This is a genomic window from Limnohabitans sp. Rim8, assembly GCF_943326455.1.
Taxonomy (GTDB): Bacteria; Pseudomonadota; Gammaproteobacteria; order Burkholderiales; family Burkholderiaceae_C; genus Limnohabitans_A.
The window spans coordinates 1-56,111 of record NZ_CALPTI020000019.1 but is presented as its reverse complement, the minus strand read 5'-3'; the positions used below and the strand labels follow the sequence as shown (position 1 = coordinate 56,111).

Annotated in this window: 54 protein-coding genes and 1 pseudogene (1 of these 55 running past the window's edge); 26 read left to right on the top strand and 29 right to left on the bottom strand. The window is 59.2% G+C overall.

Going from position 1 to position 56,111, the window contains the following annotated elements:
• Window positions 1–920: the 5' portion of a 4-hydroxybenzoate 3-monooxygenase gene (locus tag Q1M54_RS12395; RefSeq protein WP_300557645.1), read on the bottom strand. It extends 262 nt beyond the left edge of the window; the window shows 920 of its 1,182 coding nt (coding positions 1–920); the start codon lies at window positions 918–920; its stop codon lies beyond the left edge, outside the window.
• 417 nt (window positions 921–1,337) lie between these two features.
• On the opposite strand from Q1M54_RS12395, the gene Q1M54_RS12390 reads away from it, so the two are divergent.
• Window positions 1,338–1,484: a hypothetical protein gene (locus Q1M54_RS12390; protein WP_300557643.1), complete on the top strand. Its 147-nt coding sequence runs from the start codon at window positions 1,338–1,340 to the stop codon at window positions 1,482–1,484.
• Window positions 1,485–1,498: 14 nt separating this feature from the next.
• On the opposite strand, the gene Q1M54_RS12385 is transcribed toward Q1M54_RS12390, so the two are convergent.
• The 6 genes from Q1M54_RS12385 to Q1M54_RS12360 all read right to left on the bottom strand — a co-directional run bounded on the left by Q1M54_RS12385 (window position 1,499) and on the right by Q1M54_RS12360 (window position 6,072).
• The gene (locus Q1M54_RS12385; protein ID WP_300557641.1) at window positions 1,499–2,056 is read right to left on the bottom strand and encodes a nuclear transport factor 2 family protein; all 558 of its coding nucleotides are present in this window, start codon (window positions 2,054–2,056) and stop codon (window positions 1,499–1,501) included.
• A 6-nt stretch (window positions 2,057–2,062) separates the two neighbouring features.
• Window positions 2,063–2,668, bottom strand: a complete 606-nt coding sequence (locus tag Q1M54_RS12380) for a response regulator transcription factor (protein ID WP_300557639.1) — start codon at window positions 2,666–2,668, stop codon at window positions 2,063–2,065.
• 84 nt (window positions 2,669–2,752) lie between these two features.
• On the bottom strand, window positions 2,753–4,072 hold the full coding sequence (locus tag Q1M54_RS12375) for a tryptophan--tRNA ligase (protein WP_300557637.1): 1,320 nt from the start codon (window positions 4,070–4,072) through the stop codon (window positions 2,753–2,755).
• Window positions 4,073–4,102: 30 nt separating this feature from the next.
• Window positions 4,103–4,765: a site-2 protease family protein gene (locus Q1M54_RS12370; protein ID WP_300557635.1), complete on the bottom strand. Its 663-nt coding sequence runs from the start codon at window positions 4,763–4,765 to the stop codon at window positions 4,103–4,105.
• 108 nt (window positions 4,766–4,873) lie between these two features.
• Window positions 4,874–5,029: a hypothetical protein gene (locus Q1M54_RS12365; RefSeq protein ID WP_300557633.1), complete on the bottom strand. Its 156-nt coding sequence runs from the start codon at window positions 5,027–5,029 to the stop codon at window positions 4,874–4,876.
• A 65-nt stretch (window positions 5,030–5,094) separates the two neighbouring features.
• Window positions 5,095–6,072 (bottom strand): tripartite tricarboxylate transporter substrate binding protein, encoded by a 978-nt coding sequence (locus Q1M54_RS12360; protein ID WP_300557631.1) that lies wholly within the window; start codon window positions 6,070–6,072, stop codon window positions 5,095–5,097.
• Window positions 6,073–6,192: 120 nt separating this feature from the next.
• On the opposite strand from Q1M54_RS12360, the gene Q1M54_RS12355 reads away from it, so the two are divergent.
• Together Q1M54_RS12355 and Q1M54_RS12350 are read left to right on the top strand one after the other, a co-directional pair.
• Window positions 6,193–7,098, top strand: a complete 906-nt coding sequence (locus Q1M54_RS12355; protein WP_300557629.1) for a LysR family transcriptional regulator — start codon at window positions 6,193–6,195, stop codon at window positions 7,096–7,098.
• A gap of 21 nt (window positions 7,099–7,119) precedes the next feature.
• On the top strand, window positions 7,120–7,851 hold the full coding sequence (locus Q1M54_RS12350; RefSeq protein ID WP_300557627.1) for a sulfite exporter TauE/SafE family protein: 732 nt from the start codon (window positions 7,120–7,122) through the stop codon (window positions 7,849–7,851).
• Window positions 7,852–7,910: 59 nt separating this feature from the next.
• Here Q1M54_RS12350 and Q1M54_RS12345 read toward each other — a convergent pair whose 3' ends face one another.
• Both Q1M54_RS12345 and Q1M54_RS12340 read right to left on the bottom strand, forming a co-directional pair.
• The gene (locus Q1M54_RS12345) at window positions 7,911–8,888 is read right to left on the bottom strand and encodes a GMP reductase (RefSeq protein ID WP_300557625.1); all 978 of its coding nucleotides are present in this window, start codon (window positions 8,886–8,888) and stop codon (window positions 7,911–7,913) included.
• A gap of 161 nt (window positions 8,889–9,049) precedes the next feature.
• On the bottom strand, window positions 9,050–10,303 hold the full coding sequence (locus Q1M54_RS12340; protein WP_300557623.1) for an MFS transporter: 1,254 nt from the start codon (window positions 10,301–10,303) through the stop codon (window positions 9,050–9,052).
• 238 nt (window positions 10,304–10,541) lie between these two features.
• Here Q1M54_RS12340 and Q1M54_RS12335 point away from each other — a divergent pair, with 238 nt between their 5' ends.
• Window positions 10,542–12,968, top strand: a complete 2,427-nt coding sequence (locus Q1M54_RS12335) for a UvrD-helicase domain-containing protein (protein ID WP_300557621.1) — start codon at window positions 10,542–10,544, stop codon at window positions 12,966–12,968.
• A 26-nt stretch (window positions 12,969–12,994) separates the two neighbouring features.
• Window positions 12,995–13,471: a peptidylprolyl isomerase gene (locus Q1M54_RS12330; RefSeq protein ID WP_300557619.1), complete on the top strand. Its 477-nt coding sequence runs from the start codon at window positions 12,995–12,997 to the stop codon at window positions 13,469–13,471.
• On the opposite strand, the gene Q1M54_RS12325 is transcribed toward Q1M54_RS12330, so the two are convergent.
• On the bottom strand, window positions 13,472–14,281 hold the full coding sequence (locus Q1M54_RS12325; protein WP_300557617.1) for a BPSS1780 family membrane protein: 810 nt from the start codon (window positions 14,279–14,281) through the stop codon (window positions 13,472–13,474). It lies immediately after the preceding gene.
• Between the two features lie 5 nt (window positions 14,282–14,286).
• Window positions 14,287–15,249, bottom strand: a complete 963-nt coding sequence (locus tag Q1M54_RS12320) for a homoserine kinase (RefSeq protein ID WP_300557615.1) — start codon at window positions 15,247–15,249, stop codon at window positions 14,287–14,289.
• A gap of 304 nt (window positions 15,250–15,553) precedes the next feature.
• Here Q1M54_RS12320 and polA point away from each other — a divergent pair, with 304 nt between their 5' ends.
• Window positions 15,554–18,403: a DNA polymerase I gene (gene polA / locus Q1M54_RS12315; RefSeq protein ID WP_300557613.1), complete on the top strand. Its 2,850-nt coding sequence runs from the start codon at window positions 15,554–15,556 to the stop codon at window positions 18,401–18,403.
• A gap of 3 nt (window positions 18,404–18,406) precedes the next feature.
• Here polA and Q1M54_RS12310 read toward each other — a convergent pair whose 3' ends face one another.
• Window positions 18,407–19,066, bottom strand: coding sequence for a glutathione S-transferase N-terminal domain-containing protein (locus Q1M54_RS12310; RefSeq protein WP_300557611.1), 660 nt, complete (start codon window positions 19,064–19,066; stop codon window positions 18,407–18,409).
• 72 nt (window positions 19,067–19,138) lie between these two features.
• Here Q1M54_RS12310 and Q1M54_RS12305 point away from each other — a divergent pair, with 72 nt between their 5' ends.
• Together Q1M54_RS12305 and Q1M54_RS12300 are read left to right on the top strand one after the other, a co-directional pair.
• Entirely contained in the window at window positions 19,139–20,035 is an 897-nt protein-coding gene (locus Q1M54_RS12305) for a dienelactone hydrolase family protein (protein ID WP_300557609.1), read from the top strand.
• 123 nt (window positions 20,036–20,158) lie between these two features.
• Window positions 20,159–20,959: a ZIP family metal transporter gene (locus tag Q1M54_RS12300; RefSeq protein WP_300557607.1), complete on the top strand. Its 801-nt coding sequence runs from the start codon at window positions 20,159–20,161 to the stop codon at window positions 20,957–20,959.
• A 2-nt stretch (window positions 20,960–20,961) separates the two neighbouring features.
• Here Q1M54_RS12300 and Q1M54_RS12295 read toward each other — a convergent pair whose 3' ends face one another.
• The 3 genes from Q1M54_RS12295 to Q1M54_RS12285 are packed head-to-tail and all read right to left on the bottom strand — an operon-like array spanning window position 20,962 to window position 23,861.
• Complete coding sequence (locus tag Q1M54_RS12295; RefSeq protein WP_300557605.1) at window positions 20,962–21,819, bottom strand: sulfurtransferase; 858 nt, start codon at window positions 21,817–21,819, stop codon at window positions 20,962–20,964.
• Between the two features lie 42 nt (window positions 21,820–21,861).
• Window positions 21,862–22,722 carry a DMT family transporter gene (locus Q1M54_RS12290; protein WP_300557603.1) on the bottom strand — a complete coding sequence of 287 codons (861 nt, stop codon included), beginning with the start codon at window positions 22,720–22,722 and terminating at the stop codon, window positions 21,862–21,864.
• A gap of 11 nt (window positions 22,723–22,733) precedes the next feature.
• Window positions 22,734–23,861, bottom strand: coding sequence for an aromatic ring-hydroxylating dioxygenase subunit alpha (locus tag Q1M54_RS12285; protein ID WP_300557601.1), 1,128 nt, complete (start codon window positions 23,859–23,861; stop codon window positions 22,734–22,736).
• 287 nt (window positions 23,862–24,148) lie between these two features.
• Between Q1M54_RS12285 and Q1M54_RS12280 the strand changes: the two genes are divergently transcribed.
• The 10 genes from Q1M54_RS12280 to Q1M54_RS12235 all read left to right on the top strand — a co-directional run bounded on the left by Q1M54_RS12280 (window position 24,149) and on the right by Q1M54_RS12235 (window position 34,558).
• A complete protein-coding gene (locus Q1M54_RS12280; RefSeq protein ID WP_300557599.1) occupies window positions 24,149–24,403 on the top strand; it encodes an exodeoxyribonuclease VII small subunit in 255 nt (84 codons plus the stop codon).
• Window positions 24,400–25,302 carry a polyprenyl synthetase family protein gene (locus Q1M54_RS12275; protein WP_300557597.1) on the top strand — a complete coding sequence of 301 codons (903 nt, stop codon included), beginning with the start codon at window positions 24,400–24,402 and terminating at the stop codon, window positions 25,300–25,302. The genes Q1M54_RS12280 and Q1M54_RS12275 overlap by 4 nt, the downstream gene beginning before the upstream one ends.
• Window position 25,303: 1 nt before the next feature.
• Window positions 25,304–27,151, top strand: a complete 1,848-nt coding sequence (dxs, locus tag Q1M54_RS12270) for a 1-deoxy-D-xylulose-5-phosphate synthase (RefSeq protein WP_300557595.1) — start codon at window positions 25,304–25,306, stop codon at window positions 27,149–27,151.
• A 188-nt stretch (window positions 27,152–27,339) separates the two neighbouring features.
• On the top strand, window positions 27,340–28,419 hold the full coding sequence (locus Q1M54_RS12265; protein WP_300557593.1) for a TRAP transporter substrate-binding protein: 1,080 nt from the start codon (window positions 27,340–27,342) through the stop codon (window positions 28,417–28,419).
• Window positions 28,420–28,506: 87 nt separating this feature from the next.
• Window positions 28,507–29,631 carry a substrate-binding domain-containing protein gene (locus Q1M54_RS12260; RefSeq protein ID WP_300557591.1) on the top strand — a complete coding sequence of 375 codons (1,125 nt, stop codon included), beginning with the start codon at window positions 28,507–28,509 and terminating at the stop codon, window positions 29,629–29,631.
• Between the two features lie 127 nt (window positions 29,632–29,758).
• On the top strand, window positions 29,759–30,358 hold the full coding sequence (locus Q1M54_RS12255; RefSeq protein WP_300557589.1) for a TRAP transporter small permease subunit: 600 nt from the start codon (window positions 29,759–29,761) through the stop codon (window positions 30,356–30,358).
• Window positions 30,358–32,154: a TRAP transporter large permease subunit gene (locus Q1M54_RS12250; protein WP_300557587.1), complete on the top strand. Its 1,797-nt coding sequence runs from the start codon at window positions 30,358–30,360 to the stop codon at window positions 32,152–32,154. The genes Q1M54_RS12255 and Q1M54_RS12250 overlap by 1 nt, the downstream gene beginning before the upstream one ends.
• 129 nt (window positions 32,155–32,283) lie before the next feature.
• Window positions 32,284–33,027, top strand: a complete 744-nt coding sequence (locus tag Q1M54_RS12245) for an ABC transporter permease (RefSeq protein ID WP_300557585.1) — start codon at window positions 32,284–32,286, stop codon at window positions 33,025–33,027.
• Entirely contained in the window at window positions 33,024–33,746 is a 723-nt protein-coding gene (locus Q1M54_RS12240; RefSeq protein WP_300557583.1) for an ATP-binding cassette domain-containing protein, read from the top strand. The genes Q1M54_RS12245 and Q1M54_RS12240 overlap by 4 nt, the downstream gene beginning before the upstream one ends.
• A gap of 14 nt (window positions 33,747–33,760) precedes the next feature.
• On the top strand, window positions 33,761–34,558 hold the full coding sequence (locus Q1M54_RS12235; protein ID WP_300557676.1) for a substrate-binding domain-containing protein: 798 nt from the start codon (window positions 33,761–33,763) through the stop codon (window positions 34,556–34,558).
• Here the strand turns inward: Q1M54_RS12235 and Q1M54_RS12230 are convergent, their stop codons facing one another.
• Complete coding sequence (locus tag Q1M54_RS12230; protein ID WP_300557581.1) at window positions 34,559–35,683, bottom strand: helix-turn-helix domain-containing protein; 1,125 nt, start codon at window positions 35,681–35,683, stop codon at window positions 34,559–34,561.
• A 154-nt stretch (window positions 35,684–35,837) separates the two neighbouring features.
• Here Q1M54_RS12230 and Q1M54_RS12225 point away from each other — a divergent pair, with 154 nt between their 5' ends.
• From Q1M54_RS12225 to Q1M54_RS12200, 6 genes are all read left to right on the top strand, one after another.
• Entirely contained in the window at window positions 35,838–36,314 is a 477-nt protein-coding gene (locus tag Q1M54_RS12225) for a 4Fe-4S dicluster domain-containing protein (protein ID WP_019427650.1), read from the top strand.
• A 23-nt stretch (window positions 36,315–36,337) separates the two neighbouring features.
• A complete protein-coding gene (locus tag Q1M54_RS12220) occupies window positions 36,338–38,185 on the top strand; it encodes an aldehyde ferredoxin oxidoreductase family protein (RefSeq protein WP_300557579.1) in 1,848 nt (615 codons plus the stop codon).
• A 111-nt stretch (window positions 38,186–38,296) separates the two neighbouring features.
• Window positions 38,297–39,637, top strand: a complete 1,341-nt coding sequence (locus tag Q1M54_RS12215) for an FAD-dependent oxidoreductase (protein ID WP_300557576.1) — start codon at window positions 38,297–38,299, stop codon at window positions 39,635–39,637.
• Between the two features lie 15 nt (window positions 39,638–39,652).
• Window positions 39,653–39,907, top strand: coding sequence for a MoaD/ThiS family protein (locus tag Q1M54_RS12210; protein WP_300557574.1), 255 nt, complete (start codon window positions 39,653–39,655; stop codon window positions 39,905–39,907).
• Between the two features lie 8 nt (window positions 39,908–39,915).
• The gene (locus Q1M54_RS12205; RefSeq protein WP_300557572.1) at window positions 39,916–40,215 is read left to right on the top strand and encodes a hypothetical protein; all 300 of its coding nucleotides are present in this window, start codon (window positions 39,916–39,918) and stop codon (window positions 40,213–40,215) included.
• A 3-nt stretch (window positions 40,216–40,218) separates the two neighbouring features.
• Window positions 40,219–41,865 carry an FAD-dependent oxidoreductase gene (locus Q1M54_RS12200; RefSeq protein WP_300557570.1) on the top strand — a complete coding sequence of 549 codons (1,647 nt, stop codon included), beginning with the start codon at window positions 40,219–40,221 and terminating at the stop codon, window positions 41,863–41,865.
• A gap of 14 nt (window positions 41,866–41,879) precedes the next feature.
• Here Q1M54_RS12200 and crcB (Q1M54_RS12195) read toward each other — a convergent pair whose 3' ends face one another.
• From crcB (Q1M54_RS12195) to Q1M54_RS12160, 8 genes and pseudogenes are all read right to left on the bottom strand, one after another.
• Window positions 41,880–42,272 carry a fluoride efflux transporter CrcB gene (gene crcB / locus Q1M54_RS12195; RefSeq protein ID WP_300557674.1) on the bottom strand — a complete coding sequence of 131 codons (393 nt, stop codon included), beginning with the start codon at window positions 42,270–42,272 and terminating at the stop codon, window positions 41,880–41,882.
• A 6-nt stretch (window positions 42,273–42,278) separates the two neighbouring features.
• A pseudogene (gene rdgC / locus Q1M54_RS12190) lies at window positions 42,279–42,557 on the bottom strand (recombination-associated protein RdgC); the annotation flags it as partial.
• Window positions 42,487–43,740 carry a putative Na+/H+ antiporter gene (locus Q1M54_RS12185; RefSeq protein ID WP_300557568.1) on the bottom strand — a complete coding sequence of 418 codons (1,254 nt, stop codon included), beginning with the start codon at window positions 43,738–43,740 and terminating at the stop codon, window positions 42,487–42,489. The gene Q1M54_RS12185 and the pseudogene rdgC, both read right to left, overlap by 71 nt.
• A gap of 279 nt (window positions 43,741–44,019) precedes the next feature.
• The gene (crcB, locus tag Q1M54_RS12180; protein WP_300557566.1) at window positions 44,020–44,409 is read right to left on the bottom strand and encodes a fluoride efflux transporter CrcB; all 390 of its coding nucleotides are present in this window, start codon (window positions 44,407–44,409) and stop codon (window positions 44,020–44,022) included.
• Window positions 44,410–44,443: 34 nt separating this feature from the next.
• Window positions 44,444–45,382, bottom strand: coding sequence for a recombination-associated protein RdgC (locus Q1M54_RS12175; protein WP_300557564.1), 939 nt, complete (start codon window positions 45,380–45,382; stop codon window positions 44,444–44,446).
• A 79-nt stretch (window positions 45,383–45,461) separates the two neighbouring features.
• Window positions 45,462–46,763, bottom strand: a complete 1,302-nt coding sequence (locus tag Q1M54_RS12170) for a TRAP transporter large permease subunit (RefSeq protein WP_300557562.1) — start codon at window positions 46,761–46,763, stop codon at window positions 45,462–45,464.
• Between the two features lie 6 nt (window positions 46,764–46,769).
• Window positions 46,770–47,279: a TRAP transporter small permease gene (locus tag Q1M54_RS12165; RefSeq protein WP_300557560.1), complete on the bottom strand. Its 510-nt coding sequence runs from the start codon at window positions 47,277–47,279 to the stop codon at window positions 46,770–46,772.
• A gap of 4 nt (window positions 47,280–47,283) precedes the next feature.
• A complete protein-coding gene (locus tag Q1M54_RS12160) occupies window positions 47,284–48,258 on the bottom strand; it encodes a TRAP transporter substrate-binding protein (RefSeq protein ID WP_300557558.1) in 975 nt (324 codons plus the stop codon).
• Between the two features lie 214 nt (window positions 48,259–48,472).
• On the opposite strand from Q1M54_RS12160, the gene Q1M54_RS12155 reads away from it, so the two are divergent.
• Both Q1M54_RS12155 and Q1M54_RS12150 read left to right on the top strand, forming a co-directional pair.
• Window positions 48,473–49,024 carry a winged helix DNA-binding protein gene (locus Q1M54_RS12155; protein ID WP_300557556.1) on the top strand — a complete coding sequence of 184 codons (552 nt, stop codon included), beginning with the start codon at window positions 48,473–48,475 and terminating at the stop codon, window positions 49,022–49,024.
• 34 nt (window positions 49,025–49,058) lie between these two features.
• A complete protein-coding gene (locus Q1M54_RS12150) occupies window positions 49,059–52,721 on the top strand; it encodes a hydantoinase B/oxoprolinase family protein (RefSeq protein ID WP_300557554.1) in 3,663 nt (1,220 codons plus the stop codon).
• 57 nt (window positions 52,722–52,778) lie between these two features.
• Here the strand turns inward: Q1M54_RS12150 and Q1M54_RS12145 are convergent, their stop codons facing one another.
• From Q1M54_RS12145 to Q1M54_RS12125, 5 genes are all read right to left on the bottom strand, one after another.
• Window positions 52,779–53,162, bottom strand: coding sequence for a helix-hairpin-helix domain-containing protein (locus tag Q1M54_RS12145; protein ID WP_300557552.1), 384 nt, complete (start codon window positions 53,160–53,162; stop codon window positions 52,779–52,781).
• A 113-nt stretch (window positions 53,163–53,275) separates the two neighbouring features.
• Window positions 53,276–54,445: a lipopolysaccharide assembly protein LapB gene (gene lapB / locus Q1M54_RS12140; RefSeq protein ID WP_300557550.1), complete on the bottom strand. Its 1,170-nt coding sequence runs from the start codon at window positions 54,443–54,445 to the stop codon at window positions 53,276–53,278.
• On the bottom strand, window positions 54,435–54,740 hold the full coding sequence (locus Q1M54_RS12135; RefSeq protein WP_300557548.1) for a lipopolysaccharide assembly protein LapA domain-containing protein: 306 nt from the start codon (window positions 54,738–54,740) through the stop codon (window positions 54,435–54,437). The genes lapB and Q1M54_RS12135 overlap by 11 nt, the downstream gene beginning before the upstream one ends.
• Before the next feature lie 82 nt (window positions 54,741–54,822).
• Entirely contained in the window at window positions 54,823–55,143 is a 321-nt protein-coding gene (locus tag Q1M54_RS12130) for an integration host factor subunit beta (RefSeq protein WP_300557546.1), read from the bottom strand.
• A 112-nt stretch (window positions 55,144–55,255) separates the two neighbouring features.
• On the bottom strand, window positions 55,256–56,111 hold an 856-nt coding region (locus Q1M54_RS12125), incomplete at its 5' end, for a S1 RNA-binding domain-containing protein (RefSeq protein WP_300557544.1).

Genomic DNA, 56,111 nt, shown 5'->3' with positions numbered 1-56,111 from the left:
ATGTCCGCCATCGCAGAGTTCAAACCTTTGGCGCCTGTGGGGGGCACAATGTGTGCAGCATCGCCGGCCAGGAACAGGCGGCCAAAGCGCATGGGTTCGCAGATGAAACTGCGCATGGCGGTGACGGCTTTTTGCGTGATGCGACCTTCGTTGATGGGGGGCTGCCCATCGACGTCGAGCCGCTGGTGCAATGCCGTCCAGATGCGATCGTCTGACCAGTTGTCGGGGCTGTCATCCGGTTCGCACTGCAAATACAGGCGAGTGACCTCGGGCGTGCGAATGCTCATCATGGCAAAGCCATCGGGATGGCAACCCCATGTGATGTCTTGGATGGCCGGTGGTGCTTCAGCCAAAATGCCCAGCCATCCAAAGGGGTAAACACGGTCATAAAGCCGCAGCTTGTCGTGAGGGATGGCGCTGCGACTGATGCCCCGAAAGCCGTCGCATCCGGCAACGAAATCGCAGGCCAATTCGATTGGCTTGCCTTCGGACTCGAAATGGATGACGGGTCGGCTGCCCTCTAGGCCTTTGATTTGGGTCACAGGTGCGTCATAGAAAATTTGGGCACCCGACTCCTCGCGGACTCGCATCAGATCGGCCACCACTTCGTGCTGTGGATAGACCCAGGCGCTTTTTCCGCCCGATGCCTCGTGGAAGTCCAGCCTGTGAGAGCGGTTATTGAAGCGAAAATCCAGCGCGTGTTGTTCAAGTGCCAGTCGGTCCATGCGCTCACCCAGGCCGACTTCGCGCATCATCTCAACGGTACCCTGTTCGAGCACCCCGGCGCGAAGTCGGGAGAGGACATGGTCTTTCTGTGAGCGTTCAATGATGACCGACTCGATCCCCTCCAGGTGCAGCAGGTGCGAAAGCATCAACCCTGCAGGCCCAGCGCCAATGATGCCAACTTGTGTCCGTATCAAAGGCAGTCCTCTAGGTAGAGCATCCCCATGCCGGTCGTCATCGACGCATGGTCATGGCGGTTAATTTTTTGCAAGCTGTGGGTGACAATGCGCGCCATCAGACGTTCTCAAGGACCTTGCATGTTGCCCCAAACTCTTGATGGGTTTGGCCGCGCATCCCGGATTCGAGTTGTGCGGGGTGGGTGTGGGTCATGGTCAAATTATAGGATTGAGGTCAATGCGTGCAAAACACAAGTATCCTATTGCCTTGTGCAAAGTCACTGCTTTAAAGCAAGTCTTGAATGTCGATTGCCTCACCCTTGGCGGTTGATGAGCTCCTCAACGCCGGACTGAATGTCTTGCTGACGCAAGCGACCTGTTTGAATTTGAAATACAAAAATGATGAAAAACTGCACTTGGATCCTTGCCTTTTTGTCTATGCCTTTGCTGCAAGGCTGCACGGTACTGGCCGTTGCCGATGTGGCCGCGTCGACCGTGATTTATGGTGTTAAAACGGCTGTCAATGTGGTCGATGCGGTCACGCCGGACATCATCAATCGGGACAAAGACAAAAGCAAAAAGTAGGATTGACGCTGGGCTCAGGCCTTGCGGTGCTCGGCCAGATCGTTCCACGCATCCTGGCGAGTGATCAGGCCACCGCGCACCTCCATGCGGTCGATGAACCGGATGCTCTCAAAAGACTCGCCATCGAGCCAAGTGCCCTGCAAGCTGCCATGACAAAAAACCACCGTCACATCGCCTTGCCAGCTTTCTTCAAATTGTTCGTAATGCTTGCCAATGCGCGAGTAGCGTTGAGCGGCCCAGGTGGTCAGTTCGTGCAGCGTGTGCATGACCACAGTACCGGGAAAACACATCCGAAAGTCGGGTGACAAATAGCTTTGCGCATGGGCCAAATCACCGGATTGCATGGCTTGCAAAAAATCACGCACCACATCAGAAGCCACCGGATGCGCTGCACGGCCCTCGCTGAACACCTTGCCATCGCGGCGGTAGGTGCTGACTTCGTTGACAAACACGGTGGTCCCCGCTTCTGGGGTGTCGATCACTGAGCGAACCGCCTGCGCTAAGCGGTTGACCATGCGGTGCTGGGTCTCAGCAGCGTATCCCGGCAGCAAGTTGATCGAAACGACCGGCATGACGCCTTAGATGCCCAACCAGCCGTTGGTTCGAGCAAAATGCAAGGCTTGCGTGCGGCTATTGACTCCCAAACGGCGAAACAGACGCCAGAAGTGCACCTTGACCGTGTGTTCACTGATTTCAAGCTTTTCAGCAATGTCGCGGTTGGACAAACCTTGGTCCAGCATCAAAATCAGTTGTTTTTGACGTTTGGACAATTTGGTCGGGCCCGAAGGTGTGGCGGCGTCTTCGGCTGCGGCATCTTCTTCAGTGACCAACAAGGTGCGCAGGGCGGCAATGATCTGGGTTGGGCTGTTGGATTTCTCAATGAAAACGTCAGCACGAGCGTCCATGCAGCGTTGTTCGAATTCACTCGCGCTGGAGCTGGTCACAACCGCCAATGGCACATTCGGAAATTTGGCCTTCAGGACCTGCACACCGGACATGCCCAAGGTGTCCGGCAGTTGCAGATCCAAGCAAAACAATTCAGCCTGACCGTTTTTTTCGACCGTCGATTCCACCACGTTCAATTTGTGAATTGGAATGATCTTGAGGCCAGGTTTGACTCGGTGAACGAGCATGGTCAGCGCGTCGCGCATCAGGGGATGGTCGTCAATGACGTAAACAGTCATATTTTGTTCTCGGAGTTATATGAAATGTACAAGCATATCATTAACTTAAAATTATAGATATTTATTTTGTTGAAATCAATAAAATCATTTTGACAAATTTTGACCCATCTGGTCAAAAAGTTGCAAATTAGCGACAACTGAAGCCAAAGTAGCTGCCGTGACAGGTTCGAGGCATGACTCCAATGCTGGCAGTGCATCGGCGCCTTCATTTTGAAGGCGTGAAATCGCTTGCCCGGCTTCTTTGGGTGAAGCAAAGCCAAGGCTTTGCAGCAATGTCACGCCTTTGGCATCCACCAATTTGAAATAGAACAGGCCGTCTTTTTCCCGGTACTGTTTGAAATTGGGCAGGGCGGTTTTGGTTTCTTTGGCCACCGTGGCAACCTTGCCAGATGACAGGGCACGCAGACCCACGGCGTGGCGTAAATCCCGCATGAAGGGCGTGGCCAACTGGCGAGCCTTGTCGGCACCGGCCAGCAAAATTTTGTCCATCTGCGCGGGGTTATCGATCAAGGATTGATAGTGCTCGCGCATGGGGGCAATTTCGCGGTCAATGCGCTCAAACAGCATTTGCTTCGCGTCGCCCCAGCCGATGCCCTCGGCATAGGCTCTGGCCATGGCGGCGGTTTCGTTGGCGCTGGCAAACGCCTGGTAAATCTGAAAAAGGGCCGAGCCTTCTGTCGCTTTGGGTTCTCCGGGTGCTTTGGAGTCGGTCACGATGCCTGCGATTTGCTTGCGCATTTGTGCTGCGGGTGCAAACAATGGGATGGTGTTGTCGTAGCTCTTGCTCATCTTGCGACCGTCCAGACCCGGAAGCAGCGCCACAGACTCTTCGATCACGGCTTCTGGCAAAACAAAGTGTTCGCCATACAAATGGTTGAAGCTTGACGCCATGTCACGCGCCATCTCGATGTGCTGGATTTGGTCGCGGCCTACAGGCACTTTGTGCGCCTTGAACATCAAAATGTCGGCGCCCATGAGCACCGGGTACATGAACAGGCCCGCAGTCACGTCGCTGTCTGGATCGTGACCTGCGGTGTTGTTTTTGTCCACTGCCGCCTTGTAGGCGTGGGCCCGGTTCAGCACGCCTTTGCCGGTCACACAGGTCAATAGCCAAGTGAGTTCGGGAATTTCGGGGATGTCGGACTGACGGTAAAAGGTGACTTTCTCTGGGTCCAAGCCCGAAGCAATCCAACTGGCCGCTATTTCCAGCGTCGAGCGCTGGATGCGGGCGGGTTCGTCGCACTTGATGAGTGCGTGGTAGTCGGCCAGAAAGTAAAAACCGTCGGTACTGGTGTCACGGCTCGCTTGCACCGTCGGGCGGATCGCACCCACGTAGTTGCCCAAGTGCGGTGTGCCCGTGGTGGTGATGCCGGTGAGAACGCGGGTGCGGTTAGGGGTGGTCATGGGTCAAACAAAAGACAAAGGATAAAAACATCAGCGCAAGAAAGCAGCCAAGGGACTGAGGGTGAACTTGAGAAATTCAAAGGTGACTCCCATCAGGGGCTGCATCCACCACGCACTGATGAGGCCGGTGAGGACCAGCGCCATCACGATGAAAAAGCCCCACGGCTCGACACGCGACACCAGCACCGCCTGCCGCCACGGCAACAGGCCGACCAATATTCGTCCCCCGTCAAGTGGGGGAAGCGGAAACAAATTGAAAGCAAACATGACCACATTCGTCAGCATGCCGGCCTTGCACATCTCAATGAAAAACCGCTCGGTGATGCCGCTGCCACTCAAGACATAAAACAACACACCCCATAGCAGGGCTTGCACCAGATTGGCGCCGGGGCCAGCCAAGGCCACCCAGACCATGTCGCGTTTGGGGTGGCGCAGCCGATCAAAACGCACCGGGACAGGCTTGGCGTAGCCGAACAAAAAAGCCCCGCTGGTGCTGAAATAAAGCAGCAGAGGCAACAAGATGGTGCCCACCAGGTCGATGTGGGGAAAGGGGTTGAGGGTGACACGCCCCAACACCGAGGCGGTGTTGTCGCCCAGACGCAGCGCAGCGTAGCCGTGGGCAGCTTCGTGCAAGGTGATGGCAAAGATCACCGGCAAGGCATAAATCAGGACGGTTTGAATGAGATCGGTCATGTTGGCCCCGATTGTCTCAGACCCGTCTGTGTCTGTTCGGTTTCAGCAAGAGGGTTGACCAAGACCGGGTCGACGAGTGGGCAGTCGATGTCCGCTGTGACGCCGCAGCTAAGGGCTGAGATGGACCAGTTCAGTGATCCGCTTTTCCAGCAGCTCGCGCGCATCGCGGTCGAACGAACGCACGCCCGATCGCAGTGTGGCGGTCTGCGGGATCAGGTTGCTCGTCGCGCCGGCATGGAAGGCATCCCCGGTGGTGATGGCCATTGACTGTCATGCCATGCCGCGGACCACAATGTCTCTGGGCGCATGCACCTTGGCAGCCGTGTCCATCACTGGGCTTGCAGATTGATCGACTTGGCAATCGCTCGGTAGCGCTCGATCTCGCTTTGGTAGATGCGCGCCAATTCGACCGGTGTGCGAGAAGGCAAGACCACATTGCCGCTGCCCTCCAAAGCTTTGCGTGTCTCAGGTGCTTCAGCAGAAGCATAGAAAGCTTTGTTCAAGGTGTTGACCACAGCGTCGGGTGTATTGCGGTGCACTTGTACCCCCGCCCAAATGTCAAACTCCATGGCCTCGAGGCCCTTCATAGCGGCCATCGCCGGGAACTGCTTGAACAGGGGGTGCGGGGTTTTCGAGGTCACGGCCAGTCCTTGAATTTTCCCGTCGATCAGGGTTTGTGGAATCGAGCCTGCCATGGGCAAGAACGCCATGTCGATCTGCCCTCCCATCAGATCCGTCAACAGCGGAGCAATGCCTTTGTAGGGGACATGCAGCATCTGCACCTTGGTCAGTTGCGAAAACTTTTCGCCAATCAGGTGGTACAGCGATCCTGGCCCTACGCTGCCATAGCTCAAGGGCTTGTCTGCGCTTTTGCGTGCCAGAGCGAGAAGTTCGTCCACCGACTTGACGTTGAGCGAGTTGCGAACGGCCAAAACCGTGTTCGTTGTGGCGAACTGAGCGACCAGCTTGAAGTCTTCGGATTTGTACTTGACACCCTGAATGGCCATGGGTGCCAGGACCAATTCCATGGGGCTGCCCAAACTGAGGGTGTAGCCGTCAGCTGGCGCACTGGCTAGCTTGGCCAGTCCGATCGAGCCGCCAGCGCCGCCGATGTTTTCAATGACCATGGTCTGGCCCAATTTGACAGCAGCATCGGGCTGCACCCTGCGGGCAAAAAAGTCGGAAGGGCCGCCTGCTGGATAAGGCACGATCAGGCTGATCGGCTTGGCGGGGTAAGTCTGTGCCATGGCGGAAGTCATGGCGCAGGAGGCGACGAGCAGGCCGCCAAGAAGGGTTTTGATGTTCATGGTGTCTCCTTTGGGGTTGAACTTTGGGGCCGGTGTGTTGGACCCTGTATTCATGCTAAAAATTTTGAATTCATGTGTCCAATGACTTATTTTTCTAATAATCATTCGTAAAATGCATGCATGAACCTCAGGCACCTTGAACACTGGCTGGCGCTGGCAGACACCGGCTCCTTCAGCCGCGCGGCAGAAAAACTGCACATCACGCAGTCCGCTTTGAGCCGCAGCATCCAGGCCCTGGAAGAGGATCTGGGGGGGCCTCTGGTGGATCGGGTGGGCAAAAAGAACGAACTCACACCTTTGGGCCGCTCTGTGCTGGAGCGGGCGCGGCGCATCGTGCACGAGGCCCAGGAGCTCAAACAAGGCGCCGCCTTGCTGCAGCAAGGCGGCTTGGGCGCCTTGCGTGTGGGATTGGGGTCTGGCCCCGGGGCGATGCTGATGACGCCCTGGCTGGTTTACATGGCCAAGCACCACCCCACAGTGCAGGTGACGGTCTCGCGAGGGTCTACCGAACTGCAATTGACGCAATTGCGCGAGCGGCAACTCGATGCCCTGGTGGTGGATGTGCGGCGCGTCGAATCCGCGCCGGATTTGAAAATGACACAGGTGGTTGAGATGCGTGCAGGCTTTGTCTGTCGTCAGGGCCACCCCTTGCTGAAGCGGTCCGCCAAGGGCTTGCCCTTTGATGCCTTGCTGTCTTTTCCCATCGCTTCCATCCAGTTGTCGCAAGAGGTGGCCCGATTGCTGGTGGACCACTACGGCCCGCAAGCCAACCCGGCACAAATGACCACCTTGCAGTGCGAGGACATCGCCAGCTTGCTGGATGTGGTGGGCCAGACCGATGCGATTTACTTTGGGATTGTGGGCGCGGCCCGAGAGGGCCTCACCCAGGGCCGCTTGGTGGAGTTGCCCATGCAAACACCCTTCAAAGGCCAGGCAAGGCTGGCCCTCATCACCTTGGCGGGCCGCACCGAGTTGCCCGTCATGTCGGTGTTTCGCGCGTTTGTGCAAAACCACTTGAGCGATTGAAAAAATAAAAAAGGAATCGGGATGCAGGAATGGCTTTACCCCATGGGGGTGGTGTTGTTGGGTTACACCGTGTTGGGTCTCACAGGTTTTGGCTCGGCTTTGGTGGTGGTGCCCTTGTTGGCCTGGAACTGGCCCTTGCCCGCCGTGGTGGCGCTCACTTTGCTGATGGACGTGCCCGCCTCGGCATTTCACAGCGGGCTGAACTGGCGGCAGGTGCAGTGGCGCGAGTTGCGCCGCCTGCTGCCCGGCATGGTGGTGGGCACGGTGCTGGGCTTGTGGCTCATGCAGCACATCAACAGCCGCTGGCCTTTGTTGCTGCTGGGGTTGTACGTGGCGGGCGTGGGCCTGAATGCCTTGCGCGTCAGGGCTGCGCCTTTGCAGCCGCCGGCCCCGGTCTGGGTGTATCCGGTGGGCGGGGCCATTGGCCTGGTGGAGATGCTGTTTGGCACGGCGGGTCCCTTGGTGGTGGCCTGGCTCAGCCGCCGCGTGGCCGATGTGCAGCAACTGCGCGCCAGCACGCCCATGGTCATTGCCACGGCGGCGGCCACGGTCTTGATGGTCATGGCCTTGGACGGTCGCTTGTCCAGCGGCGTGTTGTGGCAACGTTGGAGCTTGTTGATTGGTGTCGCGCTTGCTGGCGTGTGGCTGGGTCACCGTGTGGCGCACCGGGTGCCCGTGGCGCGATTGCGCCAGATCATCTGCTCTATGCTGGTCGCCAGCGGTTTGATGCTGGCGCTTGGGGCTGTGCGCTGAATCTGTTCAAACCAAAAAAGGGAGCCCATGGCTCCCTTTGGTGTGAACGCGGTGATGAGTTACATCAACAGGTGTTCGCCCGCGTTGTCACCACCCAGAGTCACATAGTTCACCTTGCGGATGTCCATCAACTTGGTGCCGCCGGAATAGCTGATCGAGCTTTGCACGTCTTGCTCCATTTCAATCAGCGTGTTGGCCAGCTTGCCCTTGATCGGCTCCAAGATGCGCTTGCCTTCCACGTGTTTGTACTCGCCTTTGTTGAAGTCGGAGGCCGAGCCGTAATACTCTTTGAACATCTCGCCATCGACTTCCACGGTTTTTCCGGGCGACTCTTCGTGGCCTGCAAAGAGTGAGCCGATCATGACCATGCTCGCGCCAAATCGGATGCTCTTGGCGATGTCGCCATGGCTGCGGATGCCGCCGTCGGCAATGATCGGCTTGGTCGCCACACGAGCACACCACTTGAGGGCTGATAACTGCCAGCCGCCCGTGCCAAAACCGGTCTTGAGCTTGGTGATGCAGACCTTGCCCGGGCCCACGCCCACTTTGGTGGCGTCGGCACCCCAGTTTTCCAGGTCGATGACGGCTTCGGGTGTGGCCACGTTGCCTGCGATCACAAAGCTGGTGGGCAGCTTGCCTTTGATGTAGCGAATCATGTCGCGCACGCTGTCGGCATGGCCGTGGGCGATGTCGATGGTGATGTACTCGGGCACGAGGTTTTCAGCGGCCAGCTGGTCCACGGTGGCGCGGTCGGGGGCTTTGACACCCAGCGAGATGGAGGCATACACGCCTTTGCCATGCATGTCGCGCACGAACTGGACGTTGTCCAGATCAAAGCGGTGCATCACGTAAAAGTAGTTGTTTTGCGCCAACCAAAGGCAGATGCTTTCGTCTACCACCGTCTTCATGTTGGCAGGCACCACCGGCAGGCGGAAGGTACGGCTGCCTAAGGTGACACTCGCGTCACACTCAGAACGGCTTTCCACGCGGCACTTGCGTGGCAAAAGCAGGATGTTGTCGTAGTCAAAAATTTCCATGAGAAAACCAAGCTCCAAAGAAGGATTCGTTGAGAAAACGAGTGAGCGCTTGGCTTGGCCGGTTTTTTTGACGAAAAAAAACCGGGCGCAAGAATCTTGGGCCCGGTGGCTGATTCTACCCGTGTTCAAACTCCCTGCGAAGCATCATTCGCGTTTCGATTTCAAGCGCTTGTGACATCATGGGGTGGCAGTGTCGGTTTGGTGGCCAACATGAAGGCCAAAGAGCCCAAGGCCGCCAGCAGGGCCAATAAGCTAAATCCCAGCTGGTAATCACCCGTCAGGTCAGCCAGCACCCCGGCGATCATGGGGCCGGCAATTTGCCCCAGCGCAATGATGGCGGCCGACAGTCCCAAGATGAGCCCAATCGCGTTGCGCCCAAAGTAGTCGGCCCGAATGGCCTGCATGAAAGGACCACGCAAACCCCAAGCAATGCCGTGGAACACCCCGAAGGCCAACAGCATGGCCATGCTGTTGGCATAGGTCAGGCACAGCATGCCGATGCCGTGGGCCAGCATGCACAGGGCGGCGACCTTTCTTTTGTCGAACCAGTCACCCATGGTGGCCCCCATCAGCACCCCGGCCAGCTGCCCAAAGGTCATGATCAGGATCACCCAACTGGCGGTGGTGAATGAATAACCGAGGCCCTCTTTCATGTGCGTGATGGCGTGCACATTCACGGCAGAAACCACCAGCAATGCCAAACCGTGGCCAATGGCCAGCATCCAGAAAGCCCGCGTGCGCAGCGCCTGCGCCACGGTGAATTCAACCTGCACGGGCGGCGCAGGGCGGCCTTCGGCCAGGTCGGCGGCGGCTTGCGCAGGGTTGATCCCGTCCACATGCTCGCCATGGTCCTCGGGGCGGCGGCGGATGATGTTGGCCATGGGCAAGCCCGTCAATAGAACCAGCGCACCCGAGCCCGCAGCCGTGGCCCGCCAGCCCCACACTTGGATGGACCAGGCCATCAGTGGCACCACCAGCCCCCCCATGGCCAAACCCAGGCTCATGATGGAGAGGGCGCGCGCGCGGAACTTCTCAAACCATTGCACCAGCGCCACCGACAGCGGAAAGTAGCCTCCCAGGCTGGCTCCCACGGCCATCAGGAGGGCGCTGGCATAAAACGTGGCAACGCTGTCGACCTGACTGAGCAACAACAAGCCGGCCGCAAACAGAACCATGCCCCAGCGGATCATTTTTTGGGGGCCTACACGGTCCATCACCCAGCCCAGCACCGGACCGATGATGGCGGCCTCCACCGACTGCAACGCGGCAGCCCCGGACAAGGTGGTTTTGCTCCAACCCATTTCGTCAGACAGCACGGCGATGTACAGGCCCAAAGCCTGCGTGAGAAAAGCCGCCAGCAAAAACTGAATGCCGCAAGCCGCGCCTACCATGCGCCAGCCGTAAAAAGACCTCACTTTTCAGTCCTTTCGAACAAGCGGCACCGTCTTCGCGCTCGCTTGCAGCTTTTCGGTGTGTGCCGAATATCAGGGGTCATAAAGGCGTATTGACTGATGGAGTAAGTGAATAGGCATCGTGGCACGATGGGCTCGCGTCAGCTGTCCCGAAGTCGACCAAAACCGATGTTGGCACCGCATCCCATCACCCGATCCATGGTCAGCGCCATCGACAGTTCGAACTTCCTACAATCTCTCTATGCTGTCAGACACCCCACCGAACACATCTTCCCCTTTGCTCGCCCAACTCAACGATGAGCAGCAACGGGCGGTGGCCTTGCCTCCCGAGCACGCTTTGATTTTGGCGGGTGCAGGTTCTGGCAAAACCCGCGTGCTGACCACGCGCATCGCCTGGCTCTTGCAGACCTCGCAGGTCTCGCCCGGCGGCATTTTGGCGGTGACCTTCACCAACAAGGCCGCCAAAGAAATGAAGCTGCGCCTGCAGTCCATGCTGCCAGTGAATGTGAACGTCATGTGGATCGGCACCTTCCACGGTTTGTGCAACCGTTTTTTGCGGGCGCATCACCAGCTGGCTGGATTGCCGCAGACCTTTCAAATTTTGGACACCCAAGACCAGTTGTCGGCCGTCAAGCGCCTTTGCAAACAATTCAATGTGGACGAAGACCGTTTCCCGCCCAAGCAGGTTCAGTACTTCATCTCGGGCTGCAAAGAAGACGGCCAGCGCCCGGGCGACGTGCCGGTGCGCGACGACGAGACCCGCCGCAAGGTGGAGCTGTACCAGCTGTACGAAGAGCAGTGCCAACGCGAGGGCGTGGTCGATTTTGGTGAGCTGATGCTGCGCTCGTATGAATTGCTGCGTGACAACGTGCATGTGCGCGAGCACTACCGTCGCCGTTTTCGCCACATTTTGGTGGACGAGTTTCAGGACACCAACAAGCTGCAGTACGCCTGGCTCAAGCAGCTCGCCGGAATGCCGGGGGAAGGTGGCGAATGCGCCATTTTGGCCGTGGGCGACGACGACCAAAGCATCTATGCCTTCCGCGGTGCGCGCGTGGGGAATATGGCCGACTTTGTGCGCGAGTTTCAAGTGCGCCATCAGATCAAGCTGGAGCAGAACTACCGCAGCTTCAGCAACATCTTGGATTCGGCCAACCACCTGATCAGCCACAACAAAACCCGTTTGGGCAAGACCCTTCGCACAGACCAAGGCGCAGGTGAGCCGGTTCGGGTGGTGGAGTCCCCGTCTGACTTTGCCGAGGCGCAGTGGCTGATTGAAGAGCTGCGGCAGTTGGTCAAGCAAGACGGTTTTGAGCGCAAGGAGGTGGCGCTGCTGTACCGCAGCAACGCGCAAAGCCGGGTGCTCGAAACCGCGCTGTTCAACGCCGGTTTTCCGTACCGGGTTTATGGCGGTTTGCGCTTTTTTGAACGTGCCGAGATCAAGCACGCGCTGGCCTATTTGCGCCTGATGGAGAACCCCAACGACGACACCAGTTTTTTGCGGGTGGTCAACTTTCCGCCGCGTGGCATCGGGGCGCGCAGCATCGAGCAATTGCAAGACGCCGCCCGTGCTGCAGGCTGTTCTTTGCACGACGCCGTCAGCGTCACCACCGGCAAGGCCGGGGCCAATTTGGCCGCCTTTGTGGCCATGGTCGATGTGCTGCGAGAGCAGACCGAGGGCCTGACGCTGCGGGAGATCATCGATTTGGTGCTGGACAAGACCGGTTTGCTTACCCACTACCGGACTGAGAAAGAAGGTGCCGATCGGGTAGAAAACCTGGAGGAACTGGTCAACGCTGCCGAGAGTTTTGTGACACAAGAAGGCTTTGGCCGCAGCGCGGTGGCTCTGCCGCAGGGCTTGTCGACATCCTTGTCACAAAGCCCGGTCAGCCAAGGTCTGAGTGGCTCCACAGAGGCATATCCGGACGGAGGCTTGGGCAGCATCGATGAGTTCAGCGAAGATGGCGTGATCATGAGCCCACTGGCGGCCTTTCTCACCCATGCTTCTTTGGAGGCGGGCGACAACCAGGCCCAAGCGGGTGAAGATGCGGTCCAACTCATGACGGTGCATGCCAGCAAGGGACTGGAATTTGATGCGGTGTTCATCACCGGCTTGGAAGAGGGGCTGTTCCCGCACGAAAATGCGATGAACGATTTTGATGGTCTTGAAGAAGAGCGCCGCCTGATGTACGTGGCCATCACACGCGCTCGCAAGCGTTTGTATCTGAGTCACTCGCAAACCCGCATGCTGCATGGTCAAACCCGCTACAACCTGAGAAGCCGTTTTTTGGCCGAGTTGCCAGAGGCGTGCCTGAAATGGGTAACACCAAAAAATGCCGGGTTCTCGAATCTGGGCACGGCTGGCACAGGTGCAGATTCTTCCGGTGGTGGTTGGCCGCAAACCCCGGCCTTCAACCGCCAGGCCCGTCCCGCTTGGGGACAGAGCAGCTTGAGTGCCGAAACCTACAAAAGCCCCCCCGTTCCGGTGCAAAAAGCCGCGCCCGAGCACGGCATCAGCGCGGGCAAAACCGTCTTCCACACCAAATTTGGAGAAGGCAAAGTGCTGGCTGTGGAGGGCATGGGGGCCGATGCCCGCGCCCAGGTCAATTTTCCGCGTCACGGGGTGAAATGGCTGGCGCTGAGCGTGGCCAAGCTCACCGTGGTCTAAACTCTTTTTCTGCTTTGAAAGATCCCATGAAAATCACCCAAAATACCGTCGTCACCATGCAATACAAGGTGACCAATGCCCAAGGCCAGCTGCTGGACAAAGCCCAAGAGCCCACTTCTTATTTGCATGGCGGTTACGACAACACTTTCCCAAAAATCGAAGAAGCCCTGGAAGGTCAAGAGGTGGGTTTTGCCACCACCTTGAAGCTGGCCCCAGCCGATGCGTTTGGCGAGCGCGATGAGGGCTTGGTGCAGACCATTCCCAAAAGCGAATTTCCGCCGGGCGTCAAGGTGGGCGGTCAGCTGCGTGGCCGCACGCCAGACGGGCGCGAGCAGGTGTTCAATGTGCTCAAAATCAAGGGCGACCAAGTGATGCTCGACGGCAACCACCCTTGGGCTGGACAGCACTTGAGCTTGGCGCTCAAGGTGGTCGAAGTCCGAGCTGCCTCAGCAGACGAAGTGACACACCGTCACGCCCACGGGGCACACGGTCACCAGCACTGATCAATCGGCGTTGGGTGAGTTGGGTGGTGGCGCGGCTTGTTCGTCGTCAACGTCGGTTGAAAAACAATCGCGCACCGAAAACAGCATCGAGGTGAAGAACATGCCTGCCACCATCAAGGCCAAGGGCAAGAACGCTGCCGTCATCAGCTGTGGGCTGCCCATCAAGCTGGTGATGAGCAATGCCAAGATGGCTGTGACCATGAAAATCACGCCCCAAGCCACCACATAGACCGTGAAAGCTTTCAGGTTGCGCCAGCAAGCCATGAAACTGAAAAACAGACTCTTGACCGCTGGCATGCCGTACCAGTGCACCAGCGCAGGTGAATGCCAAAACATCATGGACAGTGGCACATAAAACAGCATGGACACCCACAGGGCGGTCTGGAACGAGTCGGCCGTGACCACATCGGGGGTCATCTTGGCCCCACCAAAATAAACCTTGGCAAATGTGCCGCCATCGACCAAGGTGGAAATCAGCATGACGACCAAGAAAATCACCGCGTACAAACTGCCCAAATGGAACATGGTTTTGCGGTGAGGCCCCGCCTTGAAGGCCGCAAACAAAACGCCAGGCATTGGAAACTTGCCTTCTGAAGCGGTTTGCGTGGCCGCCATCATGCCCAGCGTGAGCCCCGGCAGAACAATCAAAGCCAAAGCGCTGCCGATGAAGGGCACGATGGAGACAAGAGACACGGTGGTCATGAACAAAAAGAACAGACCCGTCATGGCCAAGGGCTGACGCCAAAAAGTACGCATGCCTTGTTTGGCCCATTTCAGGCCCGCGCTGGCGGGAACGATTTGCAGATTCATGGTGGTCAGATGGTGACAGACAAGGACACAGGGCAGAGAATGCGGCCGCGCAGGACGCGCTCGAAATGGGTCGGATCGTGTGGGGTGAGCATGGAAGCTTCTCGGGGCAGATGGTAGTCCCAGAGGCGGGAAATCCAGAATCGCAAAGCCCCGGCCCGCAAAAGGGCGGGCAGTAAAGCACGCTCAGAAGCCGTCAATGGGCGTTCTTGGCCATAGGCTTTCAGCATCGCCCTGGCGCGTTCGGCGACATGTTGGCCCGTGGGCAGGTCGATGCACCAATCGTTCAGGCAAACGGCCAAGTCGAAAAGCCAGGTGTCAACGCCCGCAAAGTAAAAGTCAAAAAAGCCGGTCAGTTGTTCACCGTCAAACATCACGTTGTCGCGAAACAGGTCGGCGTGCACGGGCCCACGGGGCAAAGCGGCAAAGTCGGCGCTTTCAGCGATGTGGTTTTGGTATGCCAGTTCACTTCGCAGCAATGCCGCTTGTGCAGCGTCCAGATGTGGCAACACCACCGGGACGGTTTCGTTCCACCATGGCAGACCGCGCAAATTGGGCTGGCTGCGGTTGTAGTCGGCCCCCGCCAGGTGCATGCGCGCCAGCATTTGGCCTACAGCGGCGCAGTGCACGGCCTGTGGCTGCAATTGGCTTTTGCCCGAGAGTTTGTTGACCACGGCTGCCGGCTTGCCGTTCAGACTGTGCAGCACATCGCCATCGCGGTTGGCAGCTGGGTCGGGCACCGGTATCCCCCGGGCTGCCAAAAACTTCATCAGCAGCAGGTAAAAAGGCAGTTGCTCGTGGGTGAGGCGCTCAAACAATGTGAGCACATACTCACCTTGGGTGGTGGTGGCGAAGTAATTGGTGTTTTCAATCCCACCCTCGATGCCGCGCAAAGCGGTGAGCTGTCCCAGATTCAGGGCTTGCATCAGGTCGTTGGCCTGGGCTTCGGTGACTTCGGTGAATACCGCCATGGGGGTGAGGGTCAAAGTGCCAGAGGGTCTGGCTTAGGTGGGGAAAACAGGGATTGTAGAGGGCGAAAAGCCAACAATGACCCGCAAAGGGCTGGGTGCGCTGGGCCGATGTGGCAAAGCGAAGCGCCTCTGAGGCCCAGCGCACCCAGCCCTTGGCGGGTCTGCCCGGGGCGCGGTGTGATGGTGTGCGGGGCCTGCGCCCAGGCTCAGAGGCGCTTCGCTTTGCCACATCGCCCCGGCGCAAACCCGGATCCCGATCAGTTGGGGGAGGCGAAAATTCCTTATCCCGGTACACAATCAGGGGATGAGCGACAACACCCCCGACACCCTACCCAACACCGCCCAACCGACCCTCTTGCTGGTCGATGGCTCCAGTTACCTGTACCGCGCCTTTCACGCCATGCCTGATCTGCGCGCCGTGCCGGGCGACCCGAGCAGCCCCGCCACCGGCGCGATTCGCGGCATGATCAACATGATGGAACGGCTGCGCAAAGACGTGCCAACTGTTTATGCGGCTTGCGTGTTCGACGCCAAGGGCCCCACTTTCCGCGACGAGCTGTACCCCGAGTACAAAGCCAACCGCAGCCCCATGCCCGACGATTTGCGCAGCCAAATTGAACCCATCCACGAGCTGGTGCGCCTGATGGGCTGGACGGTGCTGGACGTGCCGGGTGTGGAAGCCGACGACGTCATCGCCACTCTGGCCCATGTGGCCGCCCAGCAAGGCATCCAAGTCACGGTGTCGAGTGGCGACAAAGATTTGAGCCAGTTGGTGAACCAGCACATCACCATCATCGACACCATGAACGGCAAGGTGCGCGATGTGGCGGGCGTCACGGCCGAGTTTGGCGTGCCGCCCTCGCTCATGATCGACTACCAGACGCTGGTGGGTGACACGGTGGACAACGTGCCGGGTGTGGCCAAGGTCGGCCCCAAGACGGCGGCCAAATGGCTGATGGAATACGGCTCGCTCGACAAGCTCATGGAAAACGCCCACGACATCAAAGGTGTGGCGGGTGAGAACCTGCGCCAGGCGGTGGACTGGCTGCCCAAGGGCCGCGCTCTGGTGTCCATGAAAACCGATTGCGACCTGAACGGCTGGGTGCCCGATTTGCCTTCTCTGGCCAGCCTGCACCTGCATGAGCCCGACAAAGGCAAACTGCTTAATTTTTACCAGACCTACGGCTTCAAAGGCTTGGCTCAGTCTCTGGGCGGGGCCATGCCCGCGGCTGTGGCTAAAAAAACCACCAAACCCAAAGACACAGGCATGGGCGATTTGTTTGGCTCGGCGCCAGACGAAGAGCCTGCGTCATTGCCCGAACTGGACACCGCTGCCAGCTCGGTGCAAGGCAATTTGAAATACGACACCGTCGTCGACTGGGCCGCGTTCAACACTTGGCTGGACCGCATTGAGCAAGCAACGCTTACCGCCATTGACACCGAAACCACGTCTCTGGACGCTATGCGCGCCGAGATTGTGGGCATCTCGCTGAGTGTCAAGCCCGGCGAGGCGGCCTATATTCCGCTGGCCCACAACGGCCCGGCTGCGCCCGAGCAGCTGCCTTTGGCACAGGTGCTGGCCAAGCTCAAGCCTTGGCTCGAAAACCCGGCACGTTACAAACTGGGTCAGCACATCAAATACGACCGCCATGTGTTCGCCAACCACGGCATTGAGGTGCAGGGCTATGCCCACGACACCATGCTGCAAAGCTATGTGCTCGAAGTGCACAAACCGCACGGTCTCACAAGTCTTGCCGAGCGCCATGTGGGCCGCAAAGGCGTGACCTACGAAGACCTGTGCGGCAAAGGCGCGCACCAAATTCCGTTTGCCCAGGTCGATGTCGACAAAGCGGCGAATTACTCGTGCGAAGACTCAGACCAGTGCCTGGACGTGCACCTGGCGCTGTGGCCGCAAATCCAGGCGCATGCGGGCCTCAAGTACGTGTACGACTTGGAAATCGCCACCAGCGAGGCGCTCTACCGCATCGAGCGCAATGGCGTGCTGATCGACGCGCCCACCCTGGCCGCGCAAAGCCAAGCACTGGGCGAGCGCATCGTGCAACTCGAAAGCGAGGCCTACGAGATCGCCGGGCAGCCCTTCAATTTGGCCAGCCCCAAGCAACTGGGTGAGATATTTTTTGACAAGCTGGGCCTGCCTGTGGTCAAGAAAACCGCCACGGGAGCTCGCAGTACCGACGAAGAAGTGCTGGAAAAATTGGCCGAAGACTACCCGCTGCCCGCCCGCATTTTGGAGCACCGCAGCCTGGCCAAGCTCAAAGGCACCTACACCGACAAGCTGGCGCAGCTGGCGCTGCCACGCACGGGTCGGGTACACACGCATTACGCGCAGGCCGTGGCCGTCACAGGCCGCCTGTCGAGCAACGAGCCCAACCTGCAAAACATCCCGGTGCGCACCGCCGAAGGGCGCAAGGTGCGCGAGGCCTTTGTGGCCCCGGCGGATTGTGTGATTGCCAGCGCCGACTACAGCCAGATCGAGCTGCGCATCATGGCGCATCTGAGCGACGACGCGGCTTTGCTCAAGGCCTTTCACGACGGGCTGGACGTGCACAAAGCCACGGCGGCCGAGGTGTTTGGGGGGACGCCCGACACCGTGACCAGCGAACAGCGCCGTTATGCCAAGACCATCAACTTCGGCTTGATCTACGGCATGAGCGCCTTTGGTCTGGCCAAGGCGCTGGGCATCGACAACACCGCCGCCAAAAACTACATCACCCGCTACTTTGAGCGCTTTGCAGGCGTCAAGCACTACATGGACGCCACCCGAGAACAAGCCAAAGCACTGGGTTATGTCGAGACGGTGTTTGGCCGCCGCCTGATGCTGCCTGAGATCAACAGCCCCAATGGTCCACGCCGCGCCGGGGCCGAACGCGCCGCCATCAACGCGCCCATGCAGGGCACAGCCGCTGACCTGATCAAGCTGAGCATGGTCGCGGTGCAAAAAGCGCTGGATGAACAAGGCAAGACCACCAAGGTCATCATGCAGGTGCACGATGAACTGGTGTTTGAGGTGCCTGAATCAGAAATCGAGTGGGTGCGCACCGAGGTGCCGCGCATCATGGCCGGTGTGGCCGATTTGAAGGTGCCGCTTTTGGCAGAAGTCGGTTTTGGTCCGAACTGGGAGCAGGCGCACTGAGCGTCAAGCTGGCTGCCAGGGCACGTGCTTTTGCATGATGGCCTCAAACAGCGCAGAGCGTTCAAAAGCTGTCAGCCAAGCGGCCAAGGCAGCCCAGGGCTGCGAGGCAAACCAAGCTGGGTCGGTGTGGGCGTATTGGCGCACAAAGGGTGCCACTGCGGCGTCGGCCAGACCGAAGTGCTTGCCTGCCAAAAATGGCTGTGCGCGAAGCCGCGCATCCAGCCTGCGCAACCAAAGTGCCGCCTCATCGCGATCGGCCGAGCCGCTGTCTAAGCCGGATCGGTTCGGGTATTTGTAACGGTCCAGTTGCCGCTTGAAAGGTCCGTCGTTGTGTGCGATGAGGCCCAGCGCATCGGTCATGGCCGCATCTGCGCTCGGCAGCCAACCCAGAGGGTCTTGCTCACGCAGCGCCCACAGCATGATGTCCAGACTTTGTTCCAGCACCCGATCGCCTGCCGCGCTGGTCAGCCACAGCACGGGCACAGTGCCTTTGGGCGAGAGGGCCAGCATGTGGGCCGGTTTGTGCTTCAACACCACTTCGCGGTGTTCGTAAACCGCGCCGCTGATGTGCAGGGCCAGTCGTGCCCGCATGGCATAAGGGCAGCGGCGAAAAGAGTAAAGAACGGGCAACACAGGCAGCATGGGCATCACGGTCTCGGGCATGCTGGAGTTTAGAGGACTTGAATGTGCCAAGATAATGGCCATGTTTGTGCACCCCATCCAAGGAGACCCCACTTGAACTCAGATCTGTTTGAAGATTCCCAAGCCCTGCTGGGCGGGAAAATCGGCGCCGCCGGTACCACCCGTCGCATGGCCATGAAGACCGCTTTGGGCGTAGGTTACGCGGCGGCTGCGCTGCCCATCATGGCCCAAACCGCCATCAAAACGCCCTCCACGGGCTTGCTGGCCGGGGAAGTGACCATCGATGTCAACGGTTTCAAGATGCCGGCTTACCGCAGCGCGCCTGCAGGCAAAACTGGTTTGCCGGTGGTGCTGGTCATTTCAGAAATTTTTGGTGTTCATGAATACATCGCTGACACCACCCACCGATTGGCCCAGGCAGGCTACTTGGCCATTGCCCCAGAACTCTTTGTGCGCCAAGGCGACCCCAACGAGTATGGCGAGCTGGCCAAACTCCAGTCCGAAATCATTGCCAAAGTGCCCGATGCGCAAGTGATGGCAGATTTGGACGCTTGCGTGGCTTGGGCTGCTGCAAACGGCGGTAACACCGACAAGCTGGCCATCACAGGCTTTTGTTGGGGCGGACGCATCACTTGGTTGTATGCGGCTCACCAGCCCAGGCTCAAAGCGGGCGTGGCTTGGTATGGCCGCTTGGTGGGCAACACCAGCCCCCAAACCCCGCAGCACCCTTTGGCTTTGGCAGGCAGTTTGAAGGCGCCAGTGCTCGGTTTGTATGGTGGTGCAGACACCGGCATTCCGTTGGATACGGTGGATAAAATGAAAGCCGAATTGGCCAAAGGACCGGCATCGGCCAAGGCCAGTGAATTTGTGGTTTATCCTGATGCGCCACATGCTTTTCATGCCGACTACCGCCCCAGCTATCGCAAACCGGCGGCAGACGATGGATGGCAGCGCATGTTGGCCTGGTTCAAACGCTTCGGTGTGGCGTGATGTTGAAATACTGAGATGGCCCTTCAGGGGTGAATTCTCATAGCCGCCCATTGTGGCGTGTGTTCTGTAAAACCGCCCATTGGGGCGGTTTGTTTTGGGGTGCGGTGCACTCCGGGAAACATGATGACTTTATTGGCGATATTGGTGGGCACTTTGTTGGCGGGCATTGGCAGCGTTTGGGTGGCGGCTTGGTTGAGTTTTGGTGTTTTGAGCCGCTACACCCAGCACATGCTGAGCCTGGCGGCTGGGGCTTTGATGGCCACGTCGTTCTTGCATTTGTTGCCAGAAGCCTTTGAGAGCGGCGTAGGCCCACATGAGCTCTTTTTGACTTTGCTGGTGGGTTTGGTGTTCTTCTTTTTGCTCGACAAGGCCGAGCTGTGGCACCACGGGCACGAGCATGGCCACGGCCACGACCACGGTCACGCTCACTCTCATTCTCACGCGCATCAGCACGACCATTTAGATGCCCCCAGGGGCCAATGGGCCGTATTGGCCGGGGACAGCGTGCACTGTTTTGGCGACGGTATTTTGATCGCATCAGCCTTCATGGCCGACATGCACCTGGGCATGATCGCTGCACTGGCGGTGTGGGCCCATGAGATTCCTCATCACATGGGCGACTTGGCCGTTTTGCGGCAGGGCAGCAGCAGCCGCCGCGCTGCCATCGTGAAGGTGTCCATGGCTGGCGCCATCACGGCGCTGGGCGGCGCTGTGGGCTATGTGTTGGTGGACGCTTTGCGCGAATGGTTGCCGTTTTTCTTGGTCGTGGCCAGCAGCAGCTTTGTTTATGTGGCTTTGGCCGATCTGATTCCGCAACTGCAAAAGCGGCTGTCAGCCCGAGAGACAGCGGCCCAAATTCTCTGGTTGAGCGTTGGCATTGGCATGGTGCTGCTGGTGAGTGCTATAGCGGGTCACCAGCACTGAACTCAACCCTTGGCGCAGGGCAAGCCCGGGGTATTGCACCACTCGCTCCAACTGCCCGCATACAGCGCAGTCGTGCCCAAACCGGCCATTTCCATGGCCATCAAATTGGGCACAGCCGTCACGCCAGAGCCGCAGTGGTGCACCACTGTGCTGGGTGTTCGACCCGCGAGAACCTGGTCCCATTCGGCGCGCAGTGCTTCGGGTGATTTGAAGCAACCGTCTTCTGTGAAGTTTTCGGTAAACGGCCGATTCAAGGCCCCGGGGATGTGGCCTGCGACCGGGTCGAGCGGCTCCATCTCCCCCCTGAAACGCGCACCGGCCCGGGCATCGACGATGGTTTGCTCGGGGCGCCCCAAGGCGGCCGAAACATCTGCAGTCAGCAACAACTGGCGCAACGCAGCTTTGACTGCAAACTCCGCCGGTGTCGGCGATGGCGCAGGACCAGAGGCGAGGGCACCGCCAGCTGCTTTCCATGCCGCAAGGCCGCCATCGAGCAAAGCCACCGCGTCGTGGCCCAACCATTTCAGCATCCACCACAGGCGGCCGCAGTAAGCGCTTTTGTTGCGGTCGTACACCACGATTTGCATGCCGTTGTGCAGCCCCAGGCTGCCCAGCCATTTGGCAACGGCCGCGCGCTGGGGCAGGGGGTGGCGTCCCGCGTTAACACCCTCTCCCGGCGCGTGTGTACTCAAGTTTTTGTCCAAATGTGCAGGCAGTGCACCTGCAATCCGTTCGCCTGCAAAAAAGCCATCGGCCAGTTCGGGTTTCATCAAATCAAAACTGCAGTCCAGCACGGCGCAGGGTGTGCCGTTTGCTTGCAGGGCTTGAAGTTGGGGGGCGGTGATCAACATGTTGTACATGGTGCAGGTCTCCTTTCAATGTTCTTCAGCGGGGGTTCGTGGTCAGGTGCGGTTGCGCAAGGCGGTGGCGGCGATGCCGCTGGCGATGATCAGGGCCATGCCGGCCCAACCCATCAGGGGAAGTTGGTCGCCAAATAAAAACAAGCCGTAAAGCGCAGCAAACACGATGCCAGAGTACTGCAAATTGGCCGCCACCAATGTCGCGCCGTTGTTGTAGGCCCTGGTCATGCACAGTTGCCCCAAGGCTGCGAGCAAACCAATGGGCAAAAGCCAACCCACATGCGGCCAGACCCAGTCGCTTGGGCCCACAAACAGCATGGCCACGGCTCCTGTGAGGGCGGTACCGATGGAAAAATAAAGAACGGTGCGGGCTTCCGGTTCGCCCACGCGACCTAGAGCCGCCACTTGCATGTAGGCCAGCGCGGCGCCCAGCCCTGAGAGCAAGCCGATCACGCCAGCAAACAGCTGGTTTTGCTCAATGGTGGGACGCAAGATCATGACCACACCCGCAAAGCCTGCGATCACGGTGAGCACCACCGGAGCTTGCCGAGCCAAGTCCTGCACTTTGCCCATGACCAGGGAACCGCCCACCAAAAAAGCCGCCATCCAGATGCCACTCATGTAATTGAGTGTCATGGCGGTGGCCAGGGGCAAATGGGCGATGGCATAAAACCAGGCGGTCAGCGAGAACACCCCAACGACCGAGCGCCACGCATGCATGAGAGGGATGGGTGTGCGCAGTGCCACACGCTGGTGACGACAAATGGCCACCATGAAAAAAATCCCGATCAGACCTCGGTAAAACACCAGCTCAAAAGTGTGGAAGTACTCCGAGGCGTATTTGATGCAAACGCTCATCGTCGCAAAAAAAAGCGACGACAAAATCATCCAAGAGGCTTGCATCCGGGCGGGCTTCAGAGGGCCTGCATTTGCTGGCGATACCACTCGTGAAAGTGCTGCATCCCGTCTTCCATGGGGCTTTGGTAAGGCCCGACCTCGTTGTCGCCGCGCGCCAGCAAGGCTTTGCGGCCTGCGTCCATGCGCTCGGCGATTTCGTCGTCCTCGATGCAGGTTTCCATGTAAGCCGCTTGCTGGGCCTCGACAAATTCGCGCTCAAAGGCCACGATTTCTTCGGGGTAGTAAAACTCCACCATGTTCAGCGTCTTGTTGGGGCTGACCGGGTGCAGGGTCGACACGGTGAGCACATGTGGATACCACTCCACCATGATGTGGGGGTAATACGTCAGCCAAATGGCACCGCGCTCTGGCAGTTGGCCGTTGCGGTACTTCAGCAGCACCTCGTGCCACTTTTTGTAGGTGTCCGAGCCGGGCTTGCCAAAACCGCCAGACACGCCCACGGTTTGCACCGAATAGTGTTCTTTGAATTCCCAGTTCAGGTCGTCGCAGGTCACAAACTGACCCAGCCCCGGGTGGAAGGGGCCGACGTGGTAATCCTCTAGATAAACTTCGATGAAAGTTTTCCAGTTGTAGTTGCATTCGTGCAGCTCAACCCGGTCAAGAGCATAGCCATCAAAATTCAGCTGCGATCTGGGGCCCATGCCTGCCAGGTCAGCGGCGATATCGCGGCCGTTGTCCTCGAACAAGAGGCCGTTCCATGCCTGCAATTTGTAGTTGTTCAGGTTCAGGCAAGGGTCTTGAGCAAAGTGAGGGGCGCCGAGCAATTGGCCGTCTGGCGCATAGGTCCAGCGGTGCAGCGGGCACACAATGTTGCCGCCTGCGCTGCCTTTTTGCTGGGTTTGCAGGTTGCCACGACCATTCAGCATGATGGCTTGGCGGTGGCGGCAGACATTCGAGACGAGTTCAACCCCGCCTTGGGCGTTGCGCACCAATGCGCGTCCTTGCGCCTCGTGGGGCAGGGCGTAGTAATCGCCCGGGTTGGGTACTGACAGCTGATGGCCCACATAGCGGGGACCCGGCCGAAAGAGCGTGTTCAATTCGCGCTGAAACAGCGCTTCATCGAAATAAGTGGAAACTGGTAGTTGGCTTGCGGCCTGCTGCAGTTGAAGACTTAAATCAGACATGGGTGACCTGACCTAGAGACTCCCCCTATGAAGGGGCAGGAACAAAGCGCTGAATTCAAGGAAAACAACGCAAAAAAATGACAGGCCAAAGCCTGCCGATGAGCCGCGATTCTACCCTGTGCCGCGTTCAGTGGATGGGGAAGCATTCAGCTTGGTGAACGCTAGGACCCCATGGGCCGTCAGCCAAACTTCCCAGGACCTGTCGCGTCTTGTGGAGTTGACATGGCCAACTGTCAGCCAAATCATGGCTTAAGGCCTAAAATCTGGTTTTTTCTTCGGAATACCCCATGCCCAAGGCCGCGCCCATTGACACCGCTGACACCCAAGCTGCGCCTTTGCCGGCCAGCTACGAAGCGGCTTTGACGGAGTTAGAGGGACTGGTCAGTCAATTGGAGTCTGGCCAGATGCCTTTGGACCAGCTTTTGACGGGTTACCAGCGCGGCGCGGCTTTGTTGGCGTTTTGCCGAGACAAACTCAAAGCCGTCGAGGATCAGATTCAGGTTCTGGACGGCGGACAACTCAAACCCTGGAGCGGTGCATGAGCCTGGAGCTGAAAGCCTGGATGCAGCCGCATCTGGACCGCGTTGAACAAGTGTTGTCCTCCGGCATCGCCCTGCATTCACCGGCCGATTTGGGTGCCGCCATGCGCTACGCCGTGTTGGACGGCGGTAAGCGATTGCGCCCTCTGTTGGTGCTGGCCACAGCCGAGGCGGTGGGTGATGCGATCAGCAGCTCCGCAGCCCTCAATGCTGCCTGCGCGATTGAGTTGATCCACGCGTATTCATTGGTGCACGACGACATGCCTTGCATGGACAACGACGTGCTCAGGCGCGGCAAGCCCACGGTGCATGTGCAGTTTGGCGAGGCGCAAGCCCTGCTGGCGGGTGACGCTTTGCAGACCATGGCCTTCGAATTCTTGACCCCCTTGGACGGCAGTGTGCCTGCGGCGGTTCAAGCCGCTTGCGTGGCCCTGTTGGCCCGGGCTTCGGGTTACCAAGGCATGGCCGGAGGTCAAGCCATTGACCTGGCCAGCGTGGGCCAGCGCCTGAGTGAAGACCAGCTGCGCCAGATGCACCGCCTCAAAACCGGGGCGTTGCTGCTGTGCAGCGTGCAGATGGGCGCGGCCTGTGTGCCCGGCGTGCCCGCCCCGATACAGGCGGCCTTGAGTCGATTTGGTCAGGCACTGGGCCTGGCCTTTCAGGTGGTGGACGATGTCCTGGATGTGACGGCGGATTCGGCCACGCTGGGCAAGACTGCAGGCAAGGATGAAGCCGCCGACAAACCCACTTATGTGGCCTTGATGGGGCTGGATGCTGCCAAGGCTTATGCCGACGCACTGGCGGCTCAGGCCGTGCAAGCCTTGGCCGATACCGGATTGCCCGATGACCGTTTGGCCGCGCTGCGCGCTTTGACTGCCATGGTGGTAGAAAGAAACAACTGACATGACCGATTTGCTCAAAAACATCGACTCTCCCGCTGACCTGCGCCGTTTGCAGCGCACCGAATTGCCAGCCTTGGCCGATGAATTGCGGCATTGCGTGCTCGACAACGTCTCCAAAACCGGTGGGCATCTGAGTTCCAACCTGGGCACTGTCGAATTGACCGTGGCTTTGCATTACGTCTTCAACACCCCCGAAGACCGCATCGTTTGGGATGTGGGCCACCAGACTTACCCACACAAAATTCTGACAGGCCGTCGTGACCGCATGCCCACGCTGCGCCAATTCGGCGGTCTGTCGGGCTTTCCGCGCCGCGACGAAAGCGAATACGACACCTTTGGCACGGCCCACTCGTCCACCAGTATTTCGGCCGCTTTGGGCATGGCCGTGGCCGCACGCCAAAAAGGCGAGTCGCGCCACTCGATTGCGGTGATCGGCGACGGCGCCATGACCGCTGGCATGGCTTTCGAAGCCCTGAATAACGCGGGCGTCGAAGAATGCAAGCTGCTGGTGATCCTGAACGACAACGACATGTCGATCAGCCCACCTGTGGGTGCGCTGAACCGCTATTTGGCCCAGCTCATGAGCGGGCGGTTTTATTCCGCCGCCAAGGCCGGGGCCAAAAATGTGCTCAAAAACGCACCGCCCCTGTTTGAACTCGCCAAGCGCTTGGAAGAAACAGCCAAAGGCATGGTGGTGCCGGCGACGCTGTTTGAGAAGTTTGGCTTCAACTACATTGGCCCGATCGATGGACACGACTTGGAGTCTTTGATCCCGACGCTGGAAAACATCAAGAACCTGGACGGCCCGCAGTTTTTGCATGTGGTGACCAAAAAAGGCCAAGGTTATGAAAAGGCCGAAGCCGACCCGGTGGCCTACCACGGCCCCGGCAAGTTCGACCCGAACGTGGGCCTGGTGCCTGCGGCCACGCCCGCCAAAACCACCTTCACCCAGGTGTTTGGCCAGTGGCTGTGCGACATGGCCGACAAAGACATGCGCCTGGTCGGCATCACGCCCGCCATGCGCGAGGGCTCGGGCATGGTGGCTTTTCACCAGCGCTTTCCCAAGCGTTATTTCGACGTGGGCATTGCCGAGCAGCATGCCGTGACCTTTGCCGCCGGCATGGCCTGCGAGGGCCTGAAGCCCGTGGTGGCCATTTATTCCACCTTTTTGCAGCGCGGCTACGACCAACTGATTCACGACGTAGCACTGCAAAATTTGCCGGTGGTGTTCGCTTTGGACCGCGCAGGCCTGGTGGGGGCCGATGGCGCCACCCATGCGGGGGCTTACGACATCGCCTATATCCGCTGCATCCCCAACATGAGCTTGGCTTGTCCGGCCGATGAGCGCGAATGCCGTCAGTTGCTGAGTACCGCTTACGCACAAAACCACCCGGTGGCGGTGCGCTACCCGCGTGGCGCGGGCGTGGGCACCGAACCCGGACGCGATCTGGACACCTTGCCCTTTGGCAAGGGCGAAGTGCGCCGCCAAGGCGAAAAAATCGCCATTTTGGCCTTTGGCACTTTGCTGGCCCCGGCCCTGCAGGCTGGTGAAAAGCTCAATGCCACCGTGGTCAACATGCGCTGGGTCAAGCCGCTGGATGTTGAGCTGCTGGCCCAAATCGCCCAAAGCCACGAGCGTTTGGTCACGTTGGAAGAGGGGTGCATCATGGGCGGCGCGGGCAGCGCTGTGGCCGAGGCTTTGCAGCAATTGCAGATCAATCGGCCCGTCTTGCACCTGGGCTTGCCCGATGAGTTCATTGAGCACGGTGATCCGGCCAAGTTGCTGGCTCTGCAGGGTCTGGATGCCACTGGCATCGAGCATTCAGTGCGTCAACGTTGGAACGACTGACCCGGTTTTCAAGCGGATTCGCTTGAATTTCGTGGGAATGTTGGTTTTGGTAAACCCCTTTTTATTTAATGATTTAAAAAAGGGTAAACCCGCACCTCTATGGGCATTTTGAATTCCTACAATACGCCATCCGACAATTCCAAAAATCCTGATCGTCGGGTGCATTTTTTTTCAACAAGGAGTCCTTCATGGATCGTCGTTCCGTAATCAAAAACGCCGGCATTGCTGGCGTTTTGGCTGCTGGTGCTGCACCTGCAGTCCAAGCACAGGCTGCCATTCGCTGGCGCCTCGCCTCCAGCTTCCCCAAGGCCTTGGACACCATTTTTGGTGCCGCTGAAGTGTTTGCCGAAAAAGTCAATGCCATGTCTGGCGGCAAGTTTGTTGTTTCCGTGCACGCTGCCGGCGAATTGATGCCCGCTTTTGGTGTGGTGGATGGCGTTCAGCAAGGCACAGTGGAGGCGGCCCACACAGCCCCTTACTACTTCTTTGGCAAGGACGACACCTTCGCCCTGGGCACGGCCATTCCTTTTGGTTTGAACAGCCGTCAACTCACTTCCTGGTTCTATGACGGCAACGGCATGAAGCTGTTCCGTGAGTTCTACGACAAGTACAACATCGTGAACTTCCCCGGCGGCAACACAGGCGCTCAAATGGGTGGCTGGTACCGCAAGGAAATCAAGACCTTGGACGACATCAAAGGTTTGAAGTTCCGCGTTGGCGGTTTCGCTGGCAAGGTGTTGACCCGCATGGGTGCTGTTCCACAGAACATCCCCGGTGGCGAGATTTACCAAGCCCTGGAAAAAGGCACGATTGACGCCGTTGAGTGGGTCGGTCCTTACGACGACGAGAAGCTGGGCTTCCAAAAAGTGGCCAAGAACTATTACTACCCAGGCTTCTGGGAAGGCGGCGCACAGCTGGACTTCTACATCAACAAAGCCGCTTTCAATGCCTTGTCCAAAGAGAACCAAGCCATTGTGGAAGCTGCTGCTTCTTACGCGCACACCGAAATGCAAGCGCGTTACGACAACCGCAACCCCGCAGCGCTGCGTCGCTTGGTGGCCGGTGGTGTCAAGCTCTTGCCTTTCCCCAAGGTGGTGATGGACGAGGCCTTCAAGCAGTCCATGGCCCTGTACGAAGAGCTGCGCCAGTCCAACCCGAACTGGAAAAAGATCTACGACGACTACTCGACGTTCCGCAGAGATCAAAACCAGTGGTTCCGTTTCACCGAAGCCACCTTCGATCGTTACATGCAAGCAGCCAAGCTGTAATCAGCTGGCGCGACCGAAAAAAGGCCCCTCGGGGCCTTTTTTCATGCGCTTGTCCTTTTCACCCAGTCGTCGTGCAAACTCGCCACCATGCAACACATCGAGCTTTCTTACCAATGGGCGTCCCCGGGCGTTGAACCGGTCCGCAATCGCCAAAGTCCGCTGCGCAACCCGCTCATGGACTTGCTGCAAGCGGTGCGCGATGCCGGCTCCATTGGCGGGGCGGCCAAGGCCATGGGCTTGTCTTACCGCCATGTCTGGGGTGAACTCAAGCGGTGGGAGCAAAGTTTGGGTCAGTCCCTGATTCTTTGGGAAAAGGGCCAGGCGGCCAGACTCACAGGCTTTGCCGACAAGTTGCTCTGGGCAGAGCGCCAGGCACAGGCCCGGCTTTTGCCCCAAATCAGTGCCTTGCATGCCGACCTGGAAAGAACATTTGCGGTGGCATTTGACCCCGCCCACTTGGCGTTGCCAATTTTTGCGAGCCATGACGCGGCTTTGGACTTGCTGCGCGAAGAAGCCGCTTCCACAGCCTTGCATCTGGACTTGCGCTTTTGCGGCAGCGTGGACGCGATTCGCGCCTTGAACGAGGGGCGATGCCATGTGGCAGGTTTCCATGCCCCTTGGCAACCTGACGCCGAGTCCTTGGTCGCACGCACCTACAAGCCCTTGCTCAAAACGGGTCAGCACAAATTGATCGGTTTTGCCCAGCGATCGCAGGGGCTGATGGTCGCCAAAGGGAACCCCTTGGGCTTGCATGATTGGCCCGATCTGTACCAAGCGGGCGTGCGCTTTGTCAACCGCAGCCCCGGTACCGGGACCCGCTTGTTGCTGGACCAGTGTTTGGCGGAAAGAGGCCTCTTGCCCTCCGCGCTCAGTGGCTATGCTCAGGTGGAAAATTCGCATGCTGCCGTGGCCGCGCGCATCGCGGCGGGCCAGGCCGATGTGGGTCTGGGCATCGCCCACGCCGCCCATGCCCAAGGCCTTGATTTTGTGCCCCTGCACCAAGAGCATTATTGGCTGGTGTGCTTGGCCTCGGCACTCGACACCCCACCCGTCGTGCAGCTGCGGCGATTGCTGTGCAGTTCGGCCTGGCAAGCCAGGCTTCAGGGCTTGGGCGGTTACAGCCCGACACCCCAGACCGGTCAGGTGCAGTCTTTGCGCAGCATGCTGCCTTGGTGGCAATTCAGGTCTTCAAGGCCCGGCGCAGCCGCTTGACCGGTGCAGGCTGGGCCGTTTGAAGGCCTTCATGCCGAGCGTCAAAAATATCAACCTGAGTTTTTGGGGCTTGATCCCGGAACCCGCCAACACAGACTTACAATCGCGCAAGTTTTTTGGAGTCCAGATGTCATCTTTATTGAAACTATCAAGCGGCATCGACCGTTTGAACAAGGGGGTGGGCAAATTCACCACCTGGCTGATCTTGATCGTGACGCTCATCAGCGCCGGCAATGCCATTGTCCGCAAGGCTTTCAATGTCAGCTCGAACGGTCTGCTGGAAATTCAGTGGTACCTGTTCGCGGCCGTTTTTTTGTTGGGGGCAGGGTATGGCTTCCTCAAAAACTCCCATGTCCGCATCGACTTCATCTCGGGCAAGCTGAGTGCTCGCGCCCGCAACTGGATCGATGTGGGCGGCATTGTGTTGGCACTGTTTCCGTTTTGTTTCTTGTGCATTTACCTGTCTTGGCCTTTGTTTGTTCAGGCCTTCAACACCGGTGAAATGTCGTCCAACGCAGGTGGCCTGATCCGCTGGCCGGTGTACGCCTTGGTGCCTCTGGGCTTTGGCTTGTTGATGCTGCAAGGCGTGTCCGAGTTGATCAAGCGCCTTTCCTTCTTGACCGGCACGGGTGAAGACCCCTTGTCGTCTGAAGACACCATGTCGGACGAAGAGAAAGAACTGCTGGAACTTGAAAAAATTGCGCAACAAGCGCAGGGAGCACGTTGATGGAAGCGACTTTTTTGGCACAGAACTTTGTGCCCATCATGTTTGCCGGTTTGTTTGTGCTGCTGCTGACCGGTTTTCCGGTGGCGTTCGCGCTGGCCGCTTGCGGTTTGGGCTTTGGTTTCATTGGCATGGAAGCCGGGTTGTTCCCGCCCTCCTTGTTCCAGGCCTTGCCGTTGCGCATTTTCGGCATCATGCAAAATGACACCTTGCTGGCCATTCCGTTTTTCACCTTCATGGGCATCATCTTGCAAAAATCCGGCATGGCCGAAGATTTGCTTGAAACAGTGGGCCAGGTGTTTGGCCCTGTGCGCGGCGGCGTCGCGATTGCGGTGATTTTGGTGGGGGCCTTGCTGGCGGCCACCACCGGCGTGGTGGCTGCAGCCGTGATTTCCATGGGCTTGATTTCCCTGCCCATCATGTTGCGCTACGGCTACAGCCGTGTCATTGCCACCGGGGCCATCACGGCTTCGGGCACCTTGGCGCAAGCCATCCCACCTTCTTTGGTGTTGATCGTGTTGGCCGACCAGTTGGGCCGTTCGGTGGGTGACATGTACGCCGGTGCTTTGGTGCCCGGTCTGTTGCTGGTGGGTCTGTACATCTTGTTCATCGTGGTGGTGGCCATTTTCAAACCGGCTTTGGTGCCGGCCCTGCCGCCCGAGGCCCGCATCTACCGTGAGCCCAATGGCAAATCAGGCCATGTGTCCTTGATGTTCCTGTTGATCGTTTGCACGGTGGTTGGTTTTTCATGGGCTTCGTCCCACGATGCCATCATGACCGCTTGGCTTGACCGCACGCAGGAGTCGCCCGGCGATGAAATGGTCATCATGTCCTTGACCGTGGCGTCCTTGGTGGCTTTGGCCTTGGCCATCGTGAACCGGATCACCGGCATGGGCTTGCTGTCGCGCTTGGCCGAGCAAGTGACCTTTGTGCTGATGCCGCCCCTGATCCTGATCTTTTTGGTTTTGGGCACGATTTTCTTGGGCGTCGCGACACCCACAGAGGGCGGCGCTATGGGTGCTTTGGGGGCCTTGATTTTGGCGATCAGCCGAAAGCGCTTGGACAAGAAATTGATGAACCAAGCGCTGGAAAACACAGCCAAGCTGGCGTCGTTTGTGCTGTTCATCTTGATCGGCTCCACCGTCTTCAGCTTCACCTTCAATGCGGCCGATGGCCACATCTGGGTGGAGCACTTGTTCTTGGACATGCCCGGCGGCGCGATCGGCTTCTTGATCGTGGTGAACATCCTGATTTTCATCTTGGGCTGTTTCATCGACTTCTTTGAAATCGCCTTCATCGTGATCCCGATCCTGGCCCCCGTGGCCGAAAAAATCTTGCCCGGCTTGGTGCCGGGCATGACCGCCGACCAAGCCATGATCTGGTTTGGTGTGATCGTGGCCATGAACCTGCAGACCTCGTTCTTGACGCCGCCGTTTGGCTTTGCCCTGTTCTATTTGCGCAGTGTGGCACCCAAGAACGATTACAAGGACCGCATCACCGGTGAGAACATTCCCTCGGTCAAGACCGCTGAAATCTACAAAGGCTCGATCGCGTTCATTGTTTTGCAGTTGATCATGGTGGCTGCCATCATCGTCTTCCCCAACCTGGTGACAGGCGGCCTCAAGGAAGGCGTCAAGATCGACGCCGATGCCGCATTCGAGCAAATGCTCAACCAAGCAGGCGAAGACACTGACAAAGACGATGTGGTGAACATGGACGACATGAAGCCCGCTGCAGACGCTCCGGCCGAGGACCCCGCCAAGGTCCTTGAAGCCGAGATGAAGGCAGGTAAGAAGTAAATCACTATCGCCCTATAAAAAGCCCGGTTCGCCGGGCTTTTTTCATGGCGCTGACCTATGCAAACCGGTTCATAGTGGACACCCCTCATGCCTGACTGGGGGCTTGTGCCGTAGCATCCACAGCGCTGTATGAACACCTTCTCCGACAGCGTCTTGACGGCGCTGAATCTCGTTACCTCTTTCGATCCTGCCCTGTGGGTGGTGGTGACCCGGTCTTTGGCCGTGAGTGCCACAGCCTGCCTGCTCGCCTATGGCGTGGGCGTGGTGCTGGGGGCTTGGTTGGCGGTGTCGCGATTTCGTGGTCGGGGCGCGGTGTTGGTGGGCTTGAACACTTTGTTGGCCCTGCCCTCGGTGGTGGTGGGCTTGGTGGTGTATTTGCTGCTCTCACGAACCGGGCCCTTGGGTTTTCTGGGCTGGATGTTCAGTTTCAAGGCCATGGTGATGGCCCAGTTCATTTTGGTCGTGCCTGTGGTCACGGCCCTGACGCGCCAGGTGGTCGAGGACGTCGAGCGCCAGCATGGCGAACAATGGGCCTCACTGGGCGCAGGCCCCTGGATGCGGGGTTTGCTCTTGGCCTGGGATGAGCGTTTGGCCTTGCTCATGATCGGCGTCACAGCCTTCGGCCGCGCCATTTCTGAGGTGGGCGCGGTCATGATTGTGGGTGGCAACATCGACGGCTTCACGCGGGTCATGACCACCGCCATTGCATTAGAGACCAGCAAGGGCGATTTGCCGCTGGCGCTGGGCCTGGGCATGGTGCTGCTGGCAGTGGTGCTGCTGCTCAATGCGCTGGTGGCGGGGCTGCGCCAATGGGGTGAGCGGCGGTATACAGCAGCCAAAACGGTCCAGGCTTTGGAAGGGTTGCGCTCATGACGGCGACTCAGATCGGTCTGGACGCGGTGAGCGTGCAACTGGGGGCGCAAACGGCCTTGTCGGGCGTGAGCTTGCATATTGTGGCGGGCGAGCGCGTGGCGCTGGTTGGGGCCAATGGCTCGGGCAAAAGCACTTTGCTGCGCACCTTGCATGCGCTGGTGCCACCCACGCAAGGCCAGGTGCTGCAAGCGCCGGGGGTGCGCCAGGCCATGCTGTTCCAAAGGCCGCATTTGTTGCGCCTGTCGGCATTGAACAACGTGGCGCTGGGCTTGTGGCTGGACCGCGCTCGGGGCCTGAACTGGTCGGGCTCCAAAGTGTTGGCGCTGCAGGCCTTGCAACGTGTGGGCTTGCAGTCTGTGGCCCGGCAAAACGGCCGTCAGTTGTCGGGCGGGCAGCAACAGCGCCTGGCCTTGGCCCGCGCTTGGGCGCGTCAGCCCGATGTCTTGTTGTTGGACGAACCCACGGCCAGCCTGGACCCGCATGCCAAACGCGAGGTCGAAGCCTTGATGGCCGACTTTGCGAGCAACCAAGATCGCCCATTGACTCTGGTCTGGGCCAGTCACAACCTGGGCCAGGTCAAGCGTCTGGCCACCCGCGTCGTTTACCTAGAGGGGGGGCGTGTGCTGGCCGACCTGCCCGTAGCCGATTTTTTCAACATTGAGCTGCTGGCGGCGCAGAGCCCAGCAGCCCATGCTTTTGTTCAAGGAGAGCTTTCATGACCTTCAACCCTTCCATGACACGTCGCGCCCTGGTGTGCGCGGTTTTGGCCACCACCTCGGTCTGGGCACAAGCCCAGTCGATCGTGATGTCGTCCACCACCTCGACCGAGCAATCGGGCTTGTTCGCGCACTTGTTGCCCGCCTTCAAAAAAGCCAGTGGGCTGGATGTGAAAGTGGTGGCCCTGGGCACGGGCCAGGCGCTGGACATGGCGCGGCGCGGTGACGCCGACGTGGTGTTTGTGCACGACCAGGTGGCGGAAGAGAAATTTGTGGCCGATGGCTTTGGCATCAAGCGCCTGCCTGTGATGTACAACGACTTTGTGCTGATTGGCCCCAAGGCCGACCCGGCAGCCACCAAGGGCAAAGACATTGTGGCGGCGCTGATTCGGCTGTCCAAGGCCAATTCACCTTTTGTATCGCGGGGCGACAAGAGCGGGACACATGCCGCCGAACTGCGTTACTGGAAAACAGCCAACCTAGAGACCGCCAAAGGTTCGGCTTACCGTGAGTGCGGCTGTGGCATGGGCCCGGCTTTGAACATGGCAGCGTCCACGGGCGCCTATGTGCTGGCCGACCGTGCCACCTGGCTCAACTTCAAAAACCGCGCCGATCTGGCCATTTTGGTGGAGGGCGACAACCGCTTGTTCAACCAGTACGGCGTGATGGTGGTCAACCCTGCCAAGCACGCCCACGTCAAGCTGGCCGATGCGCAGAAGTTTGTGGACTGGATCACCTCTGCCGCAGGTCAGGGCGTGATTGCCGATTACAAAATCGGCGGTGAGCAGTTGTTCTTTCCAAATGCCGGCAAGTGATCAGCTTTTGGGCACGCCCAGCTTGCGGTAGACCGTGGCGCGGCTGATGCCCAGGGCACGGGCGGCTTCGGCCACATTGCCTCTGGCCTGATTCACGGCTTCGCGGATCATCTCCGTCTGCACGTCCTTGAGGGGTTTGGCCGCAGCGCTGATCCGTTGTGCTGGGGCACTGGGCTGTAAGGCTGGGGCTGAGGTGCCCGCTCGAAGTGCCTGTGTTTGCATGCGCAGGCCAGACCACAGCGGTAACTCTTGGCTTTGACCCTGGCGGTTGGCGGCATCAAACAGGTTCTCCCAAGGCGAAGCAAATACCTCGCTGGCGTGAAGCGTCTGTCCGTGCGGGGAGGACGATAAAGACAGCATCTGCCGCGCGGTCGGGTTGGCCCCCACGATGTGACCATCGGTGTCCAGGGTCAGCAAGCCGTCGCTGTCGTCGCCGGGCTGGTTGCCGGGCCAGTTCAGTCGCAGAACCAAGGCGTGTTCAGTTGACAACAACCAGCTGTTTTCGATGCTGCGGGCCGAGCGGCGCACCAGGTGTTTGAGTGCTGGGCGCTCGGTGGTTTCAATGCCCGTCAGGTCCAGCATGCCCGCGCACAGGCCATTCGGGCCGAATACGGGCGCACCCGCGCAACTGTAAACCCCGTTGTCCTGAAAGAAGTGTTCACCCCGGTGCAACCAAACGGGTTGCAGTTCAGACAGTGCAGCACTGATGGCGGTGGTGCCCACGGCTTTTTCGGACAGATCGACCCCCACACGGGCAATCAGGTCGGCGCGGCGGTCTTGCCGGTCCACCGGGCCATGCACATCGACCACAATCCCTTGTGCATTGGTCAGGATGGCGAAATAGCGGATGTCTGCAATGGCGCGGGCCAGCTCCACCAGCACGGGTTGTGCCGCCTGCACCAGTGGGCGGCTGGCTTCTTGCACCCGGCGCATTTGTTGGGCCGAGATGGCGTCAAAACCCACGGTCTGGCCCGGCTGCAGGCCCATGCCCAAGCAGCGCTGCCAGGACTGGGCGATCCAGGGCGACAGGCCCGTGCCAGATGCCACGGTGCGGCCGTGAAACACCTGATCACGTGCTTGTTCAATCCGCTGCAAACGGTCTGAGGGATGGGCAGTCAGGGGCATGTCAGATGTGTATCAAGCTGAGAATTTTTGAGGACAACCATGAGAAACCTAGGGTTAATCCGCATCGGTTTGCAGGAGTCATCACCAACAATAGCTATGCATTCTGATTCATACGCGCGGGCTTGAAAAGCCTTCCACTTCACAGGAGACACACATGCAGAAAGTCCTGCACATCAACCCGGACAAATGTACCGGCTGCTTGCAGTGCGAAATGGCCTGTTCATTTGAGAACTACGGCACATACGCCACCTCCAAATCGCGCATCAAGGTGTTCGACTTCCACCACACCGGCAAAAAAGTCCCCTACACCTGTACGCAGTGTGACGAGGCTTGGTGCCTACACGCTTGCCCTGTGGAAGCCATCACCGTGGACAAAGCCACGGGCGCCAAGGTGGTCAACGAGTCCACCTGTGTGGGTTGCAAGGTTTGCACCATCGCTTGCCCGTTCGGCACCATCAACTATGTGCAAGAGACCGGCAAGGTGCAGAAGTGCGACCTGTGCGGCGGTGACCCGGCTTGCGCCGACGCCTGCCCGACTGGCGCCATCACATTTGTGGATGCCAACTGGACCGGCATCGACAAGATGAAGCAGTGGGCTGACAAATTGGGCAATCAGCCCTCGGCCTCTTAAATCCCCCCATAAGGAGCATCAACATGTCTTGGGCTGGAAAAATTCTCCGCGTCAACCTCACGGCTGGCACCGTCAAATCCGAACCGCTGAACATGGAGTGGGCCAAAGCCTACCTTGGCTCACGCGGTCTGGGCAGCAAATACCTGATCAGCGAGATCGACCCCAAAGTCGACCCCTTGTCAGCCGACAACAAAATCGTCTGGGCCACAGGCCCACTGACCGGCACCATGGCCTCTACCGGCGGCCGCTACACCGTCATCACCAAGAGCCCGCTGACGGGTGCCATTGCCTGCTCCAACTCTGGCGGCTATTGGGGTGCTGAGCTCAAAATGGCCGGTTGGGACATGGTCATTTTTGAAGGCGCATCGGCCAAGCCGGTGTACCTGCACATCAACGACGACGAAGCCGAGTTGCGCGATGCGAGCCACCTCTGGGGCCAAAGCGTCTGGAAGACCGAGGAAATCCTCAAGTCCAGCTTGCAAGACCCACTCTTGCGCGTTTGCAGCATCGGCAAGGCCGGTGAAAACGGCGTGCTGTATGCCGCCGTGGTGAACGACTTGCACCGCGCGGCTGGCCGTTCGGGCGTGGGCACCGTGATGGGTAGCAAGAACCTGAAAGCCATCGCGGTGCGCGGCACCAAAGGCGTGGGCAACATGCAAAACCCCAAGGCTTTCATGGCCGCAGCCAAGGCAGCCAAAAAAGTGTTGGCCGACAACGCCGTGACAGGTCAGGGCTTGCCCGCCTATGGCACCCAGGTGCTGATGAACGTGATCAACGAAGTGGGCGGCTTGCCTACCCGCAACCACCGCGATGTGCAGTTTGAAGGCGCCAAAGACATCTCGGCTGAAGCCATGGTCACGCCCCGTGAGACCGATGGCAAAAAGCACCTGGTGACCAACCAAGCCTGCTTTGGTTGCACCATCGCCTGCGGTCGCATCAGCAAGATGGACGAGGGTCACTTCTCGGTCAAGAACAAGCCCGAGTATTGGGGCGCCAACGGCGGCTTGGAATACGAAGCGGCTTGGGCGCTGGGCGCAGCCAACGGCGTGAAAGACCTCGAAGCCCTGCAATACGCCAACATGATTTGCAACGAAGAAGGCTTTGACCCGATCAGCTTCGGCGCCACCATCGGTGCCGTGATGGAGCTGTATGAAATGGGTGTGTTGACCAAAGAGCAAATCGGTGTGGAAGCACCTTTTGGTTCGGCCGAAGCCTTGTGCGAGTTTGTCGACATGACCGCCAAGGGCATCGGTTTTGGCAAGGAAATTGGCATGGGCTCCAAGCGCCTGACTGCCAAATATGGCCACCCCGACCTGTCCATGAGTGTCAAGGGCCAAGAGTTCCCGGCCTATGACGGTCGTGTGATCCAAGGCATTGGCTTGGCTTACGCCACTTCCAACCGTGGTGCTTGCCACCTGCGCGGCTACACCATTGCCTCTGAAGTGTTGGGCATTCCGGTCAAGACCGAACCTACCGAGAGTGAAGGCAAGCCAGAATTGGTCAAGGCCTTCCAGGACGCGACAGCCGCATTTGACTCGGCCGGCATTTGCGTCTTCACCAGCTTTGCCTGGACCCTGGCTGATGTGGCCCCTCAGGTGCAAGCCGCTTGTGGTGAAGAGTTCACCATGGAGCACTTGAACCACATCGGCGAGCGCATCTGGAACATGGAGCGCGACTTCAACAACGCCGCTGGCTTCACCAAGGCCGATGACAACCTGCCCAAGCGCCTGATGACCGAAGCCGCCAAAACCGGCCCCGGCAAAGGCATGGTCAGCAAGTTGGATGAAATGCTGCCCAAGTACTACGACGCCCGCGGCTGGGATGGCGAAGGCCGTCCGACATCGGCCACACGGGAACGTCTGGGTTTGTGAGTTTGCCCCTGTAGGAGCGAGCCCCTGCTCGTGAAGCCTTCGCCGTAGGGGTGCGCTTCTACAGGAATCCAAGCGGCCTGCGGGCCGCTACCTGTTTCTGGAGTCCGATTCATGACCCACCACGTCATCTTGGGCGCAGGCCCTGCCGGTGTGATTGCCGCTGAGACCCTGCGCAAACATACCCCCAACGATACCATCACCTTGGTCGGTGACGAGCCCGATGCGCCGTATTCACGCATGGCCATCCCTTACCTGTTGATTGGCAACATCGACGAGAGTGGCACTTACTTGCGTAAGAGTGCTTCGCACTTTGATGAGTTGTGCATTACCCAGGTCAAGGCCAAAGTCGCACGCGTCGACGCTGCGGGCAAAACCGTGCACCTGGACAACGGCCAGTCGCTGGCATTTGACAAGCTCTTGATCGCCACCGGCTCGCACCCGGTGCGCCCACCGATTGCGGGCATGGATCTGCCCGGCGTGCACCCGTGCTGGACGCTGGAAGACGCCCGTGCCATCCAGGCGCTGGCCAAGCCCGGTGCCCGTGTGCTGCAAATGGGCGCAGGCTTCATTGGCTGCATCATCATGGAAGCGCTGGCGGCGCGCGGCGTCAAGCTCAGCGTGGTGGAGATGGGCGACCGCATGGTGCCCCGCATGATGGGCCCAGTGGCTGGCGGCATGATCCGAGACTGGTGCGAAGCCAAAGGCGTGCAGGTGTTCACCGGTACCAAAGTCGAGGGCATCAGTCAGGGCGCTGAAAAAGGCTTGCTCGGCAAGCTGGCTTCAGCGGTGGGCCTGGCCTCTGGCGATGCGGGCGGTGCGCTGCAGGTGCGTTTGTCCAACGGCCAAACCGTTGAGGCGGATCTGGTCATCAGCGCCACGGGCGTGCGCCCGGCGATTGGGTTTTTGAAGGATAGCGGCATCACCTGCCTGCAAGGCGTGTTGACCGACCAGCACCTGCAAACCAATGTGCCCGGCATTTATGCCGCAGGCGACTGTGCTGAAGCTTTTGACATGGTCAGTGGCAAAACAATTGTGAGTGCCATCCAGCCCAACGCCGCCGAGCAGGCCCGAGTGGCGGCGCTCAACATGCTGGGTCAAAAGACCGAGCTCAAAGGCGTCACACAAATCAACGTACTCGACACCCTGGGTTTGATCTCGACCAGTTTTGGCAATTGGGAAGGCGTGGCAGGCGGTCAGTCGGCCGTGTTGACCGACAAAGCCGCTGGGCGCCACCTGAGCCTCCAGTTCAAGGACGATGTCATGGTGGGCTGCAACAGTGTGGGCTGGACAGAGCATGTGGGTGTGATGCGCGGCTTGGTCGAAGGCCAGGTCCATTTGGGTGACTGGAAAGACCGCTTGATGCACGACCCGACCAAACTGATGGATGCATATCTGGACTGTGCTCAGGGCCAGGGGCGTTGGAGTGGTGCAGCCGATGCGCGTCGCCGATGAGGTGACAATCTGCGCATGAACATCACATTCAAACTGTTTGCCACGCTCACTGACTTTTTGCCCGCCGAGGCCCGTCGCAGCAACCAAGTGAGCTTGGATGTTGGGACTGACACCAGCATCAGCCAAATCATTGAGCCCTATGGCATACCGCCCAAGCTCGTGCATTTGGTGCTGGTGAATGGCAAATACATCAAGGCCGAAGACCGCGGCACCACCACTTTGATCGAAGGCGATGTGCTGGCCATCTGGCCGCCCGTGGCCGGTGGTTGACTCGGCTCATGCAATCGAGTTACGCCGAGCAATTTCAGCGCGACATGGGATGCACCGAGGCGGAGTGGCTGGGGTGGTTGCCAGTTGCCATGGGCCAATGCGTTTGGCAGCGCTCAGGCCACACCATGGTGGCCATCATCGGACAAGGTCAATTGAATGTGCAATGGCAAGTCATGCCGCCGCGCGTGATTGCGCTCATGCGTATGCCGGTGCTGCGGGTGAATTTTGATTTTCAGGGCGTGAATGCCGGCGAGCGTTACGCCTTCATGCGACCTTTTGATCTGTGCATGCAGCGCGGTGGTGGTTGAGCCATGCTGACGGTCGATGTCCTGATTGCAGGGGGTGGGCCTTTTGGCTTGATGCTGGCGATTGAATTAGGCCGACGTGGCGTTCGGACGTTGTTGGTCGACCCCAAAGCGGGCACGGCTTTCAACCCCCAAGCCAACGCCACCCAGGCGCGCACCATGGAGCACTTCAGGCGTTTGGGTTTTGCAGCCGAAATCAGGTCGCAGGGCCTGCCTGTTGACCACCCCACTGACATCGCTTACTTCACCCGTTTCACGGGCCATGAACTGGCTCGTCTGCAGTTGCCTACAGCTGCGCAAGCGACACAGGCCATCAAGACGATGCAGGGCTCGTGGAGTGCCGCCGAATTGCCGCACCGGGTGTCGCAAAAATTTGTCGAAAAAACCTTGCTTCGACATGCCCAAGCTTGCACCGCGAACGATTTGCGCTACGGCTGGACGCTCACCCACTTTGTACAAGATGAGGCCGGTGTCGATGCTTGGATCAGTCCGGTCGATGGGGGTGCAACCGTCCAGGTGCGTGCCCGCTATTTGGTGGGGGCCGATGGTGCGCGCAGCCCGGTTCGTCACCAATTGGGTATTGCTTGGGGTGGCAGCACCGGGGCCAAACGCGGGTTCATGGGGGGCAAGATGTTTGCCGTTTATTTGCGCGCCCCGGGCTTTGCCCCACTGTTTGAACACAGCAAAGCCTGGATGTATGTCACGGTGAACGCGCAGCGCCGCGCCTTCATGGCCACAGTAGATGGTGCAGGTGAATTTGCTTTCCATGCGGCGGTGCATGAGGACGAAGATGCCGACGTCTGGACCGCCGAGGATGCACAGCGCATCTTCAACCAAGCCATGGGCTGCGATGTGCCGATTGAGGTGCTGTCGATCGGCACCTGGATGGCCGGGCATGCTTTGGTGGCCGAATCGTTTCAGCAAGGGCGCGTGTTCATTGGGGGCGACGCCGCGCACCTGTTCACGCCCACCGGCGGCCTGGGCTACAACACGGCCGTGGAGGATGCGGTCAACTTGGGTTGGAAGCTGGCCAGCGTGGTTCGGGGCATGGCGCCTGCGCGCTTGCTGGACAGTTATGCCCAGGAGCGCATGCCCTTGGCGCACCGCAACACCGCTTATGCACGCCAGTTTGCCGACTCGGTGGGATTGTTTGCAGCCACCCCTGAATTGGAAGAGGCGTCAGAGCGGGGCGATCTCAGGCGTCAAATGGCGTCAGAACATCTGAACGCGCATGTGCGCCTGGAGTTCAATATTCCCGGAGTCACGTTTGGCGGTCGTTATGACGCCTCGCCGATTGTGGTGACCGATGGCAGCGTGCCGCCGCCCGATGCCGCCAACAGCTACCAGCCCAGTGCCTGCCCAGGGGGGCGGCCACCGCACGCTTGGTTGGCCGATGGCCGCTCGCTCTATGACACGTTTCACACCGAGTGGACTTTGCTGCATTTGGGGCCCACCAGTGCGAGCAGCACGGCTTTTGAGACTGCGGCCTCGAGTTTGGGCATTGACTTGAAGCGGGTCCACCACAGCGCCCCAGAGTTGCTGGCTTTGTACGAGGCGCCTTGGGTGTTGATTCGCCCGGACCAAGTGGTTGCTTGGCGAGGGCCGGACGATCGGCAGGCCTTGCAGGTCTTGCGACAGGCGTTGGGGTTCTGAAAGGCCTCAGTCGCTCAATGGCGCGCCCAGAACAAGCCCACTGTTTTGAGCCCCAGCAGTGTCAGGCCCAGCGAACCCAAAAGGTGCAATGACGCTGTGCCTGCTGCCAGTGCAAAGCGGCCTTGCTGGAGCATGGCGACCACTTCTGCTGAAAAGCTGGAAAAGGTGGTCAGTGCGCCTAAAAATCCCGTGACCAAGGCCAGTCGCCAGACTGGGTCCAGCTCGGGCAGTTGCTGGAACACCCCGACGCACACGCCCACCAAGTAGCCACCGATCAGGTTGGCCGCTAAGGTGCCCCAGGGCAAGAGGCTGCCGCTGGCGGGGCTGGGGTTGAGCCACAGGCCCAGTTGCCAGCGCGACAAGGCACCCACACAAGCTCCGATGCAAATGGCGATCACGGTGAGCACCAAGCGGCGGTTTTCCAGGTCCATCCACACCAGCACGGTCGATTGGCGGGCAAAGGCCTGCGGCAACAGCGACAGCAGCACGTCTTCCATCAGCTCGCGTTTTTCTTTTTTACCAGGCTTGCGGCCCGTGGCTGCTTCGATCTCGGCGATGCGTTCGTCATCACGCCAGTGGCCTGCACGACAACAGCCACCACCAGAGTGCCAAAAATTTGTCTCAGAGAATCCGGAACGCCATCGCAGCGACAACAGTTGGTGGCAGGGCCGCCAGTAACAATTTGCCCGCATTGACGACCCCTTCTTCAAACTTGCCCTTGAGGATGGCCACGCCTGCCGGATTGGGTGCATTGGCAATCACGGTCAGGCCTCCACCGGTCACCGCCCCGGCGACGATGGCCACCTTGAATTCGTCGCTCAAGCCTGGTACCAGCGAGGCCAGGTAGGTCAGCGCGGCATTGTCGGTGATGGCCGTCAATGCGGTGGCTCCGTAAAAAACGGCATCAGCGCTGAGGCCCATCAGCAGAGGCTGAAGCCACCACGACTGCTGCCCACCCAGAACCACCAGGCCGCCGAGGAAGAATGCCACCAACAAAGCCTCGCGAAGAATCAAACGGTCCTGGTGTGCGGCATAGGCCGTTGCGTAGCCTATGAAGAACAAAAGCAGACCCATGAATACCACCGGATGGTGGGCAAAAAGAACAATGCCCAGGAGAAAGGCCAAATGAACGGCCACTACGATGGGCGGCACTGTCATGCGCGCAGCCGTGGGCTCGCCCAAGCCCAACAGTTCACGCCGCACCAACAGTGTCACCATGGTTGCATTGACGAACACGGCCACAGCCGCTTTCCAGCCGAAGGTCTGGATCATGAAGGCCAAGTCCCACTGCCAGGTGGCCGCAACCATCAGCACAGGCGGGGCGGCAAAGGGAGTCAGCGTCCCGCCAATCGAGATGTTGACAAACAGAACGCCCAGAGTGGCGTACTTCAGTTTTTCGCTGACCCTGGCAGAGAACACCGAGTCACGCAGCATCAGCGCGGCCAATGTCATGGCTGCAGGCTCGGTGATCAAGGAGCCCAGCAAGGGCACCACCGACAACAAAAGAAAATAGTTGACCATCGCTTTGGGCCATGGCGTCAGGCGTGCGATTTGCTGCACGAGCAGGCCGCAGACCTGCAGGATGGACCGTGTGCCTGCCACCACCATGATCGCAAATACAAAGAGCGGTTCAGTGAAGTTCCGAGATTCGAGGTATTCGAGGGTGGGCGCCTTGCCCGCCAATGCGAAGAGGGCGATGGCCAGCACCATGGCCCACAGGCCAAACACCACTTCGACCTCGCCCAAGAGATGCCATACGCCGGCATGGCGCGGATGCTTGTGGGCCAGGTGTTCAAAGTATTTGGTGCTGAAAGTGTGCAGAACAGCCAAGGCAAAAATGGCGGCAGCAATCCAGGGCAGGAATGGGTGGTTCATCAGGAGGACTCCAACGGCCAAGGCCGTGCGGTGAGGCGGCCCGACCTTCACCCAACCTGATGCATGAATATCCATGCAGCACCCGCAAATATGCTATCACCCGAGGTGTCCCGTTCGATTCAGACCAAGATGAATAGGCCTTCTGGAAAGAGGCTGTTTGGCAAGGTCGCGGCTCACCCGCCTCACATTTCCCAAGCAGATGTCAGTTTGGATCTCAGATTTCAAGCGCAGAGGCTAAAAGCTCTTCAACCGGTTCCACACGAATGAAGGTTTTCCGGATCACCGCGCCCAGAGCAGACCTACGGTTTTGAGACCCAACACAGTGAGGGCCAGAGAGCCCAACAGGTGAAGTGATGCGGTGCCTGCGGCCAGCGCAAAGCGGCCTTGCTGCAGCATGGCCACGACTTCGGCAGAAAAGCTGGAGAAGGTGGTCAGAGCCCCTAAAAATCCCGTGACCAAGGCCAGTCGCCAGACTGGGTCCAGCTCGGGCAGTTGCTGGAACACCCCGACGCACACGCCCACCAAGTAGCCGCCGATCAAGTTGGCCGCCAGCGTGCCCCAGGGCAAGAGGCTGCTGCTTGCAGGGCTGGGGTTGAGCCACAGGCCCAGCTGCCAGCGCGACAGCGCACCCACACAAGCTCCGATGCAAATGGCGATCACGGTGAGCATGGCGTGGGTCCTTTCGCTGGAGTTTTACCGACGGTTAAAACGGCGGATCTTCGTCGGCAGCCGCTGCGCCCAGTTGCATCTCGCCGCCCAGGGCGGCGATCAGGCTGTCGATCAGCGGCCCCAGCAAGCCTGTGGACAGGGCCACATCGGCGTCAAACCGGTCTTCATTCTTGTCGGTGCCCGACTCGTCCATCACACCGTCTAAGTACTGCACTTTTTTCAGCTGCAGGGTGTCGGTCAGCACAAAGGCCACGCGGCCGTCCCAGCTGAGGGCCAGTTGGGTAGGCAGCTTACCTTCTAGTACGTGTTTGCGCACATCGTCATTGGCCAGGTGGTGGCGGGTGAAGCGCACACTGGCTGCGTCTTCTCCGCTGGACTTGAGCACGGTTTCGCGCTCCACCGTGAGGTCTGCTGGCCATTCGTCGGATGTGGGCGCCAGCAGCCACTGCGTCATGGCTGCTTGGGGAGAGGTCTCGGTCTGGATCAGCGACACCGACAAGCCGCCCATCACATTCATCAGCGCCGACATGACCTCGTCGGCCTTGCCTTGACTGCCTGCGCTCAGCACCAGTCGGCGGTTTTCCAGGTCCATCCACACCAGCACGGTCGATTCGCGGGCAAAGGCCTGCGGCAACAGCGACAGCAGCACGTCGTCCATCAGCTCGCGTTTTTCTTTTTTGCCAGGCTTGCGGCCTGTGGCTGCCTCGATTTCGGCAATGCGCTCATCGGCTTTGCGCCGCACCACATTGCCGGGTACGGCTTTGGATTCGATCATGAGTTTCATGATCCATTGGCCCGAGACCGATTCAACCAAGGGCCCGTGGGCTTCGCTCCGGGGCGGGACCCAGCCAATCGACTTGTCTTGGCTGGCGCCACATGCCACAAACTGCATCGGCGCGAGTGCCGCCTGCACATCGGCCAAAGTGGGCGCAAAGCCCTCGCCGATGCGGTAAACCATCACATTTTTGAACACAAACAATCCTTACTGCCCAAATGAACAACCCGTCCTTTGGGGACGGGTTGAATCATAGGGGATGAACCGACCTTGACGCTCAGAGTTTCATCTGGGTGGGCAGCCAGGTCACGATGCCCGGCACAAAGTAAATCAGCAACACCGCGCCCACCATGAGGAAGAACATGGGCATCGACACGCGTGCGATGTAGGGCAGTTGCTTACCCGTCATGCCCTGCAGCACAAACAGGTTGAAGCCCACTGGTGGCGTGATCTGGGCCATCTCGACCACAAACACCACAAAGATGCCAAACCAGATGGGATCAATGCCCGCTTTTTGGACTGTCGGCATGAGTACGCCCATGGTCAGCACCACCATCGAGATGCCGTCCAAAAAGCAACCCAAGAGGATGAAAAACACCATCAAGGCCATGATGAGGGCGAAAGGGCTGAGGCCCAAGCCACCGATCCATTCGGCCAGGTGGCGCGGCAGACCTATGTAGCCCATGGACAAGGTCAGAAATGCGGCCCCTGCCAAGATCAATGCGATCATGCAGTAAAGACGCGTGGCCCCCATCAAGGCCTGTTTGAACACCGACCAACTCATGGTGCCTTGAAGCGTGGATAAAACCAAAGATCCCACCACCCCCACTGCGGCCGCTTCGGTGGCCGTGGCAAAACCGGTGTAAATCGAGCCCAAAACCGCCGCTATCAGCAAGACGACCGGGATCAGGCTGCTCGAGGCCTCCAGCTTTTGCATGAAACTCATGGGGGCGTCACGGGGTGGGATTTGGTCTGGGTGGCGCAAGGACCAAAAAATGATGTAGCCCGAAAATAACCCGGCCAGCAGCAAGCCGGGCAAGACCCCAGCAATGAACAGTTGGGCAATCGACACGTCGGCCGCCACGCCATACACGATCATGATGATGGATGGCGGGATGAGCAGGCCCAACGTGCCTGAACCCGACAAAGTGCCGATGACCATGTTCTCGGGGTAGCCGCGTCTTTGCAGCTCAGGCAGGGTCATTTTGCCGATCGTGGCGCAAGTGGCTGCACTCGACCCTGAAACAGCCGCAAAGATGGCGCAGCCCACCACATTGGTGTGCAGCAAGCGTCCGGGCAGTGCCTGCATCCAGGGCGCCAGGCCCTTGAACATGTCTTGGCTGAGACGCGTGCGAAACAGAATTTCGCCCATCCAGATGAACAGTGGCAAGGCCGTCAAAGTCCAACTGGAGGCCGAACCCCAGATGGTCATGGCCATGGCGTCACCGGCGGGTCTGGCGGAGAACATTTGCATGCCGACCCAAGCCACGCCAGACAGCGTGAGACCAATCCACACCCCACTGCCTAAAATCAAAAACAAGGTCAGGACCAAAAGTCCTGTGATCATCATGTCATTCATGGCAGGTCATTCGTTGCGCAGCATCTCGCCGCTGTCAGGGGCGGTGCGCAGTCCTCGGATTTCGAGCACCAGTTCATCGACAAAGGCCAAAGCAAAAATCACAGTGCCCAATGCCATGACCAACTGGGGGATCCACATCGGCGTGGCATCGTTGCCGGTTGATATGTCGTGAAACTCAATGGATTGCCATACCAGGCGGCAACTGTAGAAAGCAAACAGACCCGCCAGCAAGCTGGCCAGGCCTAAACTGAAGATCTCGAAGCTCCGTCGGGCAGTGCCCTTGAACAAGCCCAGCACCAAGGTGACGCGGATGTGTTCGCCCCGCTTCAAGGTGTGTGCCAGCGCCAAAAAGCCAGCACCTGCCATCAGGTAACCGGCATAGGCATCGGTGCCGGGCACATGGACATGGAACTGCCGACTCAAGACCGACAACAGCACCATGAACAGCAGGCCGCACATGCACAGCGCTGCCAAGGCAGCGCTGCTGTCATAAATGGCGTTGAGCAGTCTTCTCATGCCATCAGCGGTTGAAAGCGTCGACGATGGCTTTGCCTTCGGCACCGGACTTCTCAAGCCACTCTTTCATGATGGTGTCGCCCACTTTTTTCATGTCGGCTTTGAGTTGCGCCGACGGAGGGGCCACCGTCATGCCATTGGCCTTGAGGGTTTCCAGTGTGGTGGTGTTGACCTTGCGTGATTCGGTCCAGCCCCTGGTTTCAGCTGCAGCAGCCGCTTTGAGCAAAGCGTCCTGCGTGGGCTTGTCCAGTGCGTCAAAGGCTTTCTTGTTGGCGATCACCGCGTTCTTGGGCAACCAAGCTTGCACGTCGTAATAGAACTTGAGGTGCTCGAACAGCTTGCTGTCCACGCCGGTGGCGCCCGATGTCATGGTCGACTCGACTACGCCCGTGGCCAAGGCTTGCGAAAACTCTGCGGCTTGAACCGTCACTGGTTGAGCACCGATCAGTTCCGCGATCCTCGCGGTTGTGGGGCTGTAGGCACGCCACTTGATGCCCTTCAAATCGGCGACGCTGTTGAGGGGCTTTTTGCTGTAAATGCCTTGAGGTGGCCAAGCCACCGAATACAAGAGCATCATGCCCTGCTCGGCCAGTTTCTTTTCCAGCAATGGCTTTTGCGCCCTGTAAAGTTTCATGGACTCGTCGTAGCTGTCAGCCAAAAAGGGCAGGCCGTCCGCACCAAAGGGTTGCCATTCGTTCTGGAAGTTGACCAGCAAAATTTCGCCCAATTGGGCTTGCCCGCCTTGCACAGCGCGCTTGATCTCGGGCGCCTTGAACAGCGATGCATTGGCGTGCACCGTGATTTTCAGCTTGCCCGCTGTGGCCTTGTCGACATCGGCCGCAAACTGGGTCATGTTGACCGTGTGGAAGTTGGTGGCCGGGTAGGCTGCGGGCAGGTCCCACTTGGTTTGGGCCGACACGAAGCCGGAAACAGCGAGCAGGCCAGCCAGCAGGCTGAGGTGAAGGGCGCGACGTTGCATGAGAACTCCTGTACAAGATGGTGATGAACGGTTCACTGGGCAGTGCAAGAAAGGTGCCCGCTTCACGCGCGCATCGGGTGCATCTGTCAGATGACCACTGTAGGCATGCTGGTGCCGATTTGTGCTCGGTGTTTTCCCTTAATGTCAACAAATTGTTGGCAAATTGTTGGTAACGGACATAGACTTTCTCATCTTTTTCAACGTGATGGAATCCATGCCACGCAAAAATTCCCTCAGCATGTCGGCGCCCTGCGCACCCCTTGTCACCAGCCCCATCGTGTCCTCGGCTCACCTGGTCTCGCCCGACAGCGCTGAGATGAGCGAGTTCGAATTCGGCTTGATCGTGGCGGGCAACGCCTTTCACCGCTGGATCATCCACTGCATGGCTGCCGCCGGGCTGAAGGATTTGACGCCGCTGGATGTGCTGGTGTTGCACCATGTGACACACCGGGCCCGCGACAAGCGCCTGGCCGACATCTGTTTCATCATGAACATCGAAGACACACATTTGGTGAACTACGCCCTGAAAAAGCTGCAAGGCCTTGGCGTGGTGGTGTCACAAAAAAACGGCAAAGACGTGACCTATGCGGCCACCGATGAAGGCCGCGCCTATGTGCAGCGCTACCGCGAGATCCGGGAGAGCTGTTTGATAGATGCGCTCAAAGCCGACGATGGCCTGAACCGAGACATTGGTGAGTTGGCCCGGTTGCTGCGCGTGCTCTCCGGCATGTACGACCAGGCTGCGCGTGCGGCGGCCTCTTTGTGATCTTGATTTTTGAATTCTGATTGTTGAACGTCCTATGACCGAATCCCACATCACATCCGCTGGTCCAAACCGTTGGCAATTCTGGATCGACCGGGGCGGCACCTTTACTGATGTGGTGGGCAAGCGCCCCGATGGCAGTCTGGTCACGCACAAATTGCTGAGCGAAAACCCAGAGCAGTACCGGGACGCAGCGGTGGCGGGCATTCGCCATTTGCTGGGCTTGAAGCCTGGCGAGCCGGTCACGCCCGAGCAGGTCGAGTGCGTGAAGATGGGCACCACGGTGGCCACCAATGCGCTGCTGGAGCGCAAAGGCGAAGCGACACTGCTGGTGACCACGCAGGGCTTTGGCGATGCGTTGCGCATCGCTTACCAAAACCGCCCGCGTTTGTTTGACCGCCAAATTGTGTTGCCCGAGCTGTTGTACAGCGCCGTGGTGGAGGCACACGAACGCGTGACGGTGGAGGGTGAGGTCTTGCAATCACTCGATGAGGTGCATTTGCGCAGCCAATTGGTGAATGTGCATGCGCAAGGCGTACGCTCAGTGGCGGTGGTTTTTATGCACGGCTGGCGTCACACAGCCCACGAGCAAGCGGCCGCGCGTTTGGCGCGTGAAGTGGGTTTCACGCAAATCAGTACCTCGCACCAGACCAGCCCGATGATGAAACTGGTCAGCCGGGGTGACACCACGGTGGTCGATGCGTATTTGTCACCCATCTTGCGCCGTTATGTGGACCAAGTGGCCAGTGAGATGCCGGGCGTGAAACTGATGTTCATGCAGTCTTCGGGCGGCCTGACTGACGCGCAAGTGTTTGCAGGCAAAGACGCCATCTTGAGTGGCCCGGCCGGTGGCATTGTGGGCATGGCCCGCACGGCCCAATTGGCGGGGCACGACAAAGTGATTGGTTTTGACATGGGAGGCACATCCACCGATGTGTCGCACTTTGCCGGGCAGTTCGAGCGCGAGTTTGAAACCCAGGTGGCCGGTGTGCGCATGCGCGCGCCCATGATGAGCATCCACACCGTGGCGGCAGGTGGTGGATCGCTGCTGGCCTACGACGGTGCGCGTTTTCGCGTCGGCCCGCAAAGCGCGGGGGCCAACCCGGGCCCGGCCAGTTACCGCCGGGGTGGGCCGCTGGCTGTGACCGATGCCAACGTGATGGTGGGCAAGGTGCAACCGAAGTTTTTCCCTTCGGTGTTTGGGCCGGACGCAGACCAGCCGCTGGACGCTGAGGTGGTGCATGGGCACTTCCAAAAACTGGCCGTGCAGACCGGGCGCGCAGCCGAAGACGTGGCGCACGGGTTCATCCAGATCGCAGTGCAGCAGATGGCCAACGCGATCAAGAAAATTTCAGTGGCACGGGGCTACGATGTGACGCGTTACACCCTGCAGTGCTTTGGCGGCGCGGGCGGGCAGCATGCTTGTTTGGTGGCCGATGCGCTGGGCATGTCGCAAGTGATGGTGCACCCGCTGGCGGGCGTGCTCTCGGCTTATGGCATGGGCTTGGCCGACCAAAACGTGATGCGTGAGGAAAGCATGGAGCGGCGACTGGATGCGGCCGCCATGCCTTTGATGGCCGAGCGCTTGCAGTCTTTGGGCGAATCCACCCGTCAGGCTTTGCTGGCGCAAATGGGCGGGGACGTGGCCAACGCCGAGCGCATCGAGCTGCGCCAACGTGTGCACCTGCGCTACGAAGGCACCGATTCGGCGCTGGTGGTGGCTTGGGGTGATCAGGCCCAGTTGGTGGCGGGTTTTGAAGCGGCGTATCGCCAGCGGTTTGCCTTTTTGATGCAGGGCAAAGCCTTGGTGGTTGAAGCCGTATCGGTCGAAGCCGTGCTGTCTGGCGACGCACCCGAAGAAGCCGTCCATGCCCTGCACCCTGAGCGCGAAGTGCCGCGCCGTGACACGGTGCGTGTGTATGCCGCCAACGTGCAAGGCGTGGCCGAGTGGATGGACGCTGCGCTGGTGGTGCGCGAAGACATGCGCCCGGGGGATGTGATCGACGGCCCGGCCATCATTGCCGAGAAAAATGCCACCACCGTGGTGGAGCCCGGCTGGCAAGCGCGACTGACCGCGCTGGACCACTTGCTGCTGGTGCGCGTGCAGGCGCGCGCGGTGCAGCATGCCGCAGGCACGCAGGCCGACCCGGTGCTTTTGGAGGTGTTCAACAACCTGTTCATGAACATCGCCGAGCAAATGGGATTGCAGCTGCAAAACACAGCCTACTCGGTCAACATCAAGGAACGTTTGGACTTTTCGTGTGCCTTGTTCAGTGCCGAAGGCCATTTGATTGCCAACGCGCCGCACATGCCGGTGCACTTGGGTTCGATGGGTGAAAGCATCCAGACCGTCATCCAAGAGAACAAAGGCCGCATGCAGCCGGGCGATGTGTTCGTCTTGAATGACCCCTACCACGGCGGCACGCACTTGCCCGACATCACCGTCATCACCCCGGTGTACCTGGACGGTCACGCCGAGCCGGTGTTCTATGTGGGCTCACGCGGGCATCATGCCGATGTGGGCGGTTTGACGCCGGGTTCCATGCCACCGTTTTCTACGCGCATCGAAGAAGAGGGCGTGCAGATCAACAACGTCAAGCTGGTCGAGGCAGGCCACCTGCGCGAAGCCGAGATGGTGGCCTTGCTGCAAAGCGGTGAATACCCCTCGCGCAATCCGGCGCAAAACATGGCCGACCTGAAAGCGCAAATCGCCGCCAATGAAAAAGGCGTGCAGGAGTTGCGCCGGATGGTTGCCCAATTTGGCTTGGATGTGGTGCAGGCCTACATGCGGCATGTTCAGGACAATGCCGAAGAGTCTGTGCGCCGCGTCATCACCAGCCTGAAAAACGGCGTTTTCACCTTGCCCTTGGACAATGGCGCGCAGATCCAAGTGGCAGTGCGCGTGAACGCGGAGCAGCGCACGGCCGAGATCGACTTCACTGGCACGAGCGCCCAGTTGCCGAACAATTTCAACGCGCCCCGGGCAGTGTGCATGGCGGCGGTGCTGTATGTGTTTCGCAGCTTGGTTCAGGATGACATCCCACTGAATGCGGGCTGCTTGAAGCCGCTGAAGGTCATCATTCCGGCTGGCTCCATGCTCAACCCCAATCCGCCCGCTTCGGTGGTGGCGGGCAATGTGGAAACCTCAACCTGCATCACCAACGCGCTGTTTGGCGCTTTGGGTGTGATGGCAGGCAGCCAGCCCACCATGAACAACTTCACCTTTGGCAATGCGCGGGTGCAGTACTACGAAACCATCTCTGGCGGCAGTGGTGCGGGGGGGCGATTTGATGCGCAAGGCAATTTGGTGGGTGGCTTTGATGGCACTTCGGTCGTGCAAACCCACATGACCAATTCACGCTTGACCGACCCCGAAGTGCTGGAGTTCCGCTTTCCGGTGCGGCTGGAGAGTTACGCGATCCGTCACGGCTCAGGCGGCGCGGGGCGGTGGCACGGCGGTGATGGCGGTGTGCGCCGCGTGCGCTTTTTGGAGCCGATGACGGCGGGTATTTTGTCCAATGGACGGGTTCAGCCGGCCTTTGGCATGGCGGGCGGGCACAGTGGCTTAGCGGGCATCAACCGCGTGGTGCGAACCGATGGCACGGTGCAAGAGCTGGCCCATATTGGCCAGGTTGAAATGCGAGCGGGTGATGTGTTTGAGATCCACACGCCTGGCGGCGGTGGTTTCGGTCAGGCTTAAAAGTTGAAAGGTGGCTGAGGCAGGTTGACCTGCTCAACCCCTTTTGCATGATGGATGTCAGTTTTTTGCGGGTGCAGGCTTGGCCGTCGCTGCATCGGCTGGCTTGGCTGCAGGCGGTTTGCCTGCGTCCTTGCTGGTTTCTTTGGTGTTTGTATTGACGGCCGATTTGCTGGTGTAGGCACTGCCCTGTATGCGCACGCCTTGCTCCGACAGGCTGCTGGCCTTTTGGGGGCCTAAGCCTTTGACCCGGCTGGTGGCATCTTCCCAGTCCTTGAACGGGGCCTTTTTGCGCTCGTCCATCACCGCCTTGGTCAGCACCGGCCCGACACCCTTGAGGGCGTCGAGTTCGACCTCCGTGGCCTTGTTCAAATCAATTTGTTGGGCCCAGGTCAGGCCTGCGAATCCGAAAGCCAGCAAGGCACCTGTGATTTTTTTCAACATGTCTGCGCTCCTTGGGTTGACTGCAAAAATGTGCAGCAAGGTGCATTGTGAAAAGCACACGGCGCGGGATGAAGGGTGATAACCCTGAATTTCTAAAATAAAAGTGTTAATTTTTAGATTTCTTCGACGCGCTTGGGGGGGTAGCTGTCCCAAGCTTGGCACCCGGGGCAGTGCCAAAAATGCTCTTTGGCTTCGAAGCCGCAAGCGGCGCAGCGGTATCTGGCCAAGGGCTTGGTGGCATGTTCCAGCGCCTTTTGCACGGGTTCTGGAAGCGATGGCTGGCCCGGCCGTGCGCCAGTCAACCATCGGCTTGCAGCCATCAAGGAGGGCTGCTTTTGCAAATGACCGAGGTAGCGGTCTAGCGCCGCTGAATCTGCAGCACTGTTGGTGGCTGTGCCCGTTTGATGGATTTCGGTGATGGCGTTGAGGACATCGATACAGGGCGCCTTTTGGTAATGGGCCTCCAGCAAGCGGTAGGCATCTTTGCCCATGTCGCAAGCCTTGGCCGCTTTCACCAAGCTGGCCGCAGCCAAAGGTGCAGCGTTGTCGTGGTGCTCAAACAGAACCGCCAAGGTGTCATAGGCTGCGCGAGACAGTCCTTGGTTCAATTGCAATTGGCCCAACAAAATGCGGGGCCTCGCGGCATGGGGGTGACTTTGAAGGGTCGCTTGCAGCAGCTCAATGGCGGCTGTCGGGTCCCCTTTTTGGACCCATTCTCTGGCCTGTTCACACTGGTAATGCGCCATGCGGACACTGAAGTCCACTTCGCCTGTTGTTTCAAGCAAGAGTGCAACTGCCGCTGCTTCGGGCCATTCACGAGAGCGTTCGTAGATGGCCATTCTGGCCATCCGTGCTTGGCCTTCATAAGTGGTGCCTTCGAGTTTGCGCAGCGCCTCTTCAGCGCGGTCGAGCAAGCCGGCTTTCAGGTAATCCAGCGCCAAGCCGTGTTGAGCCCTTTGCCGGTCAGCGTTGCTCAGGTCAGCACGGGACAACAGGTGTTCGTGCACCCTGACCGCACGGTCGTACTCACCGCGGCGACGGAACAAATTGCCCAGCGCAAAATGCAGCTCGGAGGTGTCGGGATCGTTTTGCACGGCCTCAATGAAAGCGTCAATCGCTTGGTCTTGTTGCTCGTTCAGCAGGTAATTCAGGCCCTTGAAGTAAGCGCGTGGGGCTTGACGGTTGGCCAAACGCATTTGGCGCAGATCGAGGCGCGAGGCGATCCAGCCCAAGGCAAAGGCAATGGGCAAGCCCAACAAAATCCAAGTGAAGTCAAATTCCACGGGGCACCTCTGGCGTCGTCGAAGGGGTGTCCGGTTGGGCGGCACTGGCAGCAGCAGGGCCCATTTGTTTCACGGCTTGACGCTCACGCCACCAACGGGGCACCATGCCCAAAACGCCGACCACCACACCCAAAGTAAAAGCGCACAAGACCACCAAAACAGTGGGCGCAGACCAATAAGTGCTGAAAAAGAAGTTCACACGGGTTTCTTGCTGGTTGTTCACCGCAAAAGCAAAGAGTGTGAAAAAAACAGCCGCTTTCAGTAACCACTGCAGCAGCCGAAGCAGACGTTTCATGGCGTGACCTCGAGAGATGAATTCATTCTAACGACCTGTCACCGTGCCAGGAAACCAGAGCCATAACGGCCGAGAAAGGGCTTCATTCCTTGGAGTCAGCCGCCTTTTGGGCGTGGGCGAAAGTGCCTGCATCCACGGCCTCGCGCAAGGCTTTGCCGGGTTTGAAATGGGGAACGCGTTTTTCGGGAATTTTCACACTCTCACCCGAGCGCGGGTTGCGGCCCACGCGTGGCGGGCGGCGGTTGATGGAGAAGCTGCCAAAGCCGCGTATTTCGATGCGGTGGCCTTTGACCAGCGCGTCGCTCATGGCGTCCAGCACCGTTTTGACGGCCAATTCGGCGTCACGGTGGGTCAATTGCGCGAAGCGGGCGGCGAGTTCTTCAACCAGATCAGAGCGGGTCATGGGTGCAATTCGTTGTTCGAGCCACTTGCCGGTGCCAGGCACCGACCTGAAAAAAGCCTGCCCCCATGACAGGGGCAGGCTTTTCAGACAGCAAGCGTCTTCAGATCACAGATCAGTTGTTGTCCAACTTGGCACGCAACAATGCGCCCAAGCTGGTCGTGCCAGCGTTTTCGCTCTTGGCCTGACTGGACAAGGTGGCCATGGCTTCTTGTTGGTCCACAGCGTCTTTGGCTTTGATCGACAACTGGATGTTGCGTGTCTTGCGGTCCACGTTCACCACCACAGCGGTCACTTCGTCGCCGACTTTCAACACATGGCTGGCGTCTTCTACACGGTCACGCGAGATTTCGGACACACGCAGGTAGCCGATGATGTCTTCGCCCAGATCGATTTCAGCGCCCTTGGCATCCACTGTCTTGACCTTGCCGGTAACGGTTTGGCCTTTGTCGTTGATCGACACGAAGGTGGTGAAAGGATCGGAGTCGAGCTGTTTGATGCCCAAGCTGATGCGCTCGCGGTCCACGTCCACAGCCAAGACCAAAGCCTCAACTTCTTGACCCTTCTTGAATTCGCGCACAGCGTTTTCGCCGGTTTCATTCCAAGACAAGTCAGACAGGTGCACCAGGCCGTCGATGCCGGCAGCCAAGCCCACGAACACGCCGAAGTCGGTGATCGACTTGATCGGGCCCTTGACGCGGTCGCCACGCTTGGTGTTTTGAGCGAACTCTTGCCATGGGTTGGCACGGCACTGCTTCATGCCCAAACTGATGCGGCGCTTGTCTTCGTCGATCTCGAGGACCATGACTTCGACTTCGTCGCCCAAAGCCACGATCTTGGAAGGGGCCACGTTCTTGTTGGTCCAGTCCATTTCAGACACGTGCACCAAGCCTTCGATGCCTGGCTCGAGTTCGACAAACGCGCCGTAGTCGGCGATGTTGGTGATCTTGCCGAACATGCGGGTGCTTTGT

Bases quoted from the DNA above. Each gene is read 5' to 3' on its own strand.
- Q1M54_RS12285 (WP_300557601.1), bottom strand. From the start codon at position 23,861: ATGTCTGATTTAAGTCTTCAACTGCAGCAGGCCGCAAGCCAACTACCA.
- Q1M54_RS12275 (WP_300557597.1), top strand. From the start codon at position 24,400: ATGAGCCTGGAGCTGAAAGCCTGGATGCAGCCGCATCTGGACCGCGTT.
- Q1M54_RS12335 (WP_300557621.1), top strand. From the start codon at position 10,542: ATGCTGTCAGACACCCCACCGAACACATCTTCCCCTTTGCTCGCCCAA.
- Q1M54_RS12385 (WP_300557641.1), bottom strand. From the start codon at position 2,056: ATGCCGGTCGTTTCGATCAACTTGCTGCCGGGATACGCTGCTGAGACC.
- Q1M54_RS12150 (WP_300557554.1), top strand. From the start codon at position 49,059: ATGACCGAATCCCACATCACATCCGCTGGTCCAAACCGTTGGCAATTC.
- Q1M54_RS12265 (WP_300557593.1), top strand. From the start codon at position 27,340: ATGGATCGTCGTTCCGTAATCAAAAACGCCGGCATTGCTGGCGTTTTG.
- Q1M54_RS12145 (WP_300557552.1), bottom strand. From the start codon at position 53,162: ATGTTGAAAAAAATCACAGGTGCCTTGCTGGCTTTCGGATTCGCAGGC.
- polA (WP_300557613.1), top strand. From the start codon at position 15,554: ATGAGCGACAACACCCCCGACACCCTACCCAACACCGCCCAACCGACC.
- Q1M54_RS12260 (WP_300557591.1), top strand. From the start codon at position 28,507: ATGCAACACATCGAGCTTTCTTACCAATGGGCGTCCCCGGGCGTTGAA.
- Q1M54_RS12235 (WP_300557676.1), top strand. From the start codon at position 33,761: ATGACACGTCGCGCCCTGGTGTGCGCGGTTTTGGCCACCACCTCGGTC.
- Q1M54_RS12325 (WP_300557617.1), bottom strand. From the start codon at position 14,281: ATGAATCTGCAAATCGTTCCCGCCAGCGCGGGCCTGAAATGGGCCAAA.
- Q1M54_RS12130 (WP_300557546.1), bottom strand. From the start codon at position 55,143: ATGACCCGCTCTGATCTGGTTGAAGAACTCGCCGCCCGCTTCGCGCAA.
- Q1M54_RS12290 (WP_300557603.1), bottom strand. From the start codon at position 22,722: ATGCAAGCCTCTTGGATGATTTTGTCGTCGCTTTTTTTTGCGACGATG.
- Q1M54_RS12155 (WP_300557556.1), top strand. From the start codon at position 48,473: ATGCCACGCAAAAATTCCCTCAGCATGTCGGCGCCCTGCGCACCCCTT.
- Q1M54_RS12360 (WP_300557631.1), bottom strand. From the start codon at position 6,072: ATGAACATCAAAACCCTTCTTGGCGGCCTGCTCGTCGCCTCCTGCGCC.
- Q1M54_RS12330 (WP_300557619.1), top strand. From the start codon at position 12,995: ATGAAAATCACCCAAAATACCGTCGTCACCATGCAATACAAGGTGACC.
- Q1M54_RS12230 (WP_300557581.1), bottom strand. From the start codon at position 35,683: ATGCCCCTGACTGCCCATCCCTCAGACCGTTTGCAGCGGATTGAACAA.
- Q1M54_RS12390 (WP_300557643.1), top strand. From the start codon at position 1,338: ATGCCTTTGCTGCAAGGCTGCACGGTACTGGCCGTTGCCGATGTGGCC.
- Q1M54_RS12165 (WP_300557560.1), bottom strand. From the start codon at position 47,279: ATGAGAAGACTGCTCAACGCCATTTATGACAGCAGCGCTGCCTTGGCA.
- Q1M54_RS12300 (WP_300557607.1), top strand. From the start codon at position 20,159: ATGACTTTATTGGCGATATTGGTGGGCACTTTGTTGGCGGGCATTGGC.
- Q1M54_RS12245 (WP_300557585.1), top strand. From the start codon at position 32,284: ATGAACACCTTCTCCGACAGCGTCTTGACGGCGCTGAATCTCGTTACC.
- Q1M54_RS12350 (WP_300557627.1), top strand. From the start codon at position 7,120: ATGCAGGAATGGCTTTACCCCATGGGGGTGGTGTTGTTGGGTTACACC.
- Q1M54_RS12345 (WP_300557625.1), bottom strand. From the start codon at position 8,888: ATGGAAATTTTTGACTACGACAACATCCTGCTTTTGCCACGCAAGTGC.
- Q1M54_RS12240 (WP_300557583.1), top strand. From the start codon at position 33,024: ATGACGGCGACTCAGATCGGTCTGGACGCGGTGAGCGTGCAACTGGGG.
- Q1M54_RS12215 (WP_300557576.1), top strand. From the start codon at position 38,297: ATGACCCACCACGTCATCTTGGGCGCAGGCCCTGCCGGTGTGATTGCC.
- Q1M54_RS12170 (WP_300557562.1), bottom strand. From the start codon at position 46,763: ATGAATGACATGATGATCACAGGACTTTTGGTCCTGACCTTGTTTTTG.
- Q1M54_RS12205 (WP_300557572.1), top strand. From the start codon at position 39,916: ATGCAATCGAGTTACGCCGAGCAATTTCAGCGCGACATGGGATGCACC.
- crcB (WP_300557566.1), bottom strand. From the start codon at position 44,409: ATGCTCACCGTGATCGCCATTTGCATCGGAGCTTGTGTGGGTGCGCTG.
- Q1M54_RS12295 (WP_300557605.1), bottom strand. From the start codon at position 21,819: ATGTACAACATGTTGATCACCGCCCCCCAACTTCAAGCCCTGCAAGCA.
- Q1M54_RS12250 (WP_300557587.1), top strand. From the start codon at position 30,358: ATGGAAGCGACTTTTTTGGCACAGAACTTTGTGCCCATCATGTTTGCC.
- dxs (WP_300557595.1), top strand. From the start codon at position 25,304: ATGACCGATTTGCTCAAAAACATCGACTCTCCCGCTGACCTGCGCCGT.
- Q1M54_RS12135 (WP_300557548.1), bottom strand. From the start codon at position 54,740: ATGAAACGTCTGCTTCGGCTGCTGCAGTGGTTACTGAAAGCGGCTGTT.
- Q1M54_RS12185 (WP_300557568.1), bottom strand. From the start codon at position 43,740: ATGAACCACCCATTCCTGCCCTGGATTGCTGCCGCCATTTTTGCCTTG.
- Q1M54_RS12255 (WP_300557589.1), top strand. From the start codon at position 29,759: ATGTCATCTTTATTGAAACTATCAAGCGGCATCGACCGTTTGAACAAG.
- Q1M54_RS12320 (WP_300557615.1), bottom strand. From the start codon at position 15,249: ATGGCGGTATTCACCGAAGTCACCGAAGCCCAGGCCAACGACCTGATG.
- Q1M54_RS12375 (WP_300557637.1), bottom strand. From the start codon at position 4,072: ATGACCACCCCTAACCGCACCCGCGTTCTCACCGGCATCACCACCACG.
- Q1M54_RS12200 (WP_300557570.1), top strand. From the start codon at position 40,219: ATGCTGACGGTCGATGTCCTGATTGCAGGGGGTGGGCCTTTTGGCTTG.
- Q1M54_RS12355 (WP_300557629.1), top strand. From the start codon at position 6,193: ATGAACCTCAGGCACCTTGAACACTGGCTGGCGCTGGCAGACACCGGC.
- Q1M54_RS12370 (WP_300557635.1), bottom strand. From the start codon at position 4,765: ATGACCGATCTCATTCAAACCGTCCTGATTTATGCCTTGCCGGTGATC.
- Q1M54_RS12220 (WP_300557579.1), top strand. From the start codon at position 36,338: ATGTCTTGGGCTGGAAAAATTCTCCGCGTCAACCTCACGGCTGGCACC.
- Q1M54_RS12280 (WP_300557599.1), top strand. From the start codon at position 24,149: ATGCCCAAGGCCGCGCCCATTGACACCGCTGACACCCAAGCTGCGCCT.
- Q1M54_RS12160 (WP_300557558.1), bottom strand. From the start codon at position 48,258: ATGCAACGTCGCGCCCTTCACCTCAGCCTGCTGGCTGGCCTGCTCGCT.
- Q1M54_RS12310 (WP_300557611.1), bottom strand. From the start codon at position 19,066: ATGCCCGAGACCGTGATGCCCATGCTGCCTGTGTTGCCCGTTCTTTAC.
- Q1M54_RS12380 (WP_300557639.1), bottom strand. From the start codon at position 2,668: ATGACTGTTTACGTCATTGACGACCATCCCCTGATGCGCGACGCGCTG.
- Q1M54_RS12365 (WP_300557633.1), bottom strand. From the start codon at position 5,029: ATGGCCATCACCACCGGGGATGCCTTCCATGCCGGCGCGACGAGCAAC.
- Q1M54_RS12210 (WP_300557574.1), top strand. From the start codon at position 39,653: ATGAACATCACATTCAAACTGTTTGCCACGCTCACTGACTTTTTGCCC.
- Q1M54_RS12225 (WP_019427650.1), top strand. From the start codon at position 35,838: ATGCAGAAAGTCCTGCACATCAACCCGGACAAATGTACCGGCTGCTTG.